55 protein-coding genes, 1 tRNA gene and 6 pseudogenes (1 of these 62 running past the window's edge) are annotated in these 56444 nt (G+C 68.7%); 31 read left to right on the forward strand and 31 right to left on the reverse strand.

What is annotated here, in order from left to right:
- Positions 1-391: 391 nt before the first annotated feature.
- Positions 392-946 (forward strand): hypothetical protein, encoded by a 555-nt coding sequence (locus tag CU044_RS30365; RefSeq protein WP_129771955.1) that lies wholly within the window; start codon positions 392-394, stop codon positions 944-946.
- A gap of 140 nt (positions 947-1086) precedes the next feature.
- On the opposite strand, the gene CU044_RS30370 is transcribed toward CU044_RS30365, so the two are convergent.
- Complete coding sequence (locus tag CU044_RS30370; protein WP_205124122.1) at positions 1087-1341, reverse strand: carotenoid oxygenase family protein; 255 nt, start codon at positions 1339-1341, stop codon at positions 1087-1089.
- On the opposite strand from CU044_RS30370, the gene CU044_RS30375 reads away from it, so the two are divergent.
- Both CU044_RS30375 and CU044_RS30380 read left to right on the forward strand, forming a co-directional pair.
- Positions 1331-1663, forward strand: a complete 333-nt coding sequence (locus CU044_RS30375; RefSeq protein ID WP_129771957.1) for a hypothetical protein — start codon at positions 1331-1333, stop codon at positions 1661-1663. The genes CU044_RS30370 and CU044_RS30375 overlap by 11 nt on opposite strands.
- 70 nt (positions 1664-1733) lie before the next feature.
- The gene (locus CU044_RS30380; protein ID WP_129771958.1) at positions 1734-2678 is read left to right on the forward strand and encodes an NAD-dependent epimerase/dehydratase family protein; all 945 of its coding nucleotides are present in this window, start codon (positions 1734-1736) and stop codon (positions 2676-2678) included.
- On the opposite strand, the gene CU044_RS30385 is transcribed toward CU044_RS30380, so the two are convergent.
- Positions 2667-3764, reverse strand: a complete 1098-nt coding sequence (locus CU044_RS30385) for a hypothetical protein (protein WP_129771959.1) — start codon at positions 3762-3764, stop codon at positions 2667-2669. The genes CU044_RS30380 and CU044_RS30385 overlap by 12 nt on opposite strands.
- Before the next feature lie 674 nt (positions 3765-4438).
- On the opposite strand from CU044_RS30385, the gene CU044_RS30390 reads away from it, so the two are divergent.
- Complete coding sequence (locus tag CU044_RS30390) at positions 4439-4885, forward strand: NAD-glutamate dehydrogenase domain-containing protein (RefSeq protein ID WP_165372008.1); 447 nt, start codon at positions 4439-4441, stop codon at positions 4883-4885.
- A gap of 523 nt (positions 4886-5408) precedes the next feature.
- On the opposite strand, the gene CU044_RS30400 is transcribed toward CU044_RS30390, so the two are convergent.
- Entirely contained in the window at positions 5409-6557 is a 1149-nt protein-coding gene (locus CU044_RS30400; protein WP_129771962.1) for a DUF475 domain-containing protein, read from the reverse strand.
- A 504-nt stretch (positions 6558-7061) separates the two neighbouring features.
- On the opposite strand from CU044_RS30400, the gene CU044_RS30405 reads away from it, so the two are divergent.
- A complete protein-coding gene (locus CU044_RS30405) occupies positions 7062-7814 on the forward strand; it encodes a transposase (RefSeq protein ID WP_240045964.1) in 753 nt (250 codons plus the stop codon).
- Positions 7815-8069: 255 nt separating this feature from the next.
- Here the strand turns inward: CU044_RS30405 and CU044_RS30410 are convergent, their stop codons facing one another.
- The 7 genes and pseudogenes from CU044_RS30410 to CU044_RS30435 form a co-directional block, all read right to left on the reverse strand.
- Positions 8070-8846, reverse strand: a complete 777-nt coding sequence (locus CU044_RS30410; RefSeq protein ID WP_129771963.1) for a GNAT family N-acetyltransferase — start codon at positions 8844-8846, stop codon at positions 8070-8072.
- Between the two features lie 118 nt (positions 8847-8964).
- The gene (locus CU044_RS30415) at positions 8965-9381 is read right to left on the reverse strand and encodes a hypothetical protein (RefSeq protein ID WP_240045947.1); all 417 of its coding nucleotides are present in this window, start codon (positions 9379-9381) and stop codon (positions 8965-8967) included.
- Positions 9338-10120 (reverse strand): DUF4232 domain-containing protein, encoded by a 783-nt coding sequence (locus CU044_RS30420; protein WP_129771964.1) that lies wholly within the window; start codon positions 10118-10120, stop codon positions 9338-9340. Before CU044_RS30420 ends, CU044_RS30415 begins: the two co-directional genes overlap by 44 nt.
- A 152-nt stretch (positions 10121-10272) precedes the next feature.
- On the reverse strand, positions 10273-10452 hold the full coding sequence (locus CU044_RS38855; protein ID WP_165372007.1) for a hypothetical protein: 180 nt from the start codon (positions 10450-10452) through the stop codon (positions 10273-10275).
- 278 nt (positions 10453-10730) lie between these two features.
- A pseudogene (locus CU044_RS30425) lies at positions 10731-11207 on the reverse strand (dihydrofolate reductase family protein); the annotation flags it as partial.
- 11 nt (positions 11208-11218) lie between these two features.
- Positions 11219-11725, reverse strand: coding sequence for an SRPBCC family protein (locus CU044_RS30430; protein ID WP_129771965.1), 507 nt, complete (start codon positions 11723-11725; stop codon positions 11219-11221).
- 3 nt (positions 11726-11728) lie between these two features.
- Positions 11729-12070, reverse strand: coding sequence for a metalloregulator ArsR/SmtB family transcription factor (locus tag CU044_RS30435; protein ID WP_129771966.1), 342 nt, complete (start codon positions 12068-12070; stop codon positions 11729-11731).
- Between the two features lie 261 nt (positions 12071-12331).
- Here CU044_RS30435 and CU044_RS30440 point away from each other — a divergent pair.
- A pseudogene (locus CU044_RS30440) lies at positions 12332-12667 on the forward strand (hypothetical protein); the annotation flags it as partial.
- 350 nt (positions 12668-13017) lie between these two features.
- Here CU044_RS30440 and CU044_RS30445 read toward each other — a convergent pair.
- Complete coding sequence (locus tag CU044_RS30445) at positions 13018-13971, reverse strand: NADP-dependent oxidoreductase (protein ID WP_129771967.1); 954 nt, start codon at positions 13969-13971, stop codon at positions 13018-13020.
- A gap of 83 nt (positions 13972-14054) precedes the next feature.
- Between CU044_RS30445 and CU044_RS30450 the strand changes: the two genes are divergently transcribed.
- Positions 14055-14627, forward strand: coding sequence for a TetR/AcrR family transcriptional regulator (locus CU044_RS30450; RefSeq protein ID WP_129771968.1), 573 nt, complete (start codon positions 14055-14057; stop codon positions 14625-14627).
- A 262-nt stretch (positions 14628-14889) separates the two neighbouring features.
- Here CU044_RS30450 and CU044_RS30455 read toward each other — a convergent pair whose 3' ends face one another.
- Positions 14890-15459 carry a TetR/AcrR family transcriptional regulator gene (locus tag CU044_RS30455; protein WP_129772095.1) on the reverse strand — a complete coding sequence of 190 codons (570 nt, stop codon included), beginning with the start codon at positions 15457-15459 and terminating at the stop codon, positions 14890-14892.
- Positions 15460-15543: 84 nt separating this feature from the next.
- On the opposite strand from CU044_RS30455, the gene CU044_RS30460 reads away from it, so the two are divergent.
- Positions 15544-16488: an NADP-dependent oxidoreductase gene (locus CU044_RS30460; RefSeq protein ID WP_129771969.1), complete on the forward strand. Its 945-nt coding sequence runs from the start codon at positions 15544-15546 to the stop codon at positions 16486-16488.
- 173 nt (positions 16489-16661) lie between these two features.
- Positions 16662-17402, forward strand: coding sequence for an SDR family oxidoreductase (locus CU044_RS30465; protein ID WP_129771970.1), 741 nt, complete (start codon positions 16662-16664; stop codon positions 17400-17402).
- Between the two features lie 1789 nt (positions 17403-19191).
- Here CU044_RS30465 and CU044_RS40110 read toward each other — a convergent pair.
- Positions 19192-19323, reverse strand: coding sequence for a hypothetical protein (locus CU044_RS40110; RefSeq protein WP_275670235.1), 132 nt, complete (start codon positions 19321-19323; stop codon positions 19192-19194).
- 225 nt (positions 19324-19548) lie between these two features.
- Here CU044_RS40110 and CU044_RS40115 point away from each other — a divergent pair.
- The 4 genes and pseudogenes from CU044_RS40115 to CU044_RS30490 all read left to right on the forward strand — a co-directional run.
- Positions 19549-19623: pseudogene (locus tag CU044_RS40115) on the forward strand (TetR family transcriptional regulator); the annotation flags it as partial.
- A gap of 76 nt (positions 19624-19699) precedes the next feature.
- A complete protein-coding gene (locus CU044_RS39860) occupies positions 19700-19924 on the forward strand; it encodes a hypothetical protein (protein ID WP_240045969.1) in 225 nt (74 codons plus the stop codon).
- A complete protein-coding gene (locus CU044_RS39865; protein WP_240045966.1) occupies positions 19921-20073 on the forward strand; it encodes a tRNA-dependent cyclodipeptide synthase in 153 nt (50 codons plus the stop codon). Before CU044_RS39860 ends, CU044_RS39865 begins: the two co-directional genes overlap by 4 nt.
- Positions 20074-20278: 205 nt before the next feature.
- Positions 20279-20464, forward strand: a pseudogene (locus tag CU044_RS30490) (transposase); the annotation flags it as partial.
- Positions 20465-20757: 293 nt separating this feature from the next.
- Here CU044_RS30490 and CU044_RS30495 read toward each other — a convergent pair.
- The 3 genes and pseudogenes from CU044_RS30495 to CU044_RS30505 all read right to left on the reverse strand — a co-directional run bounded on the left by CU044_RS30495 (position 20758) and on the right by CU044_RS30505 (position 22966).
- Positions 20758-21474, reverse strand: a complete 717-nt coding sequence (locus CU044_RS30495) for a CDP-diacylglycerol diphosphatase (protein WP_129771974.1) — start codon at positions 21472-21474, stop codon at positions 20758-20760.
- A gap of 878 nt (positions 21475-22352) precedes the next feature.
- Positions 22353-22526: pseudogene (locus tag CU044_RS30500) on the reverse strand (IS5/IS1182 family transposase); the annotation flags it as partial.
- Between the two features lie 131 nt (positions 22527-22657).
- A complete protein-coding gene (locus CU044_RS30505; RefSeq protein ID WP_129771975.1) occupies positions 22658-22966 on the reverse strand; it encodes a metalloregulator ArsR/SmtB family transcription factor in 309 nt (102 codons plus the stop codon).
- Between the two features lie 61 nt (positions 22967-23027).
- Between CU044_RS30505 and CU044_RS30510 the strand changes: the two genes are divergently transcribed.
- Positions 23028-24050, forward strand: a complete 1023-nt coding sequence (locus tag CU044_RS30510) for a zinc-binding dehydrogenase (protein WP_129771976.1) — start codon at positions 23028-23030, stop codon at positions 24048-24050.
- Between the two features lie 191 nt (positions 24051-24241).
- Here CU044_RS30510 and CU044_RS30515 read toward each other — a convergent pair whose 3' ends face one another.
- Entirely contained in the window at positions 24242-24565 is a 324-nt protein-coding gene (locus CU044_RS30515) for a hypothetical protein (RefSeq protein WP_129771977.1), read from the reverse strand.
- A gap of 1 nt (position 24566) precedes the next feature.
- Complete coding sequence (locus tag CU044_RS30520; RefSeq protein WP_240045949.1) at positions 24567-25505, reverse strand: hypothetical protein; 939 nt, start codon at positions 25503-25505, stop codon at positions 24567-24569.
- 542 nt (positions 25506-26047) lie between these two features.
- On the opposite strand from CU044_RS30520, the gene CU044_RS30525 reads away from it, so the two are divergent.
- Positions 26048-27571 carry a hypothetical protein gene (locus tag CU044_RS30525; RefSeq protein WP_129771978.1) on the forward strand — a complete coding sequence of 508 codons (1524 nt, stop codon included), beginning with the start codon at positions 26048-26050 and terminating at the stop codon, positions 27569-27571.
- A gap of 219 nt (positions 27572-27790) precedes the next feature.
- Here CU044_RS30525 and CU044_RS30530 read toward each other — a convergent pair whose 3' ends face one another.
- From CU044_RS30530 to aztA, 3 genes are all read right to left on the reverse strand, one after another.
- Positions 27791-28192, reverse strand: coding sequence for a hypothetical protein (locus tag CU044_RS30530; protein ID WP_129771979.1), 402 nt, complete (start codon positions 28190-28192; stop codon positions 27791-27793).
- Between the two features lie 127 nt (positions 28193-28319).
- On the reverse strand, positions 28320-28805 hold the full coding sequence (locus CU044_RS30535; RefSeq protein ID WP_129771980.1) for a hypothetical protein: 486 nt from the start codon (positions 28803-28805) through the stop codon (positions 28320-28322).
- Positions 28806-28810: 5 nt separating this feature from the next.
- Positions 28811-29608 carry a zinc ABC transporter ATP-binding protein AztA gene (aztA, locus tag CU044_RS30540; RefSeq protein ID WP_129771981.1) on the reverse strand — a complete coding sequence of 266 codons (798 nt, stop codon included), beginning with the start codon at positions 29606-29608 and terminating at the stop codon, positions 28811-28813.
- Positions 29609-29623: 15 nt separating this feature from the next.
- Between aztA and aztB the strand changes: the two genes are divergently transcribed.
- From aztB to aztD, 4 genes are all read left to right on the forward strand, one after another.
- A complete protein-coding gene (aztB, locus tag CU044_RS30545) occupies positions 29624-30505 on the forward strand; it encodes a zinc ABC transporter permease AztB (protein WP_129771982.1) in 882 nt (293 codons plus the stop codon).
- Positions 30502-31737 (forward strand): hypothetical protein, encoded by a 1236-nt coding sequence (locus CU044_RS30550; protein ID WP_129771983.1) that lies wholly within the window; start codon positions 30502-30504, stop codon positions 31735-31737. The genes aztB and CU044_RS30550 overlap by 4 nt, the downstream gene beginning before the upstream one ends.
- Complete coding sequence (gene aztC / locus CU044_RS30555) at positions 31734-32711, forward strand: zinc ABC transporter substrate-binding protein AztC (RefSeq protein ID WP_129771984.1); 978 nt, start codon at positions 31734-31736, stop codon at positions 32709-32711. The genes CU044_RS30550 and aztC overlap by 4 nt, the downstream gene beginning before the upstream one ends.
- Before the next feature lie 91 nt (positions 32712-32802).
- Positions 32803-34002, forward strand: a complete 1200-nt coding sequence (gene aztD / locus CU044_RS30560) for a zinc metallochaperone AztD (RefSeq protein ID WP_129771985.1) — start codon at positions 32803-32805, stop codon at positions 34000-34002.
- 407 nt (positions 34003-34409) lie between these two features.
- Here aztD and CU044_RS30565 read toward each other — a convergent pair whose 3' ends face one another.
- From CU044_RS30565 to CU044_RS30600, 8 genes and pseudogenes are all read right to left on the reverse strand, one after another.
- Positions 34410-35045: a TetR/AcrR family transcriptional regulator gene (locus CU044_RS30565; protein ID WP_129771986.1), complete on the reverse strand. Its 636-nt coding sequence runs from the start codon at positions 35043-35045 to the stop codon at positions 34410-34412.
- Complete coding sequence (locus CU044_RS30570; RefSeq protein ID WP_240045951.1) at positions 35042-36322, reverse strand: FAD-dependent oxidoreductase; 1281 nt, start codon at positions 36320-36322, stop codon at positions 35042-35044. Before CU044_RS30570 ends, CU044_RS30565 begins: the two co-directional genes overlap by 4 nt.
- A gap of 34 nt (positions 36323-36356) precedes the next feature.
- The gene (hcaB, locus tag CU044_RS30575) at positions 36357-37154 is read right to left on the reverse strand and encodes a 3-(cis-5,6-dihydroxycyclohexa-1,3-dien-1-yl)propanoate dehydrogenase (protein ID WP_129771987.1); all 798 of its coding nucleotides are present in this window, start codon (positions 37152-37154) and stop codon (positions 36357-36359) included.
- A gap of 2 nt (positions 37155-37156) precedes the next feature.
- On the reverse strand, positions 37157-37543 hold the full coding sequence (locus CU044_RS30580) for a bifunctional 3-phenylpropionate/cinnamic acid dioxygenase ferredoxin subunit (RefSeq protein ID WP_275670237.1): 387 nt from the start codon (positions 37541-37543) through the stop codon (positions 37157-37159).
- Complete coding sequence (locus CU044_RS30585) at positions 37540-38106, reverse strand: aromatic-ring-hydroxylating dioxygenase subunit beta (protein ID WP_129771988.1); 567 nt, start codon at positions 38104-38106, stop codon at positions 37540-37542. The genes CU044_RS30580 and CU044_RS30585 overlap by 4 nt, the downstream gene beginning before the upstream one ends.
- A 5-nt stretch (positions 38107-38111) precedes the next feature.
- Positions 38112-39449, reverse strand: coding sequence for an aromatic ring-hydroxylating dioxygenase subunit alpha (locus CU044_RS30590; RefSeq protein ID WP_129771989.1), 1338 nt, complete (start codon positions 39447-39449; stop codon positions 38112-38114).
- A 144-nt stretch (positions 39450-39593) separates the two neighbouring features.
- On the reverse strand, positions 39594-40616 hold the full coding sequence (gene dmpG / locus CU044_RS30595; protein WP_129771990.1) for a 4-hydroxy-2-oxovalerate aldolase: 1023 nt from the start codon (positions 40614-40616) through the stop codon (positions 39594-39596).
- Positions 40613-41011 (reverse strand): annotated as a pseudogene (locus CU044_RS30600) (acetaldehyde dehydrogenase (acetylating)); the annotation flags it as partial. The pseudogene CU044_RS30600 and the gene dmpG, both read right to left, overlap by 4 nt.
- Here CU044_RS30600 and CU044_RS30605 point away from each other — a divergent pair.
- From CU044_RS30605 to CU044_RS30620, 4 genes are all read left to right on the forward strand, one after another.
- Complete coding sequence (locus CU044_RS30605) at positions 41010-41348, forward strand: alpha/beta hydrolase (RefSeq protein ID WP_240045952.1); 339 nt, start codon at positions 41010-41012, stop codon at positions 41346-41348. The pseudogene CU044_RS30600 and the gene CU044_RS30605 sit on opposite strands and share 2 nt — an antisense overlap.
- Before the next feature lie 54 nt (positions 41349-41402).
- Positions 41403-42281: a VOC family protein gene (locus tag CU044_RS30610; RefSeq protein WP_129771993.1), complete on the forward strand. Its 879-nt coding sequence runs from the start codon at positions 41403-41405 to the stop codon at positions 42279-42281.
- A gap of 269 nt (positions 42282-42550) precedes the next feature.
- Entirely contained in the window at positions 42551-44104 is a 1554-nt protein-coding gene (locus CU044_RS30615; RefSeq protein WP_129771994.1) for an MFS transporter, read from the forward strand.
- A gap of 43 nt (positions 44105-44147) precedes the next feature.
- Positions 44148-44912 carry an SDR family oxidoreductase gene (locus tag CU044_RS30620; RefSeq protein ID WP_129771995.1) on the forward strand — a complete coding sequence of 255 codons (765 nt, stop codon included), beginning with the start codon at positions 44148-44150 and terminating at the stop codon, positions 44910-44912.
- 490 nt (positions 44913-45402) lie between these two features.
- Here the strand turns inward: CU044_RS30620 and CU044_RS30625 are convergent, their stop codons facing one another.
- Positions 45403-45942 carry an AAA family ATPase gene (locus CU044_RS30625; protein WP_129771996.1) on the reverse strand — a complete coding sequence of 180 codons (540 nt, stop codon included), beginning with the start codon at positions 45940-45942 and terminating at the stop codon, positions 45403-45405.
- 334 nt (positions 45943-46276) lie between these two features.
- Between CU044_RS30625 and CU044_RS30630 the strand changes: the two genes are divergently transcribed.
- The 4 genes from CU044_RS30630 to CU044_RS30650 all read left to right on the forward strand — a co-directional run bounded on the left by CU044_RS30630 (position 46277) and on the right by CU044_RS30650 (position 52354).
- Positions 46277-46349, forward strand: a tRNA-Gln gene (locus tag CU044_RS30630).
- Positions 46350-46351: 2 nt separating this feature from the next.
- Positions 46352-48679, forward strand: coding sequence for a hypothetical protein (locus CU044_RS30635; protein WP_240045953.1), 2328 nt, complete (start codon positions 46352-46354; stop codon positions 48677-48679).
- Positions 48680-48924: 245 nt separating this feature from the next.
- Positions 48925-50613: a S8 family serine peptidase gene (locus tag CU044_RS30645; protein ID WP_240045954.1), complete on the forward strand. Its 1689-nt coding sequence runs from the start codon at positions 48925-48927 to the stop codon at positions 50611-50613.
- Positions 50614-51565: 952 nt separating this feature from the next.
- Positions 51566-52354, forward strand: coding sequence for a hypothetical protein (locus CU044_RS30650; RefSeq protein WP_240045955.1), 789 nt, complete (start codon positions 51566-51568; stop codon positions 52352-52354).
- Here the strand turns inward: CU044_RS30650 and CU044_RS30655 are convergent.
- On the reverse strand, positions 52309-52512 hold the full coding sequence (locus CU044_RS30655; RefSeq protein WP_129771997.1) for a hypothetical protein: 204 nt from the start codon (positions 52510-52512) through the stop codon (positions 52309-52311). The two genes, CU044_RS30650 and CU044_RS30655, sit on opposite strands and share 46 nt — an antisense overlap.
- Positions 52513-52640: 128 nt before the next feature.
- Between CU044_RS30655 and CU044_RS38860 the strand changes: the two genes are divergently transcribed.
- The 4 genes from CU044_RS38860 to CU044_RS30680 all read left to right on the forward strand — a co-directional run.
- Positions 52641-52799: a hypothetical protein gene (locus CU044_RS38860; RefSeq protein ID WP_165372012.1), complete on the forward strand. Its 159-nt coding sequence runs from the start codon at positions 52641-52643 to the stop codon at positions 52797-52799.
- Positions 52796-53365 carry a hypothetical protein gene (locus CU044_RS30665; RefSeq protein ID WP_129771999.1) on the forward strand — a complete coding sequence of 190 codons (570 nt, stop codon included), beginning with the start codon at positions 52796-52798 and terminating at the stop codon, positions 53363-53365. The genes CU044_RS38860 and CU044_RS30665 overlap by 4 nt, the downstream gene beginning before the upstream one ends.
- Positions 53366-53621: 256 nt before the next feature.
- Positions 53622-55850, forward strand: coding sequence for an RICIN domain-containing protein (locus tag CU044_RS30670; RefSeq protein WP_129772000.1), 2229 nt, complete (start codon positions 53622-53624; stop codon positions 55848-55850).
- 306 nt (positions 55851-56156) lie between these two features.
- Positions 56157-56444 carry the 5' end (the start) of a class I SAM-dependent methyltransferase gene (locus tag CU044_RS30680; protein ID WP_129772001.1) on the forward strand. 381 nt of this gene lie beyond the right edge of the window, so 288 of the gene's 669 nt are visible here — the first part of the coding sequence; its start codon is at positions 56157-56159; the stop codon falls past the right edge of the window.

Here is a 56444-nt window from a genome sequence, read left to right on the forward strand (position 1 = left end):
GCTGGACCTGTCCGGCCTGCGCCATGTCGACCACGCATGCCGGATCGCCCTGGAGAACTGGGCGATGCGGCACAACGACGCGGAGACGGAACCGGTCAAGGTACTGCCCCAGGAACCGGCCTCCCTCTCGGAAAACCTCCGAGGCGGGCCTCAAGACAGGAGTTGACATCTCCTGACGGAACGTCTGTGCGCGTAGGGCTGCTGTGGACAGCAGCCCTACGCGCACGAGGCCGCAGCCTCGGCAGTCCGGCGCGCCCGGTCGGCTGGGGCCGCGTCAGTCCAAAGGTCTCAGGACGCTGCTCACCCGGTCTCCTACGCGGGCCTGTCTCCCAACACCCCCTCACAGGCAACCGGCTCCCGAAACGGGCCAGAACCCCCAGGAAGGAACCCTGTGGACACCATCGACGAGGAGGCCCGGGTACGTGCGGCACTGGGTGTTCTCGGCATCGAGGTACCGGACCGCCTGCATCAGGCCCGCAGTAAGGACGCGGGACTTCGCCGCGTCGCGTTGTGGGCACTGCTGTGGCGTGCGGCCGGAGTTCGTCTCGCTGACATCACTGAGGGCAGCGACGATTACGGCTATCTAGTCAGCGCCTACGAGTGGCCACTGGCGGAAGACCAGCCTCGCCGCGCCCTGCACGAGCTCCGGTTCACCGGTGCCCGCGTCGAGGTCATGGCGGAATCCGTTGCGCCTTGGTCGGTGCCGGTGAGTACGGGAGGCGAGGACGCACTGACCGTCGACGGCTGGGCAGCAGCCGCTTTCTGCCTGATCGAAGGCGCTGATGCCCTGCTCGGCCCGCTGGCACATCATTCCAACGCGGACGCCGCCGCGCACGATGCGATCGGTCACTGCCGGCATCTCCTCGCCCGGGCGCACGAGTACCTCGACCGGATCACCGAAGCGATCGGCAACGAGAACGTCGCACCTCCACCGGAAGGCCGCTGAAGAACTCTTCCGTTTTTCCCCAGCCCGATGCCCCACCAGCGATCCCGTGACTCCCCCAGCAAGATCCGTTCGTGCATCTCCGGCTACGGGCCGAAGGCGGACCACCGCGAGGACTGCGGCTCGTCGAGGCCAGGTACCGGCTACCCCTGTTGGTCGGGGACCCAGCTGCCGTGGACCCCGGCTGGGACTCGTTGCGGCATTTCCACCGCGGCTATCCGGGTCATGTCCCGGGCGTCCAGGACCAGCAGCTCCGAGCCCTGGGTCGCGCCGTGGGAGACCATCGAGAGCAGGTAACCGGCGTCCTCCTCGCCGCCGTTGTCCTGTGCGGGTACGAAGACGGCCTCACCCGGTGAGGTGCCGTCCCCGGTGCCGTACGGTTTCGCGGTGCCTGCCACGGTGTCGTACTTGAACACCACGCTCTTCGCCCGCACACCGACCACGGCGTCGATCTCGGGAACGCGCGCCCGCCTCGAGATCGACGGCCATTTCTACGGACCCGCCGCGGTCCGCCTGATCGGCCGGGACCATGAGCTGATCGACAGCTTCGTCCCCGCGCAGCTCGACGGCGGTCTATGTTACGAGGCCGCCGAAGCGGCCCGGTGCATCGCCGCCGGGCGGTTGGAGTCCGACCTCATGCCGCTCGACGAGACGCTTCAGATCACGCGTGTCCTGGACGGCATCCGCGGTGACCTGGGTGTCGCCTTTCCCGGAGAGTGACCCGCCTGCGGGGCCGCACCCGCCCCCAGGCATCCCATCCATCAGACCCTCTCAGGAGTACCAGCCTCTCATGACCGTGAGTCGTCTCCAGGGCCGGAAGGTCCTCTTCATCGGTGGCACGGGACGGATCAGCTCGGCCTGCTCCCGGCGGGCCGTCGAACTCGGCGCCGACCTCTACCTGCTGAACCGCAACATGTCCTCAGCGCGGCCGGCGCCCGACGGTGCCACCGTCATCACCGCCGACGTCCGCGACACCCATCAGGTGCGCGCCGCGCTGAAGGGCCGGGAGTTCGACGTCGTCGTCAACTTCCTGGGCTTCACAGCCGGACACGTCGCCTTCGACGCCGATCTCTTCGGCGGGCGCACCGGTCAGTACGTCTTCATCAGTTCAGCTTCCACCTACCAGAAGCCACCGGCGCGTCTGCCGCTCCTGGAGTCCGCGCCGGTGCACAACCCGCATTCCGCCTACGCCCGTGACAAAATCGCCTGCGAGGAACTGCCCGGCCGGGCCCACGAAGAGCAGCGGTTGCCCGTCACGGTCGTACGCCCCCCGCACACCTACGACCACACCGCCTTTCCCTTTCCCATCAGCGGGAGTTACACGGTGGTGGAGCGCATGCGCCAGGGAAAGGAGGTGATGGTCCACGGTGATGGGACTTCGCTTTGGACTCTCACCCACCACACGGACTTCGCACTCGGGTTCACCGGGCTCCTCGGCAACCCCGCGGCCACCGACAACCAGACACACCGCACACCACCGGCCGGGGGCGCGCCCCTGGGCGGCGGTGCGGGTGATCGCGAGGATGGTGGAGGAGACGCTTCACCGGCCTCGAACGAGCACCATGGATTCCGGGCCGGGCAACCAGCCGGCCTCTGTTCGACCCGCGCGCTCGACGACGACCCAATCCCCGCCGGCCGGCCGGGACACACCGAGCTCTCCCGGTGGACCGGTGGCCGCGCGCTGTACGACCCGCGCCCCGTGCGAACCGCGCCCACCGGCCGGTTACGTGTGTAGTTGTTGCCACCACCAGGCGATCGAGGGGCAGGGCAGCGGTTCGGTGCTGGGGTCGCTGGGGCGGTCGGTGAGTGTCAGCGGGATAGGGGCGGGATTCGGCGGGGGGAGCTGGGTGCGGGGGGTCACAGCGGTGTAGCGGGGAGAGTTCGATCCCCAGTCGAGATTGGAGCGGATCGCGTAGCCGAGGTCCGCCACGTAGGCCCTTCCGGAGGCGCTCAGTTCGGGCAGCTCCTGGTCGCGCAAACGCAGGAACAGTGTCGTCAGGCGGTCTCGCAGAGCGACAGCCTGGTGGACGGCCTGTTCGGGCGGGCAGTCGTTCAGCCGGGCAAGCAGCATCACGATGTTGATCTTGGTTCCGTCAATGAGCAGTTCGCGGTTGTAGGAGAGCAGGTCGTTGTCGAGAGCCATCATCAGGAACGAGGATTCCTGGAGTGCGCGCATGGCGGGAGAGTGGAACTCGGCTCCGGGGACCTCCTCGCCGGTGGTGATCTCCGACCAGGACAGGCTGGCGGCGCCGCCGGCGTTCAGCATCCGCAGGTGCAGGAACTCGTCCAGGCCGGCGGGGGCGGGGTTGGCCATTCCCCACAGGATGGAGTGGAACCATTTGCGGTGCGCCTCGACGAACCGGTACAGCTGGGTCGGGCTGGCGACGGCCTGTACCGAGACCATGAGTGACTGCAGCGCGGCGACCGGGCCGGTCTGATCCGCCGTCGGTTCGGTAGCCGGGGACTCCATGACGCGGAGCAGGTGGCTGGTGAGGCCGATCGCCGAAGCGAGCCTGTCAGGAGTGGTGGCGGTTTCCATGCGGACGTCGTCGACGTAGAAGATCCAATGCAGCCACCGGGCGGTCAGTGCGACGCGGTCGGCGATGCCTTCGGGATAGATGCGGGTCATCGCCTCCCCGTACTTGCGTGCGATGACCCAGGCCCGGTCGATGTCGCTGGTGTAGAGGCGGTAGCGGTCGAGCCAGATCTGGGCATCGAGGTCGATACTGTCGTGCTCGGGGTGGATGGCCGCGTCGATGGGGCAGTACAGCGGCGGCAGTTGAAGCAGTTGCGGAGCGGTCTTGTCCTGGGTCGAGTGCATGGCGTACTCCGTCGTGGTGTGGAGTGATGGGGGCGGCGTTCCCGCGGGCCCGCATGACGCCCCTGTACGGGGTGGCGGCGGTGAGAATCAGGACAGGCCGTCGGGGCTGATGCGGCACGTGCAACGGCTGCCGCAGCTGTGCGGCCGGGCCGGTGTGACGGTCAGGTATGGGAGCGCGAGGCCGGTCGGGTGCGAGATCCCCGAGGGGCTCGGGGGGTTCACCCCGCGCGGGTGGGCGATGGGCCGGTCGCGGCGGCTGTCCGAGTTGTTTGTTCGTGGTGTTCGTCGTAGATGAGGGCGAAGGCACGGAACAGTTCAAGGGAGGCCGCCACCCGCCAGGCCGCGGGCGGCGGTGCCTGGTCGGTTTCGCTGCCCAGCCGGTGTTGCGCAGGATGGGCGGATGCGTTTGCCACCGGCGGGGGGGCATGGTGCGGAGCATTTGGTGAACACGGCAATCTCGGGAAGGCCGGCGGCCGTCCCGTTCGGACATGCGTTACATCCCTTCGCAGGATCATCCAGTTCCCTCCCCCGCGGGAAGAGAGCATGAAGCCGCACTTGACGCACGCATGTGCCCAGTGTTTACGCCCCGGGCGTGTGGACCGCGTCGCGCACGCCCACTGTGCATCGTCCGCCCGCGCGCGAGACTGCAAAGCCGCCCTCCGGTCACTGTCGGTGTGGTCTGCGGCGTCGGCTCCCCGTCCCACGCCGACGTCGTCCACGACCGCGTCACCACCGACCTGCGCGACCAGGAGGTCGAGGAGGCGCGGGAGCTGCTGCGCCGGCTCGCCGCCGACCACCTCACCTTCCTCGGCTACCGCGAGTATCAGCTGACGGACAGTGCCGACGCCCGCGCCGAGGCACGTGAGCACAAGCTGCTCGTCCTCACCAAGGCCAACAGCCGCGCCACGGGCGGGCCGACGGCGGGTTCACCGCCCCTGCTCACCCCGGCGGAGGGAACCGGAACGTACGGCGCGTGGGAGGTCGCAACGCCGGACGCCCGGCCGATGGTCCCGGCCGGGCGTCCGGTTGTGCTGTCCCAACCGGAAGCGGAGCGTGCGTCCGGCGCCCGGAGGGGGAGCACCGGGCTGGGTTCGTGCGGGCTGGTCGGAGACGGTGCGTGACGAGGGGTCAGGAGGCGTTCTCGGCACCCGCCGCCGACCGCGTCGACCGGGCCGAGGATCAGGAAGACGACACCCTGCCAAACCAAGGGTGCCGGTGAGAACCGTGTCACCAGCCGAAAACACGGTTTTACTCCGTCGCCTGCGCAGGTCGGGGCAGTTCAGCGTGGCCGTCGCTGCGGTGTGCGGGCGGCGTCTACGGCCCGGGTATGCCCCAAGGTCGCCTGCCCTCGCCGTTTCAGTTGGGTACAGCGGCTGTTGCGGTGGAAACGCGAAAGTGCCTTCCTGACCTGGGACGATGAACCTTGTCGAGGAGTTCCGTCGGCCCAGGCGGAGGGCACTTTCTACGTGCACGGTACCGGGTCACGTCCCAAGGTCCGTGTCAGCGCCGATGGCTCGGGGTTGGTCGGGCATGCCGGGACACGGTTGCCGATGGATCTCGCTGATGCCACCGCGCTGAGCGCCGCGCGCTCCGTCGCTCTCAGGCCGCTTCGGCCGCGCGGGACCGGTCATGATCCGGGCCGGGTCAGACGCCGGAGGGGACCTCGGCCTTTTCGGTGGACCCCGCTTGTTCTCCTTCGTCCGCCGCCAGCCTGCGGTTGCGGCGGACGGAGGACCAGAGGGACCAGGCGATCAAGATGACACCGATGAGTCCGGTGACCACCTCGGGGATCTGGTAGCGGATGGAGATCATGAGGATCACGGCCAGCGCGCCGATCGCGTAGTGCGCGCCGTGCTCCAGGTAGACGTAGTCGTCGAGGGTGCCCTGGCGGACCAGGTAGACCGTCAGCGAACGGACGTACATCGCACCGATACCGAGGCCGAGCGACATCAGGACGATGTCGTTGGTGATCGCGAAGGCGGCGATGACACCGTCGAATGAGAAGGACGCGTCCAGGACCTCCAGATAGAGGAACATGAAGAACGCGGCCTTGCCGGCCATCACGACCGCTGGGACCTTCTTGCCGCTCCTCCTGGCCTCTTCCTCGGCCTCGCGCTCGCGATCCTCCTCTTCCTCGAGCTTGTTCTCGAAGTAGCCGGAGAGACCGCCGACGACGAGGTACGTGATGAGACCGAAGACGCCCGAGAGCAGGACCGTCGCCGCCTTGTCGACGTGCATGCCGCCGTGCTGATGGGCCTGGGTCGCGAAGGTCATGGCGCTGATCGCCAGGACGACCAGGGCGATGCAGACCGACAGCATGTCGATCTCGCCGAACCTGGCGAGCGGGCGCTCCAGCCAGCCGAGCCACTTGATGTCACGATCCTCGAAAATAAACTCGAGGAAGATCATCAGCAGGAACATACCGCCGAATGCCGCGATCGACGGGTGGGCGTCGGTGACGAGCTGCTCGTAGCGCTCGGCGTCGTTGATCGCGAGGTCGACGGCCTCGATGGGGCCGACCTTGGCACTGATCGCCACGATCACGACGGGGAAGACCAGCCTCATGCCGAAGACGGCGATGAGCACACCGATGGTGAGGAAGATCTTCTGCCAGAAGGCATTCATCTTCTTGAGGATCCCGGCGTTGACCACAGCGTTGTCGAAGGACACCGAGATCTCGAGGATAGAAAGGATCGCCACGATCCCGAAGGCCGCCCATCCCCCGTATAACGCCGCCACGACGAGGCCGAGCGCGGTCACCGCGAACGACCAGCCGAACGTCTTCAAAAGCACTGGCTACCCAATCGTTTCATGCGGGGCTCCCCCGCGAGCCATACCTGACTTTACCAAAAACTTACCCAAGTATAGCCTCGGCGTTGCCACTTGCGGTGGTGTCCGAAGCTTGACAGGAAACGCAAAAGCGCCTCCTGAGCTGGGATGATGAGGCTTGTCCAGGGCTTCTGTCACCACAACAAGAAGGCGCTTTCTGCGTGCACATGACCGGGTCGTCCCCAGCTCGTCGTCTCGGGGCGACGGCCGCGGGGTCGTCAGCCACGCCGGATCCCGTCTACTGGCCGATCTCGCCGATGTCACCGGCCTGACCAGCGTGTTCACGGACGCGCTGCGCAGGCTGCGGCCATATGGCACCGGGCACGACCCGAGCCGGATCGCCGTCGATCTGGCAGTGATGCCCGGGAAGTCGCCTGGCTGCAAGCCGACGAGACCAGAGGTGGCTCATCTGCGGCCCGTACCGGCGGACGCGACCTGTCCGGCCAGGTCCTGGACATCGACGCCACCCTGGTCACCTGCCACTCCGAGAAGGAACAGGCGGCGGCCACCTGTAAACGCGGCTTCGGCTACCACCCGCTGCTGTGCTTCCTGGACAACACCGGCGAAAGCCCTGGCCGGCCTGCTGCGGCCGGGCAACGCCGGCGCCAACACCGTCACCGCCACCGCCACCGCCACATAACCGTCCTCGGCACGGCCCTGGCCCAGATCCCCCACACCCACCGCCACGGCACATCCATCCTCATCCGCGCCGACAACGCCGGAGGACACCTGTGGCACCCCGCACTCGAGCAGGACGGCACCCTGCGAACCAGCGCCGAAGTGGCTGAACTGGCCGGCATGGCCGGCCTGGCCGACCACCCGGACGGCACCCGGATCATCGTCCGGCGCGAACGGCCGCACCCTGGAGCCCAGTTGTCCCTGTTCGACCTCGATGACGGCATGCGCCACCAGGTCTTCCTCACCGGCACCCCAAACGGAGAAGGCTCACCGCAGCACCTGGAGGTCCGCCACCGCGCACACCTCCGCGTCGAAGACCGGATCCGCTGCGGCGAGGCCACCGGCTTCGGCCGCTTCCCTTCCCGTCACTTCGCGCTCAACGCCTCCTGGCTGGAGCTGTCCCTGACCGCCGTCGATCTGCTCGCCTGGGTTCAGGCGCTCTTGCTGGACGGTGAGTTGACCTCCGCCGAGCCGAAGAAACTCCGATACCGGCTGCTGCACGCGGCAGCCCGCCTCGCGGCCCTGCCAAGGCCGGCCACCTGACCAACGGCGCCGTCGCTGCCCACCCACGACCCGAGGAACCCGGAGCACCCGACCCGAGCGCCGGGCCCCACTCATACCCACCCGTCGACAGCCACGGCCCACCGCAGCCAGCCGGGCTCAGCCGCCCCAACTGAAACGCGGGGGCCGGCGGGCTCACGCCGACTTTGCCGCGCTCCGGGCCCAGGGGGTTCCTCACCCCTGCCCGGCCGAAGTGCTCCCGCCTGCGAGCGAGAAGCGTTGAGCAGGGGGTACCGGCTACGGCTTGTACACGTACGGGGTCGTGGTGCTCAGAGCGGCGAAGCCGAGCCGTTGCAGGATCGGGCGGCTCTGCTCGGAGGCGTCTGCCTGCAGGTAGCGGTAGCCGTGCTCGGCGGCGATCTTGGCGCGGTGCGCAACCAGCGCCCGGTAGATCCCCCGGCCGCGCCAGGCGGGTACGGTGCCGCCGCCCCAGAGGCTGGCGAACTCGGTGCCCGGGTGTAGTTCCATCCGCGCCCCGCAGACCGGCATGTCGCCGGCCATCGCGACGACCATGCTGACCGTCCCCGGGCTCTCGGCCAGCATGTCGAGCAGGCGCGGCCGCAGCCAGTCCGCAGTCGTCCCGAACGCCCCCTCGTGGGCGGACAGCATGAGCTCCACGTCGGCCGGGGTGGTCACCGGATGCAGCCGGACACCCTCGGGCAGCCCGCCACCATCGGGCAGATCGGCGATCCGGGCGATCATCAGGGCCTCGTCGGGCTCAGCCTCGAACCCGGCCGCCGCCAGCAACTCACCGAGATCCTCAGGCTGGTCGTGCGAGTAGAGCTTCCACTCGAACTCACGGCCCAGCTCGGTGAAGTACCGCACCTGCTCGGCGATCGCCGGCCCCGCTGTTGCCTGATCCAGACCGGACCAGACGACCGCGCTCCAGCCGCCCTCGACGCCAACCTGCCGCACCACCTTGCCGACGCGCTCGACCCGCGCGCCGGGCGCGTCGGCGAGGATATCCCGCCGCATCTGACGGTCGAAAAGGGTGAGTACTTCAGCGGTCTCCATCCGCGCATTTCAGCACGACTGAGAGGGCTCACCAAGCGGATTTCCACCCACCGGGAGGGGGAGCCAGATCACCGGCCGCAAAGACAACGGGTATCGCTGACCTGGGGCGATGTCGTATTTACTCTGCCGACTGCACTGAGTGGGGCGGTGCGGCTGCCCTTGTCGGCTCGGCGAGCGCGAGTATTCCGCCCTTGAGTTCGGGCACGTAGTTGTAGATGGTGTTGCGGGAGACGCCGAGGAGCTTGGCGATCGAGAACTCCTCGCGTTCGGCGTTCTTGCCAGACTTCTCGTCGGACCTCTTGTCGGAGAAGATCCGGATGCACCCGGCTCCGGTGAGTGCATGAATCTGCCGGTCGAGCAGTTGCCCCTTTGCGGTCCAGCTGCGGTCGTAGTGGATGACGTGGCCGGCGCGGGTGAGGGTCAGGCCGGTTCCGGGCGTCGGCCTGCTGGAGTGCGCCCGGCGGTCGAACCCGGCGGGGATGCCTGACCGGTCAACCGGCGGCTCCGAAGGGGGTGATCTCGATTTTTCCCTCACACGGGTAGAGGTTCGGGAAGGGGGCCAGGGTCAGTGCCCGGGAGTCGCCCGGCACCCGGATATCCGCGCCGTAGGGAGACCATTCGAAGGGAGTGCCGACGCAGGTGTGCATGCCACCCCCTTCCCAGACCAGCGTGAACGAGGTGGTGTCGCCCGGGGCGAGGAGGACGTCGGGAAGGGCATCCACGGATGACCGGGTGACCGAGAAGGAGCGGGGCCCTGACGTGCTCTGTGGCTTGCCGCAGGCGGGCGAGGGATCGTTTGCGGCGCAGCCCTGGATGGTGGTGTCGCCAAAGAACGTGATGTCAGGCCAGCCTCGAAGCCGGCACGGGGCGGCGGACTTGTTGCGCAGCAGGATCGGGGTGGCAAACCAGCCCGGCTGACTGCTTGATGGCGGGCCGCTACGTCCCTCCGATGTCGTCAGATCGTTGGCCGCACATGCAGGGGCGCGGTCCTGGGCGGGCGCTGCTGTGCGGGCCGGCGGGTTCGTGGGTGTCGACTCTTGGCGGGGTGTCGTTCTCTCGCCCGGCGTCGCTTGCCTGCTCGGGACGGCTGGACTGGCCGACCGCGAGGGGGGCTTGCGTTCTGGGGAACTCGATGGCTCGGTGGTGCCGGGGCGAGCAGTTGCGTAGGTGGTCGGGACCTCCGAGACGGTCGGGCGCACGGCACCACCACAGGCCGCGGTTGCGGTCACCAGGAGTCCGACCGCCAGAAAACGTCCTCCACCAAGCGTCATCATGACGGGAAAAATATCCGCCTTCGCCACCGCCACCGGAGTGTGTTTTCAAGTCTGCATGAGCTCTTTGTCCGCCGTTCACCATCACCACCCGACCAGCCCAGAGCCGCAAATCATCATCGACGACACGATCCCCGAACTGAGCTGAAGACCCGTCAGCGGACACGACGGTGTTCGTAGACCGCGCGGGACAGCGCGTCCGTAGCTGCCTGGGCGCGGTCGGCGTCCCGGCCCTGATCGACGGCGCCCAAGGCGTCAGCCGCCGAGACCCGGACGGCCAGGAAACCCGCGGCCGGTGGCGCGCGCTCGTCATCACCCGGCCCGAACACCTGCACGCCGCACATGGAGAACCCCGCCCCGACGCAAGGGACCCCCAGGTCGTCCTTCCGTCGGGGCGGCGTCCAGCGCGGCGAGGCTCCCGTTGGAAGAGCCAGGCAGGCGCCAACGGCTCAGGGGCTGAGGTCCAGGACGCGTACGGGTTCGCCTTCCCGCCAGGCCGGGACGGTGGTCGCGACGACCGCTCCGGCCGGCCGTGCGGGAGTGGGCTGAACCGCGTGCTGGCTGTGGGCCGCCGCCCAGGTCTCCCCCCATCCTGAACGGAACGCACCTTGGCCGACAGCGCGATCGAGAACTCGTCGATCAGGCCGGCGTTCACGTACTCCAGGATCGTCGCGCCGCCGCCCGCGATGCGGACCCCCCCCGGTCGCCGGCGGCCTCACGGGCCTGGTCAAGTGCGGGCTGCCGTCGTTGACGAAATGGAAGATGGTCCCGCCCGGCCGCTCCCAGGGTCACGCTTCTTGTGCGTCACGACGAAGACCGGCCTGTGGAACGGCGCCTCCTCCGGCCACATCTGCTCGCCGGCGTCGAACATGCGCTTACCCATCACGCTCGCGCCGGTGCGCTCGAACATCTCCCGCACGATGTCGTTGTCACGCCCTTCCTCGCCGCCCTCGCCCAGCTTCAGGTTCTCGCGGAAGAACCGCTGCGGGAAGATCCGCTGCCGCAGCTCCATCCACTGCCGCCCCATCAAGTCCTCGGAGGACTCGGGCGCGATGAAACCGTCCAGCGACGTCGACACGCTGAAGAACACCTACCCGGCCATCAGCCCTCCGCTCCCTTCCGAACGATCTCCGTGACGTAGGCCGCCAGGTTGCTCAGGGTCTGCCGGCCGCCCTCGATCGCGTGGTACTTCTCGATTGCCTCGTCGCGCAGCGCCTTGGTCGGGAACACCGTGCGCATCTCGATCCGGGTCGCCGCGCCGTCGGGTTCGAACGTGAGGACCGACTCGAAGGCGTTCGGGGCGTCGCGGGTCTCACCGTGGAGCATCGCGATCCGCTCCGGCGGGGCGATCTCGGTCCAGGAGATCCACTCCTGGTAGTCCGTCCCGTCCGGTCCGTGCATCACGAAGTCCCACACCCCGCCGACGCGGAACTCGAACGCCCGCGTGGTGGTGGTGAACCCCTCCGGTCCCCACCATCGCGACAGGTGCCGCACCTCGGTGAACGCCTCGAACACCAGCTCCCGTGGGGCGCTGATGGCTCGGGAGATCACAATTTCGCGATCAGCCGTCGCGGACTGCGCCGTCGTGTCCCGTCCTGCCGCTGCCATCGGTCACTCCTCCTGTTTTTCCTGCTTGAGGTCCTGCACGTACTCATCCAGCCGGTCGAATCTCTCGTTCCAGAACCGCTCGAACCCGCAGGTCCACTCGTGGACCGGTCGCAGCCCGCGGGCGTCAAGGCCGTACAGGCGCTGCTTGCCTACCTTGCGGTCCCGCACCAGCCCCACCTCCCGGAGCACCCGCAGGTGCTTGGACGCCCCCGGCTGGGTCATCCCCAACTCCTGGGCCAACTCGGTCACCGGCCGCTCACCCGCCCGCAGCATCAGCAGGATCTCCCGGCGCTGCGGCTCGGCGATCGCGTTGAAGACGTCCGACGTCGTCGCTGCTCGTGCCATGAGTTTCATCATATTCCGATATCGGCATGCGTCAAGCCGGAGGAATCAAGCGGGCCTCGAGTCTTGTCAGGTGACAATCGTGACCCCTTGTCAGCGACTGCGGAAACCGAGCGATGACAGGTCCCGGTGACCGGCGCGACTGGCCTGGCCCAGGCGGAATCCGTCACGCCTCGTGTTCGGAACCGAGTAGTTCAGGCCGCCGCAGGACGGGCGGTTCCGGGAGCCGACGTCGACTGCTGCGCTCACCGCGACGAGATCGGCTGGGCCACAACCTGGATGAATGAGGCGAACAAGCGGACAGGACCTGTGCTCGGTCTGCCTGAACTGCCGTTCGTCGACTTCGGTAACGCCCTGCTCAACGAGCGCCCTGATGGAGTCCATTGGAAGTCCGAACCGTTGGTGGAGTACGCCAACGGCCGACCGTTCGCTTGGGTGGACGACGAACAGGGCGACGCGGATCAAGCACACGTGGCTGCCGGTCACCGCGCACCCGCCTTGCTCCACCACGTCAATCTGCGGAACGGCCTGCGGAACGGCGATTTCGCTACCCTCGCGGCCTTCGCAGCGTCCATCGAACCGTCGTCGGGCACTCCCTGAGCGGCAAGCGACCATGCCTGGTTCAGAGAATTCGAAACCCTGCTCACCTGGGTCGCCGTTATCCTCATGACCCGCCGCATCACCCGCGGGACCGGCAGCCTCGACCGCCTCCCCACCCCAGACCCTCCGGGCCACCTGACATCTGTTACCGAACGTCACCCGAAACGCGGATCAACACGGGCTGAGCTTGACAACAGGTGCTGACAGCTCTCCGATCGCGAGTACGCCACTTGAAGACGCCCAGTTCGGACTCCTGGTCGCCGAACCCGCCGGTGGTGCCCCCCGGGTAGCTCTTGGGCGGCTCTTGTAGTCAGGCTCGCGGGGCCAGGACCAGGTGGCCGGTAACCCGATCACAGGACGAGCATGAGCTTGCCGCCGGGCCGACGGGACTGGCTGAGCCTGGCCGCCTCCTGGATCTGGTCGAGCGTGTAGGTGCGGGCGACCGATACGACGAGAACGCCTTCGCCGGCCAGCCGGGCGAACTCGCCTATCAGGTCGTAGCGCATCTCGATGTGAGTGATCCGGGTGCCCAGCTCGGTCGCGGCGGCGAAGTCAGAGACGGTGAGGACGCGGTCGGGGTTCCCGGTCAGCTTTATCAAGGTCGGCAGCGAGCCGCCGGCCGGGCTGGCCTGGTCGGCGCGGTCGATCCGGCCGCCGGTCGGGGCCGTGTCCAGGGCGCGGTCCACGCGGCCTCCAGCCAGTGCGGCGACGCGTTCGGCCATGCCGTCGCCGTAGCCGGTCACCCGGGCGCCGATCTCTTCCAGGGCTGCGGCCCGCGTCGGCCCGGCGGTGGCGATCACCCGAATACCCCGGTGCAGCGCGAAGCGCACCGCCGCTTCACCCACGGTGGAGCCCGCGCCATGGACGAGCAGCAGCTCACCCGGCTGGACGCCGAGGTCGTCGAGCGCATGCCATGCCGTCTCGGCAGCCATCGGCAGCGCGGCGGCCTGCTCGGCGGTGACGCCCTCGGGAATGTGCGCCCAGGCCGCCATCAGCGCGTACTCGGCGGCCCCGGCTGTCGGGCCGTCGAAGGTCGCCGGGCCGAACACACGGTCGCCGATCTCGACGCCGATGACCCCCTCACCGAGCGCGTCGACCGTGCCCGCGACCTCGACGCCGAGCCCGCGCGGCAGCGGCGGCAGCCGGTCGGCGAGCAGGCCGTCGACCACCGCCCAGTCGGCCGGGTTCAGGCCGCACGCGCGCACGGCGATCCGGATCTGGCCGGGGCGCGGCTCCGGCTTCGGGACGTCGCGCAGCACGATCACGTCCGGGGAGCCGAACCGGTTGAACTGAAGGGCCTTCATGACGATCTCCTACATCACGACAGCATCTGTTGTCATCAACCTAGCATCACGACGACAGCGTCTGCTGTCATATGCTGGTGGGCATGCCGAGATGGGAGTCAGACGCACAGGGCCGGCTCGAGCGCGCGGCGCTCGAACTGTTCGAGAAGCAAGGGTTCGAACGCACCTCGGTCGCACAGATCGCACGCACCGCCGGCCTGACCGAGCGCTCCTTCTACCGCTACTTCCCCGACAAGCGGGAAGTCCTCTTCGCCGGCGACGAGCTCCAGGCCCACCTCGTCGCCCAGGTCGAAGCGGCCGACCCGGACCTCACGCCGATCGAGGCGCTGCTGACCGCGCTGGGGACCGCCGACGAGATCTTTCGCCCGCGCGAGTTCCTGCTGCGCCGCGTCAGAGTGATCGCCGCCAGCCCGGCACTGGCCGAGCGCGATCTGATCAAGCTCGCCGACATCGCCGACGCGCTGGCACGGGCGCTCGAGCGCCGCGGCATCGAGCCCGGCAAGGCACGCTTCATCATCGACGTGGCGGTAGCGGTCTCCCGGCGCGCCACGTCCCGCTGGCTGGCCGACCCGGACGCGGCCCTCTCCGAGCTCGTCGCCCAGACCGCCGCCGAACTGCGTGAGGCGGTCGCGCCGCCGGCCCCGACGGTCGGCTGAGTCTGCCGCAAAGAGGGGCAGCGCCCAAAATGGCGGGCAGCGGCGGTTCAGGCTCTTTGGTCCCGAGTGAAACGTCTGGCCATGAGGGTGACGGGGGCAGAAGTCGGCGGCCGTGAGGTGGGGCCTGTGCAGCGCGTCGCTGTAGAGCCGCATCTCGCGAGTCGTGCACCGCTGGTGCAGCGAGGAGCGCCACTTCGCTCTGACTGATTGTGGGCTCCGCGGATGCGGGCAGCGGGAGCGGGTCTGTGCCGAGAGCCCGCCGTCAGCACAAGGCGGTGGCCGCCCGCACTTCGGTGAGTGTCCGCCGCGCGAGTTCGGCGAAGTCGTCGCGGTTGGTCGTGTCCCTCCAGCGCTCGTAGGCGATCTTCCAGGCGAGCGCGCCCAGTTCGGCGGTTACGCGTGAGGTCAGGTCGGGAACGCCGCGGCGCTTGAGTGCGTCGATCATCGATGCGATGAGGCCGAGTTCCTTCAGTGCCTCGCGTTCACGCAATTCCGGGTTGGCGGCGATCACTGCCGATCTCCGGGCGCTGAATTCGCGTCGATCGGAGGGGAAGGCTTCCCTGCCGATCGCGTCCAGAGCATGCGCCACTGCTTCGAGGGGGCTGGCCCCGGCTGGTGCCGTGTCGATCCCGTCGACGAGCAGTCCGGTCATCGTGCCCCCGCCGAAGAGCACCTCTCGCTTGTCCGGGAAGTGCCGGAAGAAGGTGCTCTTCGTCAGCCCGGCGCGCTCTGTGATCTCGATGACCGTCGTGTTCTCGTAGCCCCGTTCCTCGAACAGTTCAAGGGCGGCGACGAGCAGTCGCTCGGGTGCGTGGGGTTGCCAGCGTGCCATGGGGGACATCTTACGGGACTTGGTGCCGTCACCCATGTATGGTGATGGGACCAAGTCCCGTCACTTTGTCTACTGGAGGTACTCATGAGCCGGGCTGTTGTCTACGAGACGTTCGGTGGTCCCGAAGTGCTGGAAGTACGGGAGGTTCCGGAACCCCATACCGGGCCGGGCGAGGTCCGCGTCCATGTCACGGCCGCCGGTCTGAATCCCATGGACTGGGGCATCGCCTCGCAGCCCGAGGTCGCGGCCCGGTTCGGCATCAGCGTGCCGTCCGGCTTTGGGTATGACTTTGCCGGGGTCGTCGACGAGGTCGGCGCCCGCGCCACGGGTTTCGCTGTAGGTGACCGTGTCTACGGCGGCGCGCAGGGTAGGGCCGCTGCCGATTTCGTGGTGGTCAAGACGCCCACCGAGGCGCACGAGCCGCTCTGGCGCACGCCGGAGGGCATCAGCGACGAGGTGGCGGCCACGCTTCCGGTAGCCGGCATGACCGCCGCCGCCGCGTTGGCCGCGATCGACCTGCGGTCCGGCGACACCGTCCTGGTCGGTGGCGCCGCGGGCGGTGTGGGCGTGTTCGCCATACAGCTCGCGAAGCTCGCCGGCGCCAGAGTGATCGGGACCGCCGCGCAGGGCACGTTCGAGTTCCTGCGCCAGTTCGGTGCCGAGCCCGTGGCCTACGGCCCCGGACTGGCAGACCGGGTACGGGCCCTGGCTCCGGAGGGCGTGACCGCGGCAACCGACCTGTTCGGCATCGAAACGGCCGAGACCGCGCTCGCGCTCGGCGTGCCGCCCGAGCGGATCTCCACGATCGCCGCGGGGCCCAATCCTCCCGGCGGCGTTCGCGCGACTGGTGGTTTCGACGCGAGCCCGGACGCCATGGAGCGGATCAGCGACGCGATTCTCGCCGGCGCAATCACCGTACCGATCGCCGCGACCTTCCCGATCGGGCAGATCCACGATGCCGTGACACTGCAAGCCGGACGTCACGTCCACGGCAAGGTCGTGATCAGGCTGCGGCCAGGGCTTCACTGAACACCCCGCCACGCCCTACCCGCCGGGAGCGAGTGCCCGCAACACGTTCACCGCCTTCTTCGGCGGGGCCTGCCGGCGCCGTGCTCGCGCGTCGCACTCGACGCCGTCCGGCCAAGAGTGGCCCGCCGGGGCGAGAACCATCACGCCTATTCCACAGACAGGAGACGTTCGACATGGGCAGGTACGAAGGCAAGAAGGTCGTCATCACGGGAGGCAGCAGCGGCTTGGGCCTGGCCACTGCCCGGTCACTCGTGGACGAAGGCGCGCGCGTGCTGATTACCGGGCGCGACCAGGACAAGCTGAGTGCCGCCCGTGACCAACTCGGCGAGAACGCGATCGCGGTCCGCAGCGACGCGGCGTCACTGCCTCACATCGATGCGCTGGCTGACCGGGTAAAGGCCGAGTTCGGCACGGTCGACGCCCTGTTCGCCAATGCCGGGGTCACCGGCTCCGCACCGTTCGAGGCAACGAGTGAGGAGTTGTACGACCAACTGCTGACCACTAACGCCAAGGGACCGTACTTCACCGTGCAGAAGCTCGCTCCGCTGCTGGCAGAGGGCAGCGGGGTGGTGCTCACGACCTCGGCCGTCAACGTGCTGGGCCTGCCGATGCTCAGCGCGTACGCGGCCAGCAAGGCGGCACTACGCTCGATGACCCGCAGCCTGGCCCGTGAACTTCTCCCGCGAAAAATTCGCGTCAACGCGGTCAGCCCCGGCCCGATCGACACCGGGATCATGGATCAGTCAATGCCCCGGCAGTCGGCCGAGGAGACGAAGGCGCTTGTCGCGCAGATCCCCATGCTGCGACTGGGGACCCCGTCCGAAGTGACCAAGGCTGCGCTCTTTCTCGCGTTTGATGCCACCTACACCACCGGCACCGAACTCGCCGTGGACGGCGGTGGCACGCAGCTCTGACACCCAACACCAACGAAGACCCTGGTCGCGGACCCGGCGCATCACCCCGACTCGCCGGCACGTGCGAGGTCCAGTACAAACCCGGCGAACTTATGCGGGTCAGAGCACTAGGGCCTCTCGTTTGGATCATGCCGGGCTCGCGTGCCCTGGCACCGCGCCTCGCCGCGTTGTCGTCGGTCACCAGGGCTCCGCCATGGCTCCCTCCTCCGCCTTGCGATCCTCCCCCGTAGCCTGAACGGCACGGGAGGGACCCCCTCCACCAGACCCCGCTCCCTGATCCGGCCTGATCCAAACGAAAGACCCTAGCTGAACGCTGTCGAGCTGGTCCATCGTCAACGACTTCTTCACCTTCATGTACTGCCTGGCCAGCGTCGGCTTCGCGTCGGTCCCGGTGTTGGCGTGGCGCCGGGGGCTGCGGCCGGCACGCGGACCCTGGGTTCGTACGGTCGGCGTGGTTCCTCTGGCTTTTCACCACCGTGCAGGGCGTCGCCTACAGCTCCCCGCGCAGCGACGCGAACGCCTTCCTGCTGATCGCCGTTTCCCGGGCCGCGGCCTTCTCGGTCCGGGCGGCGGTCCGCTCGTGCAACTGCTCAGGGCCTGACGGCGCTGCCCGCGGCAACAGGCCCTACGGAAGCCCTACGGAGCCCCGGCGCCCAGCCACGATGTCGTCGATCGTGAACGTAACCCCGGTGTCGACCGTGAGCTGGTGAACGGTTTCGACTGCCTGTTCGGTCCGCCTGATCAGGCCGCGGGCTAGGAGCGTATTGTCAATCGCCTTTGCGCAGGGGGTAGTTGCGGGCAAACGGCGTAGGTCGGGGTCCCGAAACAGGCACTCCGGCCGGCTGCGGGACGATGGCCGCCGTTCCAGCTTCCCGGGCTGCACGCTCGACAAGGGGCCGGCACAGGGCGACGGCCTCGGTCGCCACAGCCTGGCGGCGGTTCTCCGCGCGAGCTGTCTCGACCGGAGCCCGACGCATCGTCGGACGCAAGGCAGGCAGTCAACACCGCAGCCACGAGCGGCAGCAGCGGATACCGCAGGGCCAGTGGCAGATCGTCCAGGCCGCGTTCGGCGAACACCTGGCCCGCGTCACCGGCCCCGGCTTCACCGTGGAGGACCTCGAGGCGCCCCGTACCAACGTGCTGGTGTTCCATGACGTCGGCGGGATCGGCAAGAACACCCTGTCGCGCACCCTGGAAGTAGCGCTCACCGGCACCGACGGCCCAGCTCTGAGCGGGGGCCCCTCGTCGCCAGTCAGCACCGCTCCGCAGCTGGTCCGATGTGCCAAAGCCAGTGCCGCCACCGGGGCTGCTTGTAGACGCATCGTCAAGACGTGTGGACTCTCGGCCAACGACGTTCCGCCGGCACCACGGCAGTATCGACCCAGTCAACACCACCAGCATCAGGGAAGCGCCTGAGGCCCAAACGGGGAGAAGACATGAACGTGAAACGAGCACGACGGATCAGCACGCGAGTTACCCGGATGGTCGCAGGGTCGACGGCCGCGCTCACTGCTGTCGTCGGTTTGAGTCTGGCGACCGCCGGCCCCGCCGCAGCTGCGGAGAACGGCAGCTGGCGACCTTACGGGAACACAAATCCGATCACCTCCAGCTCCAGCCTCTGGCGTTGCGCCCGTACGGTCCACATCGAGAGCGATGTGCTCGCTCAGGTGTGCGCGGTCAGGGCGTCGAACGGGAACGGGAACGGCGTACAGGGGGCGGTGATCGTGCGCAACGAACGATCCAGTTCCTACCGTGCGACAGCGGCCATGGACCTGGCGAACTCCAGCGGTTACCTGAACGAGTGGACATGCTCGTCATCGGGGGTGGGGGCGAAATCCTGGTCGGTGTGCTTCGGACGGACCATCACCCACGCCGCCCCGGTGAACTCGGCAGGGGCGATCAACGGTGCGTCCCTCGGCATTTCACCGAGCGTCTGAACCGGAGCTTGTCGAGGTGGCGTGAGCCCTGCGGGGTTCCCCACCTCCGTCGTGCCCGCTGACGGCAGGAATCGGGAGATCGCAGATCAATGGAACGCCCCGCGTTGTTGGGGCGCCGGTAGGAACGCCGTCATGAGCCGCATGGAGGCGTCTGGGGGTGATCCGTACGGCTGTCAGCGGTACGGATCACCCCCGGACGCCAGGCGAGCATGGAGTTCATCGCGTCCCGTGCCGGCCTGGGCGTCGGCACGATCTACCGGCGGTTCGCGGGCAAGGACGCCCTCCTCGACGCCATAGCGCGATTTTTCACCGAGGAAATCGACCAGGCCGCCGCGGCCGCACTCGCGGACCCGGACCCCGGTGCCGGGCTCGAGCTCGCTCGGAGATCTCGCCGGGAACCCGGTGTTCGACGACCTGGAGCTGGTGGCGCACAAGGCGTTCGCGCAGGACGACCTCTTCCACGCGGCATGCATGAAGGCCGCCGACGGCATCTTCCGGCGCATCAGCCGGTACCGGGCCGAGCCGACCGAGGAGCGCAAGGAGTCGGCCCTGGACTTCCTCTTCAGCGGGGTCCCCTCATCGTGAACTCCCCGGGGATCTTCGGCCACGAATCGACGCTTCACCTCTACCACCGCGTGCTGGAGTTCGCCGATCCGATGTACCGGGGCGAACTGAGCTTCGGACCCGCCGAAGGCCAGGGTTACGCGGTCATACGACCAGTGAAGAAGCACTGAGCATGACGTCCGGCGCCTCGCCTCCGGCCTGGCGATGGCGCGGTACTCGGAGGCGGCTTGCTGGACGGTCTGCACCGCAGTGAACGCCAGGCACGTGGTCGCCGTTCTTGCGACCCTCGATCGCCCCGAAGGGTGACCGTCACTCTGGTTTAAGAGGTCCTCACAGAAGCCGTTGTTTATGTGACTTTCGGCTTGGGTGGTGGGGATACGTCAGTCGAGGCCGTGGGGCGTATCGGATGAACTGTGGTCGCTCGTCGAGCCGTTGTTGCCTGCACCGACGCCGAAGCCGGTGGAGGGCAGGCCGCGGGTGCCTCACCGACAAGCGTTGTACGGGATCCTGTTCGTGCTGCACACAGGTATCCAGTGGGAATACCTGCCGCAGGAGCTGGGCTGAGCTGGCTTCTCAACCGCCCCGTTGTTTCCATGCGAGCAGCGGTGGTCGATGGGCGGAGGCCGGGCCGGTCCGTTGAGTTGGCAGGCGGAACGCTTCTTGGTTCTGCCGACAACCGGGCAGCCCTCCTGACCGGGCCAGGCAGGCCCCGCAAGAAGCCGAACAGTGTCGCGGCCGACAAGGCTTACAGCGACGGGCCATGCCGCGGATCCCATCGTGCCGGCAAGCCTCTGCGAGGACGTCGGCGTCACCGCCCCGCCCCGCCCCCCGGGCCGGCTGCCATCGAGTAGTCGTCAGCTATACACCAGCAGGTGGTCGCACGTGCTCGTGCCGTCGTGGAGGGACATGTCGCTGTTGAGGACGTAGAAGGAACCTGCGAATCCGGTGGTCGTCATCTTCGGGACCACGATCATGGTCTGGTTCGCCATGCTCAGCGAGTTCGGCACCACCACGTTCCGGTACAGCAGCGTGAAGAGGTTCTGCTGGAGGTCGTGGAGCTTGAGGATGCGGTAGACGCGGTCGCCTGAACCCGCGGGCCCCGAAATGGGCGCTTGGTTGCCCGGAGCGGCCCATTGGGAGGGCTGGGTGGCCATGCGGCCCTGGGATTCGAGTTCCTGGAGTCGCCTCTGTGTGCTCGCCCTGATTCCGGCCATGTGAATGTGCAGCTGATTGAATTGGCGGGCGCCCTGCGAGTTGATCCCCAGTCCGATATTCGGGTACTGCACGGGGACGCTTCCTCCGCTTCTCGCGTTCTCCCATGTTTCCTGCCAGTAGTTCGCCGCCGAGTTCATGTGGATGAACGGGCACTCAATGCCCGTGATCCGGCACGAGGGGAGGAGGAGATAGTTGTGCGTATTCTCCGGTTTTCCGTGCAGCACGACGTAATTCGCGGTCGTCTTCAGGCAGTCGGGCTTGGGCTGCGGTGCCGGCGGGACGGTGCCCCGCGTGCAGTACTGGACGTCGTGCCAGAGCGGGTCGTTGTCGGTGGGCCGGCCGCAGAGGGACTGCATCTGAGAAGGCGGACAGGGGCTCGCGGGCCCACCTGGAGGAGGGGGTGGGGGGCACGACGGGTCGGGGGACGGTCCGCCGTACGCCGGGCTCGCCGTGGCGGTCGTTCCCGCCATGACTCCCGCACCGGTCAGCAGCGCTGCGGCACCAAGGGTGCCCGAGAGCGCAACGAATTGACGCCGGGGAAATTCGTTCGCGTTCTTCTGGTCGCTCATGCGTGTGATCTCCGATCGTGATGACCGTTGTCTGAATTTGGCGGCCATGAGCGAGAGGGCGTTTTCGCCCTGGTCCTTCGCCCACGCCGACCCGTTCACAGAATAGGGATGTGAGATCGAATTACCCATCGACTGCACGGGTTGGTGTGTCGGTTCCGCCATTGAGAGGCATTCCGTTTGCGGTATGGGTGCCGCTTCCCGTCGCCTGCAAAGAGCCGACCGATGCCGAAAAACCGCCAAGCCCCGGAGCCCCCGGAATCTTCCGAGCCGGTGAACGTGGCCCCTCACGTGATCGCCCGGACAAGTCCTGACTGGGCGCGACCAAGCGGACGTTCGGTTCGACGCCGACTGCGGGAAGGCCGTGTTCCTGCCTCGCCAGCGCGTCTTCCCTGTGATGGGGGACGTCAGCACGCGGCTCCGAGACGATGGAGGCATGCGGAGGAACGGTGGCCAGGCAGCGGCAAGGCCCTTGTAACGCCGCAGCTCAGGAAGAGTGCTCCCAGCGCAGGCGGGTGTGGGGTCGCTTGCCGCGGCGCTTGGCGAGACGACCGTGACGTGCTCCCCGCGCAGGCGGGGGTGGGTCGGCGTGGGTCTTCTGCCGACCCCATGAACGTCCCCCGTCTTCCACGCTCCACCTCCCGGGCAGGGTCACCTTGGAAGCCATCTCATGCGATGAGCCTGCGGTAGCAGACGAGGGTGCGGGCGAGGAAGTGGTCGGCTTTACGTTCGTAGCGGCGGTGGAGGCGACGGCATTCGGCGAGCCGGGTCATAGTGCGTTCGATGGTCCAGCGGTGGCGGCCCAGCCGCTGGGAGGTCTCGACGCCCTTGCGGGCGATGCGGTGCCGGGTGCAGGAGCCTGAAAGTTATGGTTCCGTGACATGAATGGACTCCGGCAAGGACTTCACACTGCAGGGGTCAGGGATAGCCGGAGTCTTCGCCCGCAGCAGGCCCGAACTGAACGGCATGGGATCTAGAACACGTCGCGCAGGGTCTCCAGGAGGCGGGCGATGTTCGTCTCGTCGCGGCGGTAGTAGGTCCACTTGCCCCGCCGGGTGGCGACCACCAGCCCTGCTTGCCGCAGCATGGCGAGGTACTGCGAGGTGGTCGACTGCCCCAGACCTGCGCGCTGCTGGATGTCGGTCACGCAGACACCGATCTCTACGTCGCCGGGCTCCTGGCCGGGGAAACTCATCGGCTCCTTGAGCCACACCAGCATCTGACGGCGGGCCGGGTTGGACAGGGCCCGGAACACAGCCAGCAACTCCGCCTCCGAAAACACGCCGTGATCGTAACGCATGTACATATTGACGATTCGCGATATCTCGATCTAAGTTCATCGCATGTCGACTTCGATGCGTGTGGTGGAACTCGTCCGCTTCGGTGACGCGGACACCGCGTTCGCCACCCGAGAGCTTCCAAGACCCACTCCCGGACCCGGGCAGGTGCTGGTGCGCGTGCTGGCCACGTCCGTGAACCCTCTCGACCTGCAGACCCGGCGCGGCGACTACCGCGACCAGGTGGCGCTGCCCGCGGTGATCGGCAATGACGTGTCCGGCGTGGTGGTCGAGAGCGGCCCTGGGGCGGGCGACTTCCAGCCGGGCGACGAGGTCTGGTACCTGGCGCCGGTGTTCGCCGGGCAGGGAACCTACGCCGAGTTCCACGTGGTCGACCAGGCCCTGGTCGCCCGCAAGCCCGCACGGTTGTCGCACGTCGAGGCCGCCGGTCTCGCGCTCGTGGGCGTGACGGTGTGGGAGGCGCTGGTCGAACGCGCCGGGGTACGGGTCGGGGAACGGGTCTTGGTGCACGGCGGAGCGGGCGGGGTCGGCTCGGCCGCGATCCAGGTCGCCAGCGCGCTGGGAGCCGAGGTGGTAACCACCGCGCGGGCAAGGGATCACGAGTTCGTCACCGGACTGGGAGCCGACATCGCGATCGACTTCTCGGCCGGTGACTACGTGCCGCAGGTCCGCGCGCTGGGTGGGGTGGACGTCGTGCTGGACACCGTGGGTGGGGATACCCTCGCCCGCAGCCCGGAGGTCCTCGCCGACCGAGGCCGCGTGGTGTCCATCGTGGACATCCCCGAACCTCAGAACCTGCTCGCCGCGTGGGGCGTGAACGCGACCTACCACTTCCTCTTCGCCAGCCCCGGCCGGGCGAAGCTCGCGGCCCTCGGCCGACTGGTCGACCGGGGCAAACTCCGGCCGGTGATCGGCGCCGTGCTACCGCTGGCCGACGTCGCACAGGCGCACACACTGTTGGAAGGCGGCTCTGTCGGCGAGGGCCGCCGACGCCCACGCGGCAAGATCGCCATCGCTGTGCACCTCCCCCTGGACGAGCCACCGCGCCGGACAACGTCTTTGCCTTGAGCGACTCAGCCGTCCTGGGCCGGGACGGCTGCCGGCCGCTGGTGTCGGCTGATCTTCTTCAGCGCGAGGTCGAGGGGCGTCAGGCGCTTTCGACAACGACCACCGGCGAGCGGAGTCGATCACCGGCCTGGTGCAGTCAATTGATGACCAGGCTCTTCATCAGACTGCGCTGCTGGTCTCCGCCCTGCTGATCACACTGGCGTGACATCAGCGGCGGGGCAGGAGGACGACGCCAAGGGCTCGTCCCCCTGTCTTTGATCCGGGACCGCGGCGGACGTACTGAGCTGGTGGCGAAGCCTCCGGACTTCGTCGTCCTTGGCGGCCAGGACCGATAGGAGGAACTGGTGGTGCTCCTTGAGTTGCGTGAGTTCGGTGTGGGTGCGGGCGAGTTTACCGGTGATCCGCTGGTTGAGGTCACGCGGCCGTGCGATACGGGCCTCGCGCGGGTCGGGCTGCCGGCCCGCCGCGCGGACGCGCCGTTCGATCTGGTCGCGCTGCTGATGGCTCAGTGCCATGTCATCCGGCCTTTCCAGCTGCCGTGTCGATCTCTTCGAGAACCCGCATCGACCGCTCGTGTTCGGCTCGCAGCCGGTCCTTCTCCTGGCCCCGGATCCGAGAACTGGCCGGCAGGACGGCGCCGTTGTCAGCCGAGGTCTGCCAGACAGGGCTGTGAAGGAGGTGGTGGGTGGTCTGCGGGCAGCGGGAGGTGTCACACAGCCCGGTCAGCGGAGCTGCCGCGGACCGTGTGCCGGCGAGCTTGAGACACAAGGCCTTCGCCGGGTCCCCGAACCAGCAGTAGTTCGCCGCGGACAGGTGCAACACCGACGTTTTCTTCTCCAACAGCAGTTCCGTCTGCCGGTCGGTGACCACCTTCACCGGGCCCGGCTCATGGTCGGCGAGCTCGCTTTCGACGGAGCGGAATGCGGCCATCAGGGAGTCGGCTCCAGGGCCCGCAGGCAGCTGCCCCTGTTCGAACTGCCGGTATGCCTCGATGGTCCGCCTGACCTTGTCCTTGTCCTTGTCCTTCTTCCACTCGTGGCCTGGCCGGCCTGCGTATCCCTCGCTGGTCGCCACCGTCAGATGCTTGAAGTCGACCTTGGTGGCCAGCAGACCACCGGGACGGGCGGCCATCTCGACAGACAGCGTCCGCCGCAAACGGCTGGGGTGCACCGGGTCGTCGGGGATAGCCTCGCGCCACTGCCGCGACCAGGTCATAGCCCCTTTGGACTCGAAACCGCGGAACGGGCCGAACAACGACTGTCCGGGCCGGGCGTCGGTGAGCTGCCCGGCCAGGGCGACGCCGCGTACGACTTCGTCGATGACGACCCGCTCGTCCACCTCGCCGCCCCATAGGCGCCCCTTGACGACCTTGCTGACCAGTCGGTGCGGGCCAGACCGGTGCCGTCGGTGTCGTCGGTGCTGCGGCAGCCGCCCCCGGGCGATGTTCTCGACCACCGCCTTCCGCGCCGGCCCGGTCGGCCATCCGCTCCCGCTCGTACGTCGGCAGGAATGTGGGCGCTCTGCCACCTTGACAGTGAAATCGGCCACCCTAACGGGGTAATGCCTGACAGATCGCGGGATAGTACATTAGGGATGGCAACGAAGAAGACAAGTGACTGAGCTTCAGGTATTCCTCTGTCCGAGCGCCCAACGCGGTTTGCCCAGTACCAGTAGCAGAATCGCGAAGATGGGGCCGACATGGCCGCTTCTGTTTCCCACCCCAAGGACCCGGCCGGCTGCGGGAACACGTAGCTGGATGACGATCGACGTCATGTGAGCCACGACCCGGCGAGCGGTCCGCCAGACGGTCTTCTTCCACTCCCGGTTGCGCGGCCGACTTCAGGTCCGCCGGTATCCCTCAACGCGCCTGCCCTCTCGGCTTTCATCCGTTTCGGTCGACGAGCCGGCGCATCATCCCCTCGTGCCCCAACCGCGCCAAAGTGGGCACGGGGCACACCGCCACTGCCACCACTCCACCTCACAAAAGGAGTTGACCCATGAGTGGATGCGGCTGCGGGCAGTCCCCCATCGCCATCGGCGGCTGTCAGCCCTCCAAGCCGGCCTGTCCCCCCGTTACTTGTCCCCCCGTTGCTTGTCCCGGCTCCAAGCCGTGCGAGCACTGCGAGACGACCCCACTGCGCGACTCCGCGCCGTACCGGGTCGCAGCAACCGCGAGCAGCACCGACCCGACGCCGTACTACACCATCGCCAACACCCATGCCGCACTGGACCCTGTCGTCGCCCAGACCATCCTGAACAGCGGCACGGGCACGTTCCCGGCCGACGACGGGACGCACAACGGCCAGCACACCTGGCTCGCCGGCGTCGTGCACATCGACCCCACGTCACTGCGCGGCAACCCCACCAGCGTCACGATCAGCGCCTCGGTCCATGTCCACAACGACGGCAGGAACACGGCCTGCCAACTCTACGGCCGCTTTGCCCTGTGGAACGGCACGACCCCGATCCGCACCGATCTCCTGGGCCCACCCGATTTGCCGGCCGGTGGTGACGACAACGGCGTCATCCCACCGACCACCGTGTCCCTCGCGGACGTCCTCGCGGGAAAGATCGTCGTCGAGCTCAACCTGGAAACAGGCAACGACGACACCTGCCGAGTCGGCCCCAAGCAGTGGACCGTCGACAGCTTCGTCCTCACCGTCCAGGCGTCCGCCCCGGGCTGCGGCAGGCCGTTCCTCCGTACGACCTGCCGTAACTGCGACGGCGCGGTCACCTGCACGACCGACACCCTCGACGGCTCGACTCCCTACGCCGCGGTCCCGCCGGTCATCCCGGTCCCCTCCTGCCAGGATGGATGCGCCACCGCCCGCCCTCCGTGCATCTCCACAGACCGGGGCAACGCCATCACCCGGGGCAGCGACGGGTGTCTGTACGCACCCGACACGCCTGCTCTGGACCCGTCGCCGTGCAATGCCGCACGGAACACGACCGGTGGGCTGCTCGTGCCGCGGATCGACCTGACGGGTATCGCTCCTGGCGGCAACAGCAGCACCGAACGGTCGGTGGACATCGACGTCACCGGGACGCCCGGCTGCCCCGAAAGGTGGAAGATCGGCGCCCGCCTCACGCCGGTGAGCGCGTTCCTCAACGCCGAGAGGCAGCACGCCAACCTCCTGGCCCAGGCAGGTACCGACGTGCCGATCCCCGAGTCCGACATCGTGCTTCCGGAAGCCGGGGTGTACCACATCGACAGCGATGTACGGTACGCGCTCGGTTCCGCCACCGGCGGCAGCGGCTACATCATCGGCTGGCTCAGGGACGAGACCACGGACACCCTCCTGACGAGCTTCACACAGATCGCGGCGATCAACGCGGCGAGGCAGGAGCAGCAAGGCGGAACCACACACATCATGACCGAGTACGCGGTCGCCTCCGGCCCCCGGACGGTCCGCCTGCACCTGATGTTCGTCCTCACCGGCGGCAAGATCTCCAACGCCGAGGCCGGCGGCACCGACAGCAATGGCGCAACGCGGATGCGCTTCCTCAAGGTCAGGGATTAGGACGTCGCTTCGTTCGGTGAGTGGGCGTTGGCCGAGTGACGGTGTCGCGCTCGTAGACGCAGTCGAGCGCGATGCCCCAGCCGTCGCCGTTGCGACGGTCCAGGCGGTAGAAGATGCACGCGTTCGTCACCACCTGCGACGGCAGCTCGTCGGCGCCTGTGACCACTACCCCCTGAGGGACTCGGATCGTGCGCGGCGGCAGCACTTGGGCTAGCGCGGTCACATCCACGGGGGCAGCGGGGTCTCGATGGTGAAAAAGCGCGGTTGGGGGAATTCGCGCAGCCATCTCCAGCACTTGCCGGTGTCCGTGGCAACCCAAAGGTGGGTCAGGCGCTCGGTACGGCACCCGTTGATGAATTCGGCAGTGGTGAACTCTCCGGAGATCTTGATACGGGCCCGCCCGCCGTAGCTGCTGATCGCGTGCAACTCGGCCAGATTGGACACCGGGAAATAGAGATTGTCCTCGTTGAGATGCGCGACCACTTCTCGGCCGAACGTGTCAGTGTCGAATCGGCTCCAGGCACGTACGAGTTCACCTCGCACTCGTAGGTCATGGTGGCTGCGATATCTGGCGGGGACGGCAATCGCCGCGTCAGTGGCGATGCGGGTGGCGGCGAGCACCGTGAAGTACGCCTCGTCGTCGGCCGGTCCGTCATCAGGCCCCGGCTCTGGCGGTCCGGCAGCAGATCCAGCACGACCGGGCCGACCTCAATCAATGCTCGGGCCTGGTCCGCCGAGCGGGGCGGGATCAGGGCACCGGCGCGCTGCTGGACTTCCGCGCGAACCTCGGGGTCCAGTTCCGTGGCGTGTTCCAGGCACGCCGCCAGGAGGTGGAGCCGGTTCCTGCCGTGGGCAGAGACGTTGTCGCGTGGGATGAGGCCGGTGAGCAGGCGAGTGCGTTCCGTTGGCCGGGAGTGGGCGACGGCCATTCTGTGCGTACACCCGGCCTCTGGCGTATCGACGTACTCATCGACGAGGCACCGGCCGACGCCTGTACGCCGGTGTCCCTTGGCCGCAGCCGCGTGAACATGTCGGCGGTGCAGGCGCCGCCGCGTACGTCCATCGCGATGCCCTGGGACAGGCCGAGGCCGGACGCGACGACACGCACAGTGCCGCTCTCCTCCACCTCGTACAGCTTGCCGCTGCCACCGGTGGCGTAGAGGGTGGTGCCGCTGTGGGCGATGCCGCGCAGGTTGCCCAGGCGCGTGGCGACGGTGGAGCGCGCGGCTGTCACCAGGTTCACCGTGCGCAGTTCGCCGTTGTTGACGGGGAGAGGTGTAGTGGCTCGGTGGGTCGGAGTGGTTGCCAGATTCGGGCCAGCGCCGACGTGGTGAGCACCTGGTCGGGGTGCCCTCGTCCGGCGAGGCGGCCGTCCTGGAGAAGGAGGCAGCAGTCCGCCGCACGTGCGACCTCCAGGTCGTGTGTGGCGTGGACGACTGTCACGCCGTCGGCGACGAGCGCCGTCAGCAGGGCCCCGATCCGCTCCCTCGCCTCCGGGTCCAGGCCCGTGGTCGGTTCGTCGAGAAGCATCAGGTCCGATTCCTGTGCCAACCCTTGTGCGACGAGGGCGCGTTGACGCTGTCCGCCCGACAGCTCTCCCAGTTGGCGTGAAGCGAGGTCGCCGATGCCGAGCCGGTCGAGTGCGGCGTCCACGGTCGCGTGGTCCCGGCGGGTCAGCCGACGCAACGGTCCGCGTTCGCCCCAGCGCCCCATCTCCACGGTCTGCCGGACGGTGAGCGGCAGGGTGTCGCCTACGGCTCCGCGCTGGGGTACGAACGCGGGTGGCCGTTCTCCGTCGTGGTGCAGTTCGCCGGATGTCGGACGGATCACACCGGCGAGAACGCCGAGCAGGGTCGACTTGCCGCTGCCGTTCGGGCCGACGAGTGCCGTCTTCGACAACTTCGGTATTGCCGCGCTGAGTTGCCGCAGTACAGGTCGTCCTGGATAGCCGGCGCACAAGTCGGTGAAACGGACGTGGGGGGTTCGTTCCCGGGAAGCGGCGGGCGAGGGGCCTGGTTTTATGAACATGATTTTCATTGTAGTGTCCTGGCCATGGAATGGTTGACGGCCCCGTTCGAGGTGACCTTCGTGCAGCGAGCCCTGTGGGGCGGGATGCTCGTGTCCGCGATCTGTGCGCTGGCGGGCACCTGGGTTGTCCTGAGAGGGATGGCCTTCCTCGGCGACGCCATGTCCCACGGCCTGCTTCCGGGGGTCGCCCTGGCCGCGCTGTCCGGGGGGAACCTGCTGGTGGGTGCGGTGACCAGCGCCGCCGTCATGACGGCGGGTGTCACCGTTCTCGGGCGTACGCCGAGGTTGTCGCAGGACACCGGTATCGGGCTGCTCTTCGTCGGCATGCTGTCGCTCGGCGTGATCATCGTGTCGCGCTCGCAGTCCTTCGCGGTGGATCTGACCGGCTTCCTGTTCGGTGACGTCCTCGCCGTCCGGCAGCAGGACCTCTTCCTGCTCGCGGTGGCGTTGTTCGCGGCACTGGCGGTGTCGGTCCTCGGGCACCGTGCCTTCCTGGCCCTGGCGTTCGACTCACGCAAGGCTCAGACCCTGGGGCTTCGCCCTCGCCTGGCCCACGCCGTGCTGCTCGGCCTGCTCGGACTCGCGATCGTCGCCTCGTTCCACATCGTCGGAACGCTACTTGTCCTCGGCCTGCTCATCGCTCCGCCGGCAGCGGCCCTGCCGTGGGCGCGCGGTGTCCGCGGGGTCATGGCGCTCGCCGCACTCCTCGGCGTCGCCGCCACGTTCGGCGGCCTGTTGCTGTCCTGGCACCTGGGCACCGCCGCCGGTGCGACCGTCTCGGCCCTCGCGGTGAGCCTGTTCTTCCTCTCCCACGTGGCGTCCGGTGTACGTCACCGCCATGCGCGTCTCTCCCCCCCGTTCCCGCCCTTGAAGTCAACTGAAAGAAGCTTGAGGCGATCGTCATGACCGTCCGCAGAAACGTCACTCCATGGGCTTCGGCCGCACTGGTACTCACCGCGTTGCTCGCCGCGGGCTGCTCTGGGGAGAAACACAACGACCCACGCCCCCTGGTGAGTTCCTCGTCCGTCACTCCGCACGGGTACGTCGCGGGAGCGCAGGAGGCCGCCGAGCAGCAGTCCCGCCTGCTCCTCAATGACCCCGACAGCGGAAACAGCCGGGTTCTCGACCTCATCAGCGATACGGTGCACACGACGGCCCGGACGGAAGGCGCCGTCCGGCTGGTCACGGACGGACGGTTCGGCTACCTCCACACCTCCGGCGGCACGCACGTGCTCGACAGCGGCGCCTGGATGGTGGACCACGGGGACCATGTCCACTACTACAGCGCCGCGATACGTGGCGTCGGCGAGCTTCCCGTGGGCCGTCAGGCGCAGGTACGCAGCGACGCCGTCGTGACCGCCGTGACCGACGAGGACGGGAAGACCGTCCTCTACGACCGCGGCGAGCTGGAGAAGGGCACGATCGCTTCGTCCGGGACGCTGGCGGGCACGTACAGCGGCGCCGTCGTGCCGTACGAGGAGCACCTGCTCGCTTTCGCGGGCGAGGGCGGTACCACGAAGCTCGTCGTGCTGGACCGGAAGGGCGAGCGCGTCGCCTCCCCGGACGTGGAGTGCGAGGAGCCGCGCGGCGACGCCGTCACCCGTCGCGGCCTGGTCCTGGGCTGCGCCGACGGGGCCCTGCTCGTCCGCGAGAAGGACGGCGCCTTCACCGCCGAGGAGATCCCCTACGCCGAGGAAGTGCCGGCGGAGGGACGGGCCACCTCCTTCCGCCAGCGACCCGGCAGCGACACCCTCACCGCACCGGCCGGGGATGACGCCGTATGGGTCCTGGACGTCACCGAGCGGTTCTGGACCCGGGTGGACACCGGTCCCGTCATCGCCGCCAACACCGCCGGAGAGGGCTCCCCGCTGCTCGTTCTGGAGACCGACGGCTCGCTGCACGGCTACGACATCGCCACCGGGAAGCAGACCGCGCGGACCAGGACACTCCTGACCGGAGAGGAGCCGGCCGGCACCGACGAAGGCGCCCCCGTCATCGAGGTCGACCGCAGCCGCGCCTACGTCAACGACCCCGAGGGCAAGAAGGTGTTCGAGATCGACTACAACGACAACCTGCGCATCGCACGCTCCTTCGACCTGGACATCGAGCCGGTGCTCATGGCGGAGACCGGCCGATGAACCGAGCCTCGGCGAAGCAGCGCGTGAGGGTGAGCGCGGCACGGCTGCGTCATCTGATCGTGGGCCTGCTCGCCCTCGCCACTGCGGCAGCCGTCTCCGCCTGCACCACCGGCGAGGAGCACCCCCGCATCGTCGTCACGACCAACATCCTCGGCGACATCACCAGGGAGATCGCCGGTGACGAGGCCGACGTCACCGTCCTGATGAAGCCCAACGCCGATCCCCACTCCTTCGGCCTGACGGCGGTGCAGGCCGCCGAGCTGGAGCGCGCCGACCTGGTGGTCTACAACGGCCTGGGGCTGGAGGAGAACGTCCTGCGGCACGTGGACGCCGCCCGCGAGTCCGGCGTCGCCACCTTCGCGGTAGGCGACGCGGTCGACCCGCTCACCTTCCGGACGTCCGACGACGGCGGCCCCGAGGAAGACGAAGGACAACCCGACCCACACTTCTGGACCGATCCCGACCGGGTGCGCAAGGCCACCGGCCTGCTGGCCGACCAGGTGATCGAGCACGTCGACGGTGTGGACGTCAGCGCGATACGCGCACATGCCGACCGCTACGGCGAAGAACTCACGGACCTCACCGCCTGGATGGAGAAGTCCTTCGACGGCGTCCCCGAGGACCAGCGCGCCCTGGTGACCAACCACCATGTTTTCGGATACCTCGCCGACCGCTTCGGCTTCCGGGTGATCGGCGCGGTCATCCCCAGCGGCACCACGCTGGCCTCACCCAGCTCCTCCGACCTGCGCTCGCTCACCGAGGCGATGGAGGAGGCCGGCGTGCGCACCGTGTTCGCCGACTCCTCCCAGCCGACACGGCTCGCCGAGGTCCTGCGCACGGAACTCGGCGGCCGGGTCCAGGTCGTGGAGCTGTATTCGGAGTCGCTGACCGCCGAGGGCGAGGGTGCCGACACCTACCTGCGGATGATGCGCGCCAACACCACCGCCATGGCCGACGGCCTCACCGGCGGCTGACTCCCTGAGCCTTCAACATGCACCGGCCGACCGGGCCGAAACCGTCATGCACCCACCGCCGCCACCGAGCGGCGCGGAAAGGAACACACCGATGAACACGTCGATACGCAGCAGAGCCCTCACCGGGACCGCACTCGCCCTGGCGGTGTCCACGGTCCTGACCGCGTGCGGAGGGGAGGACTCCTCCTCCGGCACCAAGGCCGCGGGCACCGCGAGCGCCACGCCCGCCGCCGCGGTCAAGGACCCGCTGGTCGCCACCTTCGACGGCGGCCTGTACATCCTGGACGGCGAGAGCCTCAAGCTGACCCGGACCATCGAGCTGTCCGGCTTCAACCGGGTCAACCCCGCCGGTGACGAGGACCACGTCGTCGTCTCCACCGACACCGGCTTCCGGGTGCTGGACGCCACCGGGCAGGCCCTTACCGATATCGAGTACAAGGGTGCCAAGCCCGGACACGTCGTACGGCACGCGGGAAAGACCGTGCTCTTCACCGACGGCACGGGGGCGGTCAATGTCTTCGACCCTGCGGACCTGAGCGGTGGCAAGAAGCCGGAAGGACGCACCTACACCTCCGCCGAGGCACATCACGGTGTCGCCATCGAGCTGGCCAACGGCGAGCTCCTCAGCACCCTGGGCACCGAGGAGGAGCGGACCGGCGCGCTGGTGCTGGACGAGAAGAACAAGGAGATCACGCGTAACGAGAAGTGCCCCGGTGTGCATGGTGAGGCGGCTGCCCGGAACGAGGCCATCGCCGTCGGCTGCGAGGACGGTGTCCTGATCTACCAGGACGGGAAGTTCACCAAGGTCGACGCCCCCGACGACTACGGCCGCATCGGCAACCAGGCCGGCAGCGACGCCTCCCCCATCCTCCTGGGCGACTACAAGACCGACAAGGAGGCCGAGCTGGAACGGCCCACCCGCATCTCCCTCATCGACACCGAGAAGAAGAAGCTGCGCCTGGTGGACCTGGGCACCAGCTACTCCTTCCGCTCACTGGCCCGCGGCCCGGAGGGTGAGGCCCTCGTCCTCGGCACCGACGGCGCCATCCACGTCATCGACCAGAACAGCGGCGAGGTCGAGAGGAAGATCCCCGCCGTGGGCACGTGGCAGGAGCCGCTGGACTGGCAGCAGGCCCGGCCCACGCTGTTCGTCCGCGACGACACCGCCTACGTCTCCGACCCCAGCGGGAAGGCCCTGCACGCCATCGACCTGGAGACCGGCAAGAAGATCACCTCGGTTGCTCTGCCGCAGAGCACCAACGAGCTGTCGGGCGTCGTCACCGGATCCTGACTGCGGCCTTCTCCTGGGCGGCAGGATGACGGCCGTCGTGGCCGCGGGCGAGGCCGGCCACGGGGCGGGGAGCGGACGCCGTCACGCCCCCTTGCCCCCGTGGCGTACGCGGCCGACGCTGTCCGGGGCTCGACGGCACTGGAGATCCGGTGCCGTCGAGTCCCTCGGTGCCGGGTGAATGCGGCAGCCGGTGCCCCGGGCTGCTCAGCTTGTACGAGCAAGGCTGCTCCTCCTGGGCCTGCCTGTTCAGGAGCAGTTCCGGTCCTTCAATGATCAGCGCGCTCTGTGCACGTTGACGGCACCCTTGAACGTCAACCCCACCGTGACACCGTGAGCAGCACCCCGCTCGCGCGGAGACCAGCGGGGACGCCCACTCCTTCCTGGTCAGTGCTGCGGTTCACGGAGCGTCAGTCGCTCAGGCACGCTTCGATCATCAGAGCGAGCCGGCGTTCCATCGCGATCAGGGTCTCGGAGGACAGGCTCTCCTCCTCGCCCAGGAGCGCGCCGATACCGAAGAGGCCGAGGCCCATGGTCAGGGATTCGAGCAGTCGGATCTTGGCCGGCGCTTCCGGATCCCCGGCGAGGAACTGGCGCCAGTGCCCCCGCGCCCTTCGTTCCAGCTCGTGCCTGAGGAGCTTCCCGCCGTCCAGGTCGATGGACCGGACGAGGGCGAGTGCGGGTGTTCTGCGGTCGACGTCCTGCCAGTAGGCCATGAGGTCGGATGCGAATTCACCGACGTCCGTCAGGGGTTGTGCCTCGTCGACGTGGGCCTGGGCCACCAGCTCGAAGAGCGCCCGCTTGGAGACGAAGTACCGGTTGACGAGGGCTGGTGTGACACCGGCGTCCTGGGCGATGTCCTGAAGGGTCACGTGGGCGAAGCCATGTTCCGCGAACCGCCGCGCCGCCGCTCGCAGAATGTCGTTGCGTGTCGCGGCGGAGTCCTTGGCACGGTGTGCGTCGCGTCCCTTCGGACGAGCCCGTCGCGTCCCGTCCGATGGACCTGCGGCAGTCATACGAACCAGTCTGCCACAAGCGTCATTCATGTCTTGGCGGGCTGACTCTGGGCCGGGATGCCCGCGGGGCGTGCGAGACGGCGGGCCAGTGCCCGCAGGTCGGTCGACGGATCCGTGAGCACCTCGTGTGCCACTGCGGCGTCCGTGTCGAGGATCGCCTTCGCGGCGCGGACCGCCTTCGGCTCATCGAGTCCGGCGACGGCGGCGAGCCGGCCCGCCCGGAGCCAGAAGGCCACGAACCGCTCCGGAGTCGCCCCCTCTCGCACCACCACCTGGTCGGATCCGCGTCCTCGGCCGAACATCTGCAACGACTTGCCGTACTGGTCGGACCAGAAGTAGGGCGCCGCATCGTTGATCGTGGGCAGGCCGGCCATCGACGCGCCCACCGCCGCGCCGCGGCGCATGGCGACGTCCCAGTGCTCGATCCGCTCACGGACCCCGGTGCGCGGGTGGATCTGGCTGGCCACGTCGCCGGCCGCCCAGAACCACGGATGATCGGTGCGGCCGTACTCGTCCACGACGACCCCGCCGTGGATGGTGGCGCCGGCGGCAGCGGCGAGTTGATCGCTCGGGACCACCCCGACGCCCACCACCACGGTGGCCGCGGGCAGCCGTTCGCCGCCGGCCAGAACGACCTCTTCCACGGAACCGTGGCCGGCGTACCTCTCCACGGTCCGGCCGCTGATGACCCGTACGCCGTTGTCCCGGTGCAGTCGGGTCATGAGCCGGGCGACCGCTGGGCCCAGCGGGCCGAGAAGGGGGAGCGCCGTCGCCTCGACGACCGTGACGTCGAGGCCCATCGTCCGGGCCACCGCGGCGGCTTCGAGTCCGATGAAGCCGCCGCCGACCACGACCAGCGGGCCGCCCCGGTGCAGGCCGGCGAAGACGCGTCGCGCGTCGGCCGCGGTGCGCAGGGTGTGTACGTTGTCCAACTGCTCCCCCGGTGTGCCCAGTCGGCGCGCGGAGACACCCGTCGTGAGCAGTACCCGGTCGCCGGGCAGCTCGCCGCCGCCGGCCAGGACGACCCGCCGGTGTTCGTCGTCGAGCCGGTGCACCCGCAGGCCGATGACCAGGTCGGTGCCGTGCTCCCGGTAGTGCTCCTCGGGCAGGATGGGCCGCACGGCATGCTCCGGGTCCGCCTTCTTCGACAGGGGCGGCTTCTCGTACGGGAGGAGCGGCTCGGCGTCCACGACGGTGACCGTTCCGTCGAATCCGCTCCGCCGCATCGCCATGGCGGCCGACACACCGGCGATGCTTCCGCCGACGATCACGTGGTGGGTCTTGGACACGATGGCCCTCTCGTTCAAGGTACGTAAATTGCCGGGGATCACCCCGGCCGGTTCACGGAGCCGCGGACCGGCCGGGCGTGCCGACGCTGCTGATGTCGATGACGGTCCCGGTAGCGGTGGCGGACTCCTCTCGTGCGGCGAGGAGGACGTACGAGCCGACGTAGTCCTCGGGCCGGATGTCGAGTTGCAGGGCCGAGAAGGTCCGGATGACGTCCCGGATCGGGAGGGCGTCCTCGATGGAGGTGTCGGCCAGGCCCATCGCCCCGGGTCCGCGCAGGTCCGTGGCCATGCCGCCCGGGGCGACCGCGTTCACCCGGACGTCGGGGGCGAGTTCGTAGGCCAGTTGCCTGACCAGTCCGACGCCTGCGTGTTTGGAGGCGACGTAGAGGGGACAGCCGCCGCGCGGATAGAACGACGCGTTCGACAACGTGAACACGATCGATCCTCGGGACGCGGTCAGGGCCGGCAGTGCGGCCTTGGCTCCGAGCAGATAGCCCTTCACGTTCACCGCGAACAGCTCGTCGAACCCGGAGGCGAGGGACTGCGGATCGCTCTCGGCGAGCGAGCGGTTGAAGTCCCACAGGCCCGCGTTGCCGATGAACGTGTCGAGTTTTCCCCGCCGGTCGACGGCGGCCTCGCAGGCGCGGAGGTTGTCCTCGTAGCGGGTCACGTCACCGACCACGGTGACCACCGACTCGCCGATTTCGGCCTTGAGTGTGTCGAGCTTCTCCTGCGACCGGTCGAAGGCGACGACGCTCGCGCCCTCGGCGGTGAAGCGGTCGACGACGGCCCGGCCGAGGCCGGATGCGGCTCCGGTGACCACCACGGACGCGTTGTCGAGCCGTGCCATGGTCAGTCCTCCTTCACGAGGTAGTTCCGGGGGAGCGCGACGAAGACGACACCTTCGACACACTCCACCGGGTGGACGGCCACGGGCCTGGTGGCAGGGGGTGAGACGACCTCGCCGGTGCGGAGGCTGAACTTGGCCATGTGCAGGGTGCATTCGACGACGCAGCCTTCGACCCACCCGTCCGCGAGCGAGAAGGTCTCGTGCGTGCAGGTGTCATCGATGCAGAACGCCTCGCCCTCCGCCGCGAAGACGGAGGTGAGGGGAACGGTGGCGAGCTTGCGCCCTTCGTCCTCCGGGAGTTCGTCCACCGCGCAGGCGCGGACCCATGTGCGGTCCGGGAGATCGGGCAGGCCCGGGGGAAGCGTGTGCTGGGTCACGACGCGCCTCACAGGAAGATGCTGATGCTCGGTGCCAGGAGTGTGGTCTGCTCCAGGACGATCTTCCGGGACGCGATCCGGTAGGGGTAGCCGGTGTCCGGGCCGGCGGGGCGCAGGGTGTCGAAGCGTTCGCCGATGAACCAGTCCTGGTGACGTTCCAGACGGCTGCGGTAGACGGAGAAGTTGGAGACGACGTCCAGCTCGCCGGGTTCGGTGCCCGGGGCGAGTCGGACGTTGGTGATGAGCCGGCGGGTGCGGGAGGGCGGCTCCTCGGACCAGGAGATGCCGGAGGTGTAGCGGCGTACCCGGCCGGTCAGGAAGTACTTGTCGTCGTCGATGAGGGCGCTCTCGTCCTCGCCCGCGATCTCGTGGTGGCGTTCCCGGTTGGTGCGGGTGGTCCGGGTGGGCAGCCAGTAGTGGACGTCCTCGGTGAAGAGGTCGATCCACTCCTGGAAGCGGCGCTGGTCGAGGAGTTCGGCCTCGGCGTACAGGAACTGCTCGACGTCGTGCTGGGTCTGCACGTCGGTGGTGCGGAACACCGTGGCCGGCGTCTCGGTGCGGTCGATGGTCGTCATGGTGGTCACGCCTCCTCTGCGAGGGCGGAGTCCGCGGCGTCCCGTGCCCGGTCCGGCTTCTGGATCCGCGCCCAGGGCGTGCCGGTGACCAGGTCACGCCACCGGCGGTAGAAGCCGCGCGCCGCGTGCTCGGCGTACACATGGTTGGACGAGCCGGGCAGACCGTGGACGTCCTGCTCGTCGTGGCCCAGGCCCATGCCCGTGTGGAACTTGGTGGTACGGGCCTTGTGACCGCGCAGCACCTGCTGGATCTCGGTCCAGTTCTCGCCGTCGTCGGTCTCGAACGACCCGGCCGGGCTGAACGTCCGCTGGGTCATCTTCCGCATCTCCGCCTTGACGTCGTCCGGAGCGTCCTTGGGGCGGTAGCTCCAGGCCCATACCTCGATCTGCCCGGGTCCGCGCGGGTGCCACACCCGCATCGTGGAGAGGCCGAAGGCGAGCCAGGAGAAGTTCGGGAAGATCGTGTTGTGGTTGTTCACCTTCAGCACCCGGTCGATCCCGACCTGCTCGATGTGCTCCTCTTCCTTCGTTTTCATCCAGGCGTACGTGGCGTCTCCGAGGTACGGCGCCGGCATGACGGCCTGCGGGCTGAAGAAGCCCCCGGACCCGTGTCCGTTGTCGCCGAACTGGCGGCCGGGGGCGTTCTGGTTGGAGTTGCCGCCGGAGGCGTTGGGATCGTCCGTCAGCGCCATCATCGCCGAGGCGTGCGAGACGGGCGCGTGGTACATGTCGCTGGCGAACTGCTCGGCGGCGAACTTCCAGTTGCAGTCGATGACCCACTTGGTGGTTCCTGGCACCAGTTCCAGGCCGCTGGCGAAGCGGTCGACGACCGCGTCGAAGTAGAAGGCCATGTCGCCGAGGTAGTCCTCGAACTCGGGGGTCTCCTCCGACCAGGTGCCGAAGCAGAAGCCCCGGTAGTTCGCGATCCGCAGGACCTTCAGAGCGCCCCACCTGCTCTTGTCGATCTCGTTGCGGTAGGCCACCTCCTCCAGCGGTACGTTGATCAGGTTGCCCGCCAGGTCGTAGGCCCACCCGTGGTACGTGCAGGTGAAGGTCTTGCTGGTGCCGGCGTCCGTCCGGCAGATCCTCATGCCCCGGTGCCGGCACTGGTTCAGGAACGCCTTCACGGACCCGTCCCGCTGCCGGACCACCAGAACCGGGTCCTCGGCCATGTACGTCTGGATGAAGCTGCCCGGCTTCGGCAGCTGGGAGTCGTGGGCGAGGAACAGCCAGGTGCGCCCGAAGACGTACTCCAGCTCGCGCTCGTACAGGTCCTGATCCGTGTAGATCCGCGGATCGTTCCATCCCCGATCGGGGTCGACCATGGTGTTCAGGTCAATCATGTCCGCTCCTGGTGGAGGCGATGCGACTCTTTCGAAGAGAAGCCTGCGGCAGCGGGTCCGGAAGGCGAACCGTCCCGTTCTGAGGGGTGGAACAGATCGGCGCCGTATCGTCGGACCGGACCCGCGGGCGGGGGATGTGCCCGGTCAGGCGGCCGGGGTGCGTGCGGCGAGCAGGGTGAGGGCGATATCGATGATCATGTCTTCCTGGCCGCCCACCAGCCCTCGCCTGCCGCACTCCATGAGGAGGTCGCGGACGTCGACGCCGTAGCGCCGGGAGGCGTTCTCGGCGTGACGCAGAAAGGACGAGTAGACACCCGCGTAGCCGAGGGTGAGGGTCTCGCGATCGACCCGGACCGGCCGGTCCTGCAAGGGTCTGACCAGGTCGTCGGCGGCGTCCTGGAGTGTGAACAGATCGCAGCCGTGCTGGAGTCCGGACAGGTCGGCGACGGCGATGAACGCCTCGATGGGGCAGTTGCCCGCGCCCGCGCCATGGCCCGCGAGGGACGCGTCGACCCGGTACGCACCGTTCTCGACGGCGACGACCGAGTTGGCGACGGACAGCGAGAGGTTCTCGTGGGCGTGGATGCCGATCTCGGTGGCCGGGTCCAGGACGTCCCGGTACGCGCGGACCCTGGCCTCGACGTCCTTCATGGTGAGCCGGCCGCCGGAGTCCGTGACGTACACACAGTGCGCGCCGTAGGACTCCATCAGCTTGGCCTGCCGTGCCAGTTCCCGGGGCTCGGCCATGTGGGAGAGCATCGGGAAGCCCGACACGTCCATCCCGATCTCGCGGGCCGAGGCGATGTGCTGCGCGGCGATGTCGGCCTCGGTGCAGTGCGTGGCCACCCGAACGGAACGCACACCCAGGTCCCAAGCCCGCTTGAGTTCGTGGATCGTACCGACCCCGGGCAGGAGCAGGGTGGTCAGTCGAGCCCGTTTGAGCACAGAGGCCGCTGCTTCGATCCACTCCCAGTCGGAGTGCGAACCGGGGCCGTAGTTGAGCGACCCGCCCGCAAGACCGTCCCCGTGGGCGACTTCGATCGCGTCGACGCCGGCGTCATCGAGAGCCGTGACGATCCGGCGGACCTTGTCGGGGGTGATGCGGTGACGAACGGCGTGCATGCCGTCGCGCAAGGTGACGTCCTGGACGAAGACCGAGGTGGTCATAGGGCCTCCGATCCGGCGGCGATACGCTCGGCGACCTGTAGCGCTGCCGACGTCATGATGTCGAGGTTGCCCGCGTACGCCGGCAAGTAGAGCGCGGCGCCCTCGACTTCGAGGAACACCGAGACCTGATGGGTGGGCCGGGTCGCGTCCCCCTCCGTCAGGGTCCGGACCGGCTGGTCGGCGGGGATCTCGGTGATCTGGATGTCCTGCTTGAGGCGATAGCCGGGAACGTATGCCGCCACGTCGGCCACCATCTTCTCGATGGACTGGCGGATCTCCTGGTGCCGTCGCGGGTCGGGGGCGTCGACCAGGCAGAACACGGTGTCCCGCATGATCAGTGGCGGTTCGGCAGGGTTCAGGACGATGATCGCCTTGCCCCGGCGGGCCCCGCCCATGACGTACGACTCCGCCTTCGTCACCGACGAGTTGGTCCGCCAGCGCTCGGACGCGGCCCGTCGCCGCCCCGACCATCTGGCCAACTTCCTCGCGGGCGGGCTCGGCGCCGACATGCCCCGCGGGATCACCGCGGACGACGTCGCCGCGATCCAGGTCCCGTCCCTGCACTTCCACGGCCGGGACGACCGGGTCGTGCACTTCGAGAACTCGCTGAAGCTGGTCTCGCTGATCCCCGACTCCCGCATGGTCCTGATGAACCGGTGCGGCCACTGGCTCCAGCTCGAACACGCCGACGAGTTCAACCGTCTCGTCGCCGACTTCGTCTCCGCGCCGTGAGCGCGACGGGCACCGAAGCCCGGCAGAACCTCAAGGAAGAAGGAAGGACGGATCATGGCTGAGGTCATCGGTCTTGGATATGTGGTCGTCGAGGCCCAAGACCTCGACGCATGGCGGAAGTTCGCCAGTGATCTCCTCGGTCTGCAGTCGGCCGAGGACACACCGGACAGGCTCCTGCTGCGGATGGACGAGAAGGCGTACCGCCTCCACATCCGCCGTGGCGACACGGACCAGGTCACCGCGATCGGCTGGGAGGTGAAGGGCCCGAAGGAACTGGAGGAGATCGCGGCTCGGTTGGAGAGCAACGGCTACTCCGTCAAGCGAGCGACCGACGATGCGGTGACGGAGCGTCAGGTGAGCGGGCTCGTCGAGTTCGACGACCCCGCGGGCCAACGCCTGGAACTCTTCTGGGGTTTGCTGGAGGCGCGGCAGCGGTTCGTCTCGCCCACCGGGGCCGGCTTCGTCACCGGGCGGGGCGGGATGGGCCACGTCTTCCAGTTCACCGACGACGGCCCGGCCCAGGGCCGGCTCTACCAGGACCTCCTCGGCTTCCGGCTGAGCGACCTCATCGAGTTCGCCCCGGGCGCGAGCGGCACGTTCCTCCACGCCAACGAGCGTCACCACTCCTTCGCCTACGCCTCGGTCCCCGGCCCGACCGGCTTCGGGCACCTGATGTTCGAGGTCACCGAACTCGACCTGGTGGGACGGGCCTGGGACAAGGTCCAGGACGGCGCTGCCCCGGTCGCGGCGACCTTCGGCAAGCACACCAACGACGAGATGCTGTCCTTCTACGTGGTGACGCCCTCCGGTTTCCAGGTCGAGTACGGGTTCGGCGGCAAGCTGGTCGACGACGCCACTTGGGCACCGGCCCGCTACGACGCGGCGAGCTACTGGGGCCACCGGCGGGCGGACCCGAACGAGCCGGACGTATAGACCCGAACGTGTGGGCAACGCCGTATTCGCCACGTCTCGCGCCGTGTCACGGGCGGGCTCCTGGTGATACCCCTGATCGTCGCCGCCGCACCGGCGACAGGCGGGTTCCGCCCCTGAACCCGCCAGGGCGGGCTGCCGTCGCCACGACGGCAGCCCGTGCGCGGCGGCCCCCTCGCTCAGATGCACTCGCCCAGATCCACTCGTCCAGATCCACTCACTCAGACCCAGTCGTTCAGAAGCCGACCTCGTCGGCCCGGAGGCCCCGCCCGATGACGCACACCCCGAACGACCAGCCCGGCCGGGGCGCCGGCGTAACCGTGGCCCCGGTGCTCGCCTCCGCGGGCATCGCCGTCGCGGTGATGCAGACCCTGCTCGTCCCGGTCATCAAAGATCTCCCGCAGCTGCTGAACACCGCGCCCAGCAACGCGAGTTGGGTCGTGACCTCGACTCTGCTCTCGGGCGCGGTCGCCACCCCGATCATGGGCCGCCTGGGCGATCTCCACGGCAAGCGGAGGATGCTGATCCTCAGTCTCACCGTCATGGTCGTCGGCACGCTGATCAGCGCGCTCAGCAACACCCTGCTACCGATGCTCGTCGGCCGTACCCTCCAGGGGCTCGCACTCGGCGCACTGCCGCTCGGCATCGGCCTGATGCGGGACACACTGCCGAGCGAACGGCTGGGCTCGGCCATCGGGTTGATGGGTTCCTCGATGGGCGTCGGCGGCGGCCTCGCGCTGCCCGCGGCGGCCCTGGTCGCCCAGCACATGGACTGGCACGTCCTGTTCTACGGCGCCGCAGGGCTCGGCACAACGGCCATCGTCCTCACGCTGCTCTTCGTACCGGAGACGACGGTACGCGCGAAGGGCTCCTTCGATCTACCGGGCGCGGTGGGGTTGTCCGCCGGGCTGATTATGTTGCTGCTGCCGATCACCAAGGGCAGCGACTGGGGCTGGACGTCCGCCGTGACACTCGGCCTCTTCGCCGGCGCGGTCGTGACCCTGGTGCTGTGGGGCCTGCTGGAACTGCGCCGGCCGGCGCCGCTGGTGGACCTGCGGACCACGGCCCGGCCCGCGGTGCTGTTCACCAACCTCGCCTCCATCATGATCGGCGTCTGCTTCTTCACCATTTCCCTGGTGCTGCCCCAGCTCCTCCAGCTGCCCACCAGCACCGGCTACGGCCTCGGCCAGTCGATGGTCACCGCGGGCCTGCTGGTCGCCCCGCTCGGCCTGACGATGCTCCTGACCGCACCCGTCTACGCCCGTCTGTCGGCGAAGTACGGCCCCAGGACAACCCTGATCCTCGGCCTGCTGGTCATCGGGATCGGCTACGGCGCCGGCCAGGGCCTGATGAGCGCGGCCTGGCAGTCCCTGGCCATCGCGCTACTGGTGGGCGCGGGCCTCGGCCTCGCCTACGCCGCACAGCCGACGCTGATCATGAGCGCGGTCCCGGCCGAGGAGACCGGCGCGGCCAACGGCATCAACACCCTGATGCGGTCCATCGGTACGTCCGTGTCGAGCGCTGTCGTCGGCATGGTGCTGGCCAACACCTCGCAGACCATCGGCGGAGTCTCCGTCCCGACCATGCGGGGCTTCCGCTTCTCCTTCCTGATAGCCACGGTCGCGGTCGCCATCGGCGTGGTCCTCGCCCTGTTCCTGCCCAGGGCCGGCCGCGCCTCGACAGCGCGCGCGGGCAACGAGGAGGAGACGGACCTGGACCGGCACGGAGAGTCCGCCCGCTCCGTGCCGGTCCCCTCCGTGCCGGTCCCCTCCGTGCTCGTGCCCGTCGGCGAACACCCATCAGACCGACCCGGACGGGGCCACTGAGCGCCCCTCAACGACAGTGCACACCGAACACCGAAAGGTAGTCATGAACCCCAAGCTCCCTGCTGACCTCAACGAGCGCGTCGTCATCGTCACCGGCGCCGGCACCGGTATCGGCCGCGCCACCGCACGCGCCTTCGCCAACCCGGGGGCCAATGTGCTGGCAGTCGGCCGCCGCATCGACGCGCTGGAGGAAACCGCCACCGGGCACCCGTCGATCGCCGTCCACTCGGCCGACCTGAGCGCCCCGGAAACCGCGGAGGGCGTGATCGCCACCGCCGTCGAGCGCTGGGGGCAACTGGACGTCCTGGTCAACAACGCCGGGGTCTTCCGCATGATGCCGCTGGCCGACACCGATCCCGCGGCCGTCACCGCCCTGTTCGACCTGCACGTCCTCGCCCCCACCCTGCTGGCGCACGCCGCCCTGCCGCACCTGCGCCGGAGCAAGGGCACGATCGTCAACATCTCCAGCACCTACGGCCACAAGGCTGCCCCGAACGCCGCCCACTACGCGGCCTCCAAGGCCGCCATCGAACACCTCACCCGTAGCTGGGCTGTTGAACTCGCGGCCGAGGGCATCCGCGTCAACGCCGTCGCCCCCGGCCCGACCGAGAGCGAGGCCCTGGCCGCCGCGGGACTTCCCGACGCGGCCATCGAACAGGCCAAGAAGGCGGAAGCCGCCCTCATTCCGCTCGGCCGTCGCGGCGAACCGGAGGAGGTCGCCGAGTGGGTCGTGCGCCTCTCCGATCCGGCGACCACCTGGCTCACCGGGCAGATCCTGACCGTCGACGGTGGCCTGGAACTGGTCTGATACCTCCTCGATCCCGGAGCGGTGCGCCGTGGCCGTCGAAATGGCCGCGGCGCCCTCTTGCGGGCACGGGCAAGCCGTCTGCCTGCCCACGCCCGGCCGACCCCGCGCGGTCGCCCTGCCCGGCGCGGGTGTCCGCCGCGCAGCGGTATGTCAGACGTCCCCGGGACGCGGATCTTCTCCAGCACGGGCTACTCGTGGCCGAACTGAGGTCCGGGGTCGGGGTCGCCGTGGTCGGCGCCGTGCACCCGCCGCCGTGCAGCCGCCGCCGCATCGGCCCATCCATGACGTGCAGCATCCCGGCCATCACCGACAGCCCGCCGCGGAACGGGCGCCTTGGCTCGCGTGGACCGCAGTCGTCCTTCGGCTACGCCCCCTTGAGGAGCTACGCCGCGTCCTGCATCTGCTGGTCGTTCGGTTGTGCGGCGTTCTCGTTTAAGTTTTTCATCAGTTGATGAAAGGCCGGCGCCGGAACGGTCCAGCAGCCCCGTGGTCACCGCCAGTCGGCCGCGCTGATCACGGAGGCGGCGACGTCAGGGACGGAGCCTGTGGTGGTATCGATGGTGAAGTCGTCGACTGCGACCCGGCTGAGAATTGCGTCCAGTTCAGCGGACCGGTCCAGGTGCCATCGCAGTGTTTCGGGCTCGCCGTCGTGGCGGTGGGCCAGACGCTCGTGAATGACCGGCAGTTCAGCCCGCAGTCGGCAAACCGTGAGATCAACGCCTACAGCATCGGACAGTTGCTTCCGCTCATCGTGTTGCTCGATCACGCCGGCCAGTACGAGGCGCGTCGCTCCTGCATCGAGGTAGTTGCCGGCGATGCTCCGCAGGTTCCGCAACAGCGTATTGAAGTTGAACCGATCGCCGGGAGGAGTGGGCCACGACTGCCTCAGCCGGTCAAGGTCGAGCACGGCATGAGGGGTTCCGGCCTCGGCGAGAAGGTCGCCGACTGCGTCGGCAACGGTGGTTTTGCCCACACCGACGGTGCCGTTGATCAGGAGGGCCTGAGCGCCCCGGGGGCTGTCTGCGTGCATCTCGGCATCGTACGTCGAGGTGCATGGCACCCGGATGCGCATTCTTGTCGGTGGCTACCGACAAGGAGCGGCAGCCCCGGACGACATGAGCTCTTAGGACACCTGAGCGAGACCGACCGCGGCTCCGCCGCCCGATCCCATCTCTGAGGGGGCCGGCAAGTCCGGTGGCGAAGCGCGCACGTTCGTAGAGTCTGAGACGCGCACGGATACGAACGGCCGGCGTTATGCGGCGCTGGTCAGGCCCGGTTGTGGTGGCTGGGCTGTCCATTGGCGTTGGTCGCGGATAAACCGCTGGCCAGGCATGGTGCCCAGCCAGTAGCCTGACCAGGCGCATCGGCGTGTAGCTCAGTCAGAAGAGCACCGGGCTCTGGACCCGGAGGGCGCGGGGGCGGAGCCCGCCACGCTGGCTATGGACAGGAACGACTCCGGCCGCAACGACGGCCACGACGCAACCACGCCCGGTCGGGGACCTGCGGAGGTTCACCGCGCCTACCCGATGGGTCAGTTGGCCAAGGCCTTCACCACGGCGGTGACCCACCACGACCGGCGGGTGCGCGCCCGCGCCGAGGACCGTGTGGACCGCTGGCGCAGGGTCCTGGCCGGCATGGCCGACGGCACGCTGGCTGTTGGATCGCGCACTCCCGTGGCCGGACTGCCTGCTTGGGCCACCCCGCAGGTGGTCCGCGGCGGCTTCGCCACCGGCACACCGGCCGCGAGCGGGCCGCTGCTTCCGCACGAAGCCCACGCCGCACACCGCGCCGGTCTGCCGGCCGAGCGCCGCGCCCTGTTCGCGCACGCCCTGACCACGACGGGTCTCGCCGAGCTGACGGACCTGCTGGCATCAGGCGCCTACGCCGTCGAACTGCCCGAAGAGGCAGCCCTGCTGACCGTTGCCTGGCTCGCCGACCACGGCGAGACCGCGACCGCACTGGAACTCCTCGACGTCCTGGAACCGTTCGCCGAGCGCCTGCGATTCCTGCCGCGCCGAATTCCGGCCCCGCCACCCGGGTCCGACAGCGGCATCGTCTTCCGCTGGACAGTCGGAGAAGTGCGCCGGCGGCTGCAGCAACGGCGCCCCCACGCCGATGTCGAGGCCATGAACGAGGCCCTGGCCGTCTGGAACCCCTTCGCCGACGAACTGCTCGACCACTGGCTGAAGACCGTACGGGACGGCCGCATCCTGGCCAGGACCCCCAAGCCGGCGTGGAGGGAGCAGGCTGCCGCGCTGCTGGAGCGCTACAGCACACTCGCCGCCGAGCACACCTTCTGCGGAAAGCACCGCCGCCCGAAGGAGAACGCGTTCATCCTCCGGACCGCGCTGGAAGAACTGGTCCGCGGACGCGACCTGGACGCACGGCGCCGCGGAATGGTGCAGCACGCTGTCGACGCGATGGTGCGGCGCCGCGGGGCACCCGGCACGCCCGAGCACACCGCACTGCGCGCCCGCCAGGCCGCGGACGCCGCGCGCCCGACGCACCACGCCATGGCCCAACTGGTCACCGGGCGCCTCGCGGACCTGCCGCCGGACACCGGCACACCACAGGCCCGCGCCTTCACGGTTCCGGTCGCCCCCGCCGAGCACACGGCCACAGGGATACCCATCGGCGCCGACGTGCCCGAGCCCATCGCCCGCCTGGTACACCGAGCGCTGGCCGCCGACGTCCCCACCCTCATCGGGGCCGGTATCGTCCCGTCCGCTGAGGTGCTGGCCGCCCTCGTACCCCAGCTCGTCGCGACAGCGAGCGCCGCGGCCTACCCCGACCCCCAACTGCGCCGCTTGATGGCCACCACCTACGGGGCATTCCGCAACCGGCGCTCGCTGCTCCTGGTCGACCTCCAGCACCAGGTCCGCTTCGAGGAACTGCCCTGGGTGCGAGCCGTCGAACAGCACCGCCAGACCACCGACCCCGTGCGCACCATGGCAGCACACACCCTCGCCGGCCTCGGCGAACTCGCCCTACAGGGCTGGCCCGGCACCGTCCTGCCCAACCCGCTGGTGAGCGAGTTCGCCACGCTCAGCCGAACCGCGGGGCTCACACTGCCGTGGACGGAGGAGCTCGCGGCCGACATCTTCATGGGCACCTTCACGCCCAAGTTCTCCCGCGCCGCCCGGGCAGCGGCCGAACTCCTCGACGGCACCCTGTACGCGGCCTACTACGGCATCGGCTACGCGACCGTCGCCGGCATCGACGAGCCCACCTCGCAGGGCAGGGGACGCCGCGGCGCTCCGCAGTTCGCGGCGCTGTGCCACGAACGCGCCGGCGTCGACGGGACGACGTGGCTGTCAGTCGCCCAGGGGGGCGCGGTGATCGAGCAGGCCCAGATCCTCACCACGCACAACCTCGCCCTGCTCGCTGGACCGGTCGGTGTGACTCCGCCGGCCGGCTGGGCAGCGCTGGCCCGCAGCGCGTTCGCCACCACCTGCCGCCTGGCCGCGCGGATCCACGGCAACCCGCGGTCACTGACGACCATCAAAGACATGGCCTACGCCTGGCGCCAGGCCCTGTTCTACCTGTCGATGCTCATCCCGGACGAACAGACCGCGGCCCTGGCGCAGTTCGACGACGACGCGGCGCGGTATCCCGACCACGCTCGTGCGCGTCTCGCGCCCGTCCTGGCCGGCGTGCGCCTGGTCCACGAGGGTGGCGACCTCGACTCCAACGGCGCCCCGACGCACGGCGGCGCACGCCGGCTCGTCGGCTGGGCACCCGACGGCCACCACTGGCTCCAGGCCTAGGGTCTTTCGTTTGGATCAGGCCGGATCAGGGAGCGGGGGCTGGTGCCGTGGATCGCAAGGCGGAGGAGCGAGCCATGGCGGAGCCCTGGTGACCGACGACAACGCGGCGAGGCGCGGTGCCAGGGCACGCGAGCCCGGCATGATCCAAACGAGAGGCCCTAGGAGCTCTTGGCGGACCGGGAACGGTGTGCGGCTGCAGTCCCGGACCGGTCGCGACGTCACTGCGCTATGGGTGAACCTGGCCGTTGGCGGCCACGTGTCTGCCGCCCGGCGGGGCCTGGACGGCCGCCCACCGCACCCCCGCGGGCCGGCACCACGCCCTCACCGCGGCCCGCCAGGCCGTCGCGACCGGTCTCGACGACGTCGACGACACGGCGGAGCTGCTGCACCGGGATTCGCTGTACCGGAAGTTGCTGTACCGGGACTGGCTCCGGATCGAGCACGCAGCCGGGAACCGGCAGGGGCTGCACACGGCCATCACCCGTGTGCAATCGATCAACCGGTCGTTGGACTGCTCACTCGAGACAGAGACCGAGGCCCTTATCGAAGAACTCCTCAACCGCTCGGGGCCGGGCGCCGCATTGGCACCCACAACATCCTCACCGGCCCGTAAGTACGCGCGTGCCGACCGGCATGATCCAATTGGGTGCATGACACTCCTCTTCCCAAGGCCCTTCCGCAGGACGACGGGGCGGCGACGGCCGACCGTCGCCGCCCGATACGACACGGGCATGCGCGCTCTGGCCGTGGTGCTGGTGCTCACCGCGGGGCTGACCGGCCAGGCGTCCTCCGCGCACGCGGACGGAGCCAGGGATCGGCAGTGGTACCTGGACCGGATGAACGTCGACCAGATCTGGAAGAAGACGACGGGCGAAGGAATCAAGATCGCCGTCATCGACTCCGGAGTGAACCCCTCGACGCCCTCGCTCAAGGGCCAGGTGCTGCCCGGCGGAGACGCGTCCGACCCCGAAGAACGCCCCGACAGCGGCGACCGCAACGGCCGGGGAACGACGACGGCCGAGCTGATCGCCGGGACCGGCGCGGGCGGCGGCATCCAGGGTCTCGCCCCCGGAGCCAAGATCATCCCGATCCGCGTGCCGCTGCTCAAGCACGACGAACTGCCGAGCATCGACGACCACGTCGACCGGGCCATCAGGATGGCACTGGAGCGCGACGCGAAGATCATCAGCATCTCGGTCGGCAGCGAATACGTCATCGGTGCCGGCATGACCGGGCAGCGATACGCCCTGCGGGACGCCCTCGCCAAGGAGGTGCTGGTGTTCGCAGGCACCGGCGACAACGCCAAGGAGGGCAACAAGCCGCAGGCTCCGGCGCGTTTCTCGGAAGTCGTCGGGGTGGCCTCCATCGACGAGAACTCGCGGGTCGCCGACTTCTCCCAGCACGGCGAAGACGTGACCCTCGCGGCACCGGGAGTGAACATCCCCCGCTGGTGCGACGCGACCTTCCGGCGCTACTGTCCCGACGGCGGCGGTGCCCACACCGCCACCGCCCTCGCGTCGGCCTCCGCGGCCCTCATCTGGGCCCTGCACCCCGACTGGACGGCGGCGCAGGTCCTGCGCGTCATGCTCGACACGGCCGGCCGCAGCGACGACTGGAAGTCCGGAACGGTCAGCAACTACCTGGGCTACGGGGTGATACGCCCCGGCGCGCACATCAACCGGGGCCTCGGCGATCCGGGCCCCGCGGACCGCAATGAGATGCCGGAGTACGTGAAACCGGTCGGCTACGGACCCACCTCGCCGTCCCCGAAGCCTCCCAAGAACCCGAAGCCGTCACCGACACACACCGCGTCCGCGGCCGCGGACGATTCGCTACCGGACGTGCCGGTGCTCGTTGGAGCCGGGGCGGCCACCGTCCTGGTTGTCACGGCCGTGGCCGTGTGGGTCGCGAGGCGTAGACGCCACGCAGGCTGAACGGGCGACAGGTGGCTCCCGAAGAAGACACGACCTGACCATGTTCACCGGCCGCGGTACCGACTCGGCGGACAGCTCGGTTTCTCGGCGGTCACGAGATTGAAGGCCTTTGCTGAGCTGGTGGGTAGGCAGCAGGGCGAGTGATCAAACTCATCGGCGCGCTGTGGGTGCGGTCGCCTGAGCCGGTCGGTTCCGGATGTGGCCGTTTCCTGTTCACCGTTCTCATCCTCGCGGCAGGCTGAGGGCTGGGGGGAGCGTTGACGGCGCAGCGTGGGGTGATAGGCACGATCCCGGCCAACTTCCCCCCGCAACAACACGCATCTGGTTCTGGAGCGGGTAGAGGGCGGCGTGGAGGGCAGGGCGCACTCGTCTTCGTCCTTCCACGTGAGAGCGCTCAGATCGGGGGTCGATAACGAGGTCGCGGGTCAGATCGAAAGTGTGTCGAACTCGGTCTCGGTTTGACGGGAGGGCCTCGAAGTTGACGTACCAGTTCCTCAGTCCGGCCGCCGTGTAGAAGGCGTTGACACTGAATCACGCCCCGGGCGGCTTTCACAGCAGCAGCTCAGTGTCCTGCCACCGGCCGGGCACGCGCTCCCACTCCCCCGCCATCGCGTCGAACGCCTCGGTGCGCACCGCGCGGTCGCCCTCAACGAGCGGGATCGGCGTCATGGAGGAACAGCCCGCCTGCGGCGGCTGGAAATCGAGACGCCGGCGAGGGGCCGGCGATCAGCCCAGTCGGCGGCGGGCGGGCGGCTGGCCCGACCGGTTGCATGGCCAGCGGCTCCACTGGAGTGAACAGATCGGCTGTTCACTCCACTATTGGGATTGATCGCCATTCCACAGGTGCGTCTTAGCTGGTTTCGCCACAGAGGGTCCTTACCGTGGCCTGCGCTACGCAGGGCCCGTCTCCGACGCCCGTCCTGCCCTTGTACCGACCACGAAAGGAGTGAGCGTGAACGCTCGCTTCGGTGTGAAGCGAAAAGTGGCGCTTGGGGTCACAGCGCTGGCCGCGATCGCCGTCTCGGCTGTTTCGGGATCGGCATCCGCCGTCACCAGCGAAAACCAGGGAAGCTCGGACCATTGGGGAGCCATCACCCGCAACACGATCGGCTCTCCCGTCGCCGCCCTGAGGAACGGCCCGTTCGGCTCGTTCGGCGTAAAGGGTCCCTCCGCGAGGCCGCCCTACGGACGGGGCAGTCTCGGAATCGAGGTAGCGGACAAGTCCACCTCCCTCACCCCGCCCAGTGAACAGGTCGAGTTCGGCAACGAGGTCGACTTCTACGGTGACCGGGTACTGGCACTGAAGCAGGTCGGCTTCCACGTCTTCCAGACCGGCGAGAACGTCTCCTACGGTGGCCCGGGGAACATGCCGAACATCAGGTTCGAGATCAATCCGAACCTCACCGCGGCCCCCGCCACCACCTACTCCTCGATGGTGTGGAACTCAGCTCCCTCCCCGGTGACGGACAGGTGGAGTCCCTACCTGAACGCCACCACGACCGGCACGTGGTACCTCACGGGCAATGCGGGGACCGTGACCGGCTGCACGCTGACCGCCCAGTGCACCTTCCCGCAGCTGAAGACCGCGCTCAACGACGGTGGCGCACAGCCGACCATCTACACCGCCGGGGTGGGCAAGGGCCGCGACTACATGTGGATCGGCGCTGTCGACGGCCTGCGGATCAACCGGACCGTCTACGACTTCGAGGCCGACGGAGTCAGAACTCGCCGCGCCGGCTGAGCGAGGCACACGGCGGGGGTGGCGTCGTAGGCGGCCGGCGCCCGGCGGCCGTGGTGGTGGATGCGCTCGGTGTCCACCGCCATTTCCAGCGCGGTGACGGCGAGGGTGCCCGGCGAGCCCTTGGCCGGGCGCAAGCGTTCGTCATCCAGATGCTGCAAGGACTGCATGACCTCGGCGCGTCGCCATCGGCGACGCGCCGAGGGGAGCACGGGCGAGCGTCACTTCGACCGGCATGTTCGGGTATTGGGAGAGCATTTCAGTCAGCGCGGCCTGCGCGGCGGGCTCGATGGACAGGCCCCAGCGGGTCTTGACGGCGCCCCAGTCCGCCGACCTGGACGAGAGCGGTGCGCTCGTCCCGCTCGACAACCGGCTGGCCGCGCATGGGCTGACCGCCGTACGGTTCAGCTTCCGCGGACACGGAACCAGCGGTGCCCCCGGGGCGTGACGATCGCCGGGGAGGTGCTCGATCAGCAGGCGGTCTCCGCCTACGCCGCGAAGGAGTTCCCCGGGCCGACGGCAGTGGTGGCGGCGAGCTTCGGCGCCGTGGCAACCGAGCTGTCCATGCCCTGGCTCGGGAAACGGCTGGCGGCGCTGGTGTTGTGGAACCCGGTGCTCGATGTGCGGCGGACTTTACTGAAGCCCGAACTGCCGTGGGATGTGGCGAACTTCGGCCCCACGGCGATGGCGCGACTGGCGGAGGACGGCTTCCTGGTCCTCAACAGTGTCTTCCTCCTTGGCCGCGTGCTGTTCGCCGAGATGCCCCGATACCGGCCGATCGAGGCCTACGCCGCTCGCAGTCCAGCGGCGTTGGTGCTGCACGGCGACCGTGACAGTCATGTCTCCTTCGACATCGCCCGGCGGGCCGCCGAGACCATCCGCCACTGGGAACTACTCCACCCGCTCTCCGGTGCCACTCACGGTTTCCACGGTCCAGAGCTCAAGGCTGCGGCGGTCGTGGTCCACCACGCGCTGACTGGGGCGGGCGGTGAACGGCCGAGGAAGGGGCGTTGAAGTCGGCTTCCGTCACTGAGACTGATGGGCACGCGGTGGCCCGCTTCCCACCCGCACGGCTCCATTGCTCATCCCGTCTGAGCAGTCGGCGTCGGCGTCTCGAAGGAGCCGGGTGACGGGTTCTCGTCTCGTTTCGTCGCGGATAGGTTTGCGAACACACTTGCCCGTCAGTGGACTTGGCGCTCGCGCGGGCCGACGTCCTGGCTTGCCTTGTGCGCGACCCGGCGGGTGCTGAGCATAGGCATAAGAGAGCTTCATGAAACGACTATTCAGCACCGCACGCCATATCGCCGTACCGCGGACGCGAGTTCGTCTCGTCGGCGCGACCCTGATGGCGCTGCTGCTCGTCGGCATCGGACTGGGGGTCACCCCGCTGCTCCAGGGCGCCCGGGCGGCCGGCCCCGCCACGGTCCCGGAGCAGGAAAGCATCGAGGCCCAGATCGCCCGTGCCACCGCCTCAGGGAAGAAGCAGGTAGACATCGAGCCCGGTGAGTACCGCCGCGGTTCCGTTCTCGACCTCAGCGGGCTCGACGGGTTCACGATCAACGCCAAGGGCGTGACGATCGTTCAGACCCGGCTCGTCCAGGCCGTGAAGACGGGCGCATCGGACAACCTCACCGTCACAGGTCTCACGATCAACTATGACCCCCTGCCGTTCACCCAAGGGCGCGTCATAGGCCTCGGCAAGACGTCCGACGGCAAACCATGGATGGATGTACGGATCGACGCCGGGTACCCCCGCCCGGACAAAATTCCCAGTCGCGTGTCGGTCTACGACCCCGCTCTCCGGCTCTGGCGGAGCCAGGCGTACAACATTCCCGTCACCTGGCAGGACCGGACCGCCGGCGTGGTCCGGTCCATGGGCGGCGCATGGGCGGCCGGCACCGGCGACATCGTCGCGTTCGCGGGCCAGGCCGAATCAGGTCCCGACATCGCCATCGGGGTGGGCGGGGCGAACAACACGTTCAAGGACGTGACACTCCACACCGCTCCGGGATTCGGCTTCCAGAACAGGGCCGGTGAGGGCAATACGCACCTGGACAACTTCCGGGTCGTTCCAGGGCCGCCGCCTCCAGGAGGAACCGAGAAGCCCATCCTGACCACGACGTGGGACGCCATGGGATTCGGGTGGGTCAAGAAGGGGCCCACGGTCGAGAACTCCACGGTCGTCGGTGCCGGGGACGATTCGATGAGCGTCCAGGGCTTCGGCACCGCCAAGGTCCTCAAGGCCGACGGAGACACCCTCTGGGCCGCCTTCGCCGACGGATTCCGCAACGCCCTTGCGGGTGACCGCCTGCAGCAGTGGACCGACGGGCCCACCGCCTCCATCCGGTCCATCGCTCCGGAGAAGGACCCCGCCATCACGGCCCTGGCCGGGGCGAAGGCCGACTTCACCTACAAGCTGACACTCGACCGCCCCTCGCCGTGGGACGCGGGCACCGACATCACCAACCTCGACCGCATCGGCAGCGGCTTCGTCTTCCGCAACAACCGCATCGACAGCTCCGGCCGCGGGTTCCTGGTCAAGGCGCGTGACGGAGTCATCGAGAACAACTGGATGCGCGGCGTCAACTCGATCTCGGTGACACCCGAGAACAGCTCGGACGCCAACGCCAACAGCGGCGGAAACCTCGTCATCAGGGGGAACACCTTTACCGGCACACTGGTGTCGGCCCCCGGAGGCTGGGACTCCTGCCAGGTCGGCGCCGTCTCCTTCGACCCCGGAAGCGCCAGCAGGCCCCTCTACCCCGACATCACCATCGAGGACAATGTCTTCCAGGACATCAGGGGCACCGGGCTCAATCTCGGCTCGGCGAAGAACGTGACCGTACGGAACAACTTCTTCCAGCGGTCCCACCAGACCACGTACCCGGCGACGAAGAACCGGTGCGGTATTCCGATGTCGTCCGTCGTGTACGTGAGCAACTCCACCGGCGTGACGTTCGAGGGCAACACGATCGACCGCATCGGCCCCTACTCGGTACAGCAGGTGACAGTCGACGACAGGAAACCCTCCGGTATCAGCGGTCTGCCCGGCGGAGTGAAGGTCCTCAATCCGTACCTGCCCGTCAAGGCCGCGAGCACCTACACGATCTCGAACCGTGACAGCGGCCTGCTGCTGGCCCCGGCAGGCGGTTCGACGGACGCCGGAGCCGGTGTGGAGCAGCAGTCCGCCGCGGGCGGCGGCGCGCAGCGGTGGCGCCTTTCGCCCACCGGAAACAACACCGTACGGATCCAGAACGCCTTGTCGGGGCTTTTCCTGACCGGTGGATCCGGCTCGGCCGTGACGCAGCAGCCACGCTCCGACGACCAGGGCCAGCGGTGGCGGCTGCTCGACACCGGGAACCGCACGGCGAAGATCTCGAACGTCGCGACCGGCAGCGTGCTGGGCGCCACGGACCCCGGCCCGGGTTCTCCCGCCGGGCAGTGGCCGGTGTCCGGGGCACTGGACCAGGCCTGGAAGTTCACGAACGTGTCGCCGTAGGCCCACGCTGCCCCCGGCGATGGCGTGAGGGACGCGTCCGACACGCTGGCCCACCTCGGTGGAGCCGGCGAACGACACGGCCGCGATACGCGGGTCCGTCATCAGCGATTCGCCGATGACGGACCCGCGTCCGTGGCTGAGGTTCACCCTCACCATGTCGGGAGACCTCAAGAGCCGCCACCACCCGCGGAGGCACGGCGGCCGGTCACGGGCGCTGCGGCAGCGAGGAGGAACACGATCAGCGATGCGGCCGTCAGGCTGAACCACGTCGTCACGTCGCTTGATGACTTGAGTAGCCTACGGTCGATGGAAACGGGACTCAATGCACATGACTGGGCACATGACTGGCTGGCAGATACGCGGACGTCTTATGACACCGTCGCAATCAGTTACGCAGAGCTGACACATCACATCTTGGATGAATCACCGGTAGAACGTGCGGTCTTGGCCCTGTTTGCCGACCTGGTGCGTGCCCAAGGCGGCGGGCTCGTCGCGGACGTGGGGTGTGGGACAGGCAGGATCACAGGCCACCTGCGGGAGCTGGACCTGGACGCGTTCGGCATCGATCTGTCACCCGGAATGATCGATGTGGCC

The sequence above is a fragment of the Streptomyces sp. L-9-10 genome, from assembly GCF_004151105.1.
Classification (GTDB): domain Bacteria; phylum Actinomycetota; class Actinomycetes; order Streptomycetales; family Streptomycetaceae; genus Streptomyces.

Bases quoted from the DNA above. Each gene is read 5' to 3' on its own strand.
- CU044_RS30380 (WP_129771958.1), top strand. From the start codon at position 1,734: ATGACCGTGAGTCGTCTCCAGGGCCGGAAGGTCCTCTTCATCGGTGGC.
- CU044_RS30385 (WP_129771959.1), bottom strand. From the start codon at position 3,764: ATGCACTCGACCCAGGACAAGACCGCTCCGCAACTGCTTCAACTGCCG.
- CU044_RS30410 (WP_129771963.1), bottom strand. From the start codon at position 8,846: ATGGAGACCGCTGAAGTACTCACCCTTTTCGACCGTCAGATGCGGCGG.
- CU044_RS30420 (WP_129771964.1), bottom strand. From the start codon at position 10,120: ATGATGACGCTTGGTGGAGGACGTTTTCTGGCGGTCGGACTCCTGGTG.
- CU044_RS30430 (WP_129771965.1), bottom strand. From the start codon at position 11,725: ATGGCAGCGGCAGGACGGGACACGACGGCGCAGTCCGCGACGGCTGAT.
- CU044_RS30435 (WP_129771966.1), bottom strand. From the start codon at position 12,070: ATGGCACGAGCAGCGACGACGTCGGACGTCTTCAACGCGATCGCCGAG.
- CU044_RS30445 (WP_129771967.1), bottom strand. From the start codon at position 13,971: ATGAAGGCCCTTCAGTTCAACCGGTTCGGCTCCCCGGACGTGATCGTG.
- CU044_RS30450 (WP_129771968.1), top strand. From the start codon at position 14,055: ATGCCGAGATGGGAGTCAGACGCACAGGGCCGGCTCGAGCGCGCGGCG.
- CU044_RS30455 (WP_129772095.1), bottom strand. From the start codon at position 15,459: ATGGCACGCTGGCAACCCCACGCACCCGAGCGACTGCTCGTCGCCGCC.
- CU044_RS30460 (WP_129771969.1), top strand. From the start codon at position 15,544: ATGAGCCGGGCTGTTGTCTACGAGACGTTCGGTGGTCCCGAAGTGCTG.
- CU044_RS30465 (WP_129771970.1), top strand. From the start codon at position 16,662: ATGGGCAGGTACGAAGGCAAGAAGGTCGTCATCACGGGAGGCAGCAGC.
- CU044_RS40110 (WP_275670235.1), bottom strand. From the start codon at position 19,323: ATGCCGAGGGACGCACCGTTGATCGCCCCTGCCGAGTTCACCGGGGCG.
- CU044_RS30495 (WP_129771974.1), bottom strand. From the start codon at position 21,474: ATGCAGTCCCTCTGCGGCCGGCCCACCGACAACGACCCGCTCTGGCAC.
- CU044_RS30510 (WP_129771976.1), top strand. From the start codon at position 23,028: ATGTCGACTTCGATGCGTGTGGTGGAACTCGTCCGCTTCGGTGACGCG.
- CU044_RS30515 (WP_129771977.1), bottom strand. From the start codon at position 24,565: ATGGCACTGAGCCATCAGCAGCGCGACCAGATCGAACGGCGCGTCCGC.
- CU044_RS30525 (WP_129771978.1), top strand. From the start codon at position 26,048: ATGAGTGGATGCGGCTGCGGGCAGTCCCCCATCGCCATCGGCGGCTGT.
- aztA (WP_129771981.1), bottom strand. From the start codon at position 29,608: ATGAAAATCATGTTCATAAAACCAGGCCCCTCGCCCGCCGCTTCCCGG.
- aztB (WP_129771982.1), top strand. From the start codon at position 29,624: ATGGAATGGTTGACGGCCCCGTTCGAGGTGACCTTCGTGCAGCGAGCC.
- CU044_RS30550 (WP_129771983.1), top strand. From the start codon at position 30,502: ATGACCGTCCGCAGAAACGTCACTCCATGGGCTTCGGCCGCACTGGTA.
- aztC (WP_129771984.1), top strand. From the start codon at position 31,734: ATGAACCGAGCCTCGGCGAAGCAGCGCGTGAGGGTGAGCGCGGCACGG.
- aztD (WP_129771985.1), top strand. From the start codon at position 32,803: ATGAACACGTCGATACGCAGCAGAGCCCTCACCGGGACCGCACTCGCC.
- CU044_RS30565 (WP_129771986.1), bottom strand. From the start codon at position 35,045: ATGAATGACGCTTGTGGCAGACTGGTTCGTATGACTGCCGCAGGTCCA.
- hcaB (WP_129771987.1), bottom strand. From the start codon at position 37,154: ATGGCACGGCTCGACAACGCGTCCGTGGTGGTCACCGGAGCCGCATCC.
- CU044_RS30585 (WP_129771988.1), bottom strand. From the start codon at position 38,106: ATGACGACCATCGACCGCACCGAGACGCCGGCCACGGTGTTCCGCACC.
- CU044_RS30590 (WP_129771989.1), bottom strand. From the start codon at position 39,449: ATGATTGACCTGAACACCATGGTCGACCCCGATCGGGGATGGAACGAT.
- dmpG (WP_129771990.1), bottom strand. From the start codon at position 40,616: ATGACCACCTCGGTCTTCGTCCAGGACGTCACCTTGCGCGACGGCATG.
- CU044_RS30605 (WP_240045952.1), top strand. From the start codon at position 41,010: ATGACGTACGACTCCGCCTTCGTCACCGACGAGTTGGTCCGCCAGCGC.
- CU044_RS30610 (WP_129771993.1), top strand. From the start codon at position 41,403: ATGGCTGAGGTCATCGGTCTTGGATATGTGGTCGTCGAGGCCCAAGAC.
- CU044_RS30615 (WP_129771994.1), top strand. From the start codon at position 42,551: ATGACGCACACCCCGAACGACCAGCCCGGCCGGGGCGCCGGCGTAACC.
- CU044_RS30620 (WP_129771995.1), top strand. From the start codon at position 44,148: ATGAACCCCAAGCTCCCTGCTGACCTCAACGAGCGCGTCGTCATCGTC.
- CU044_RS30625 (WP_129771996.1), bottom strand. From the start codon at position 45,942: ATGCACGCAGACAGCCCCCGGGGCGCTCAGGCCCTCCTGATCAACGGC.
- CU044_RS30635 (WP_240045953.1), top strand. From the start codon at position 46,352: ATGGACAGGAACGACTCCGGCCGCAACGACGGCCACGACGCAACCACG.
- CU044_RS38860 (WP_165372012.1), top strand. From the start codon at position 52,641: ATGGACAGGCCCCAGCGGGTCTTGACGGCGCCCCAGTCCGCCGACCTG.
- CU044_RS30670 (WP_129772000.1), top strand. From the start codon at position 53,622: ATGAAACGACTATTCAGCACCGCACGCCATATCGCCGTACCGCGGACG.